At 46.0% G+C, this 57,671-nt stretch carries 41 protein-coding genes (1 of these 41 only partly in view); 30 read left to right on the forward strand and 11 right to left on the reverse strand.

The features are described from left to right. The 13 genes from AB4249_RS07290 to AB4249_RS07350 form a co-directional block, all read left to right on the forward strand. The coding region (locus tag AB4249_RS07290; RefSeq protein WP_372082571.1) for a chemotaxis protein CheW at positions 1-925 on the forward strand (925 nt) is incomplete at its 5' end. Between the two features lie 72 nt (positions 926-997). Next, positions 998-1,492: a chemotaxis protein CheW gene (locus tag AB4249_RS07295; protein ID WP_017064109.1), complete on the forward strand. Its 495-nt coding sequence runs from the start codon at positions 998-1,000 to the stop codon at positions 1,490-1,492. Then, positions 1,492-2,004, forward strand: a complete 513-nt coding sequence (locus AB4249_RS07300; protein WP_372102690.1) for a DUF2802 domain-containing protein — start codon at positions 1,492-1,494, stop codon at positions 2,002-2,004. The genes AB4249_RS07295 and AB4249_RS07300 overlap by 1 nt, the downstream gene beginning before the upstream one ends. Before the next feature lie 278 nt (positions 2,005-2,282). Then, positions 2,283-2,900, forward strand: a complete 618-nt coding sequence (ccmA, locus tag AB4249_RS07305; RefSeq protein ID WP_017060659.1) for a cytochrome c biogenesis heme-transporting ATPase CcmA — start codon at positions 2,283-2,285, stop codon at positions 2,898-2,900. A 1-nt stretch (position 2,901) separates the two neighbouring features. Next, positions 2,902-3,570: a heme exporter protein CcmB gene (gene ccmB, locus AB4249_RS07310; RefSeq protein ID WP_017060658.1), complete on the forward strand. Its 669-nt coding sequence runs from the start codon at positions 2,902-2,904 to the stop codon at positions 3,568-3,570. A gap of 148 nt (positions 3,571-3,718) precedes the next feature. Continuing rightward, a complete protein-coding gene (locus tag AB4249_RS07315; RefSeq protein ID WP_017064107.1) occupies positions 3,719-4,459 on the forward strand; it encodes a heme ABC transporter permease in 741 nt (246 codons plus the stop codon). Positions 4,460-4,473: 14 nt separating this feature from the next. After that, positions 4,474-4,680, forward strand: a complete 207-nt coding sequence (ccmD, locus tag AB4249_RS07320) for a heme exporter protein CcmD (protein WP_009848525.1) — start codon at positions 4,474-4,476, stop codon at positions 4,678-4,680. Next, complete coding sequence (gene ccmE / locus AB4249_RS07325) at positions 4,677-5,159, forward strand: cytochrome c maturation protein CcmE (protein ID WP_017060655.1); 483 nt, start codon at positions 4,677-4,679, stop codon at positions 5,157-5,159. Before ccmD ends, ccmE begins: the two co-directional genes overlap by 4 nt. Further along, positions 5,156-7,126 carry a heme lyase CcmF/NrfE family subunit gene (locus AB4249_RS07330; RefSeq protein WP_136979573.1) on the forward strand — a complete coding sequence of 657 codons (1,971 nt, stop codon included), beginning with the start codon at positions 5,156-5,158 and terminating at the stop codon, positions 7,124-7,126. Before ccmE ends, AB4249_RS07330 begins: the two co-directional genes overlap by 4 nt. A 5-nt stretch (positions 7,127-7,131) precedes the next feature. Continuing rightward, positions 7,132-7,683 (forward strand): DsbE family thiol:disulfide interchange protein, encoded by a 552-nt coding sequence (locus AB4249_RS07335; RefSeq protein WP_017060653.1) that lies wholly within the window; start codon positions 7,132-7,134, stop codon positions 7,681-7,683. Beyond that, the gene (locus AB4249_RS07340) at positions 7,680-8,171 is read left to right on the forward strand and encodes a cytochrome c-type biogenesis protein (RefSeq protein WP_372102692.1); all 492 of its coding nucleotides are present in this window, start codon (positions 7,680-7,682) and stop codon (positions 8,169-8,171) included. Before AB4249_RS07335 ends, AB4249_RS07340 begins: the two co-directional genes overlap by 4 nt. Next, positions 8,171-9,391, forward strand: a complete 1,221-nt coding sequence (gene ccmI / locus AB4249_RS07345; RefSeq protein WP_372102694.1) for a c-type cytochrome biogenesis protein CcmI — start codon at positions 8,171-8,173, stop codon at positions 9,389-9,391. The genes AB4249_RS07340 and ccmI overlap by 1 nt, the downstream gene beginning before the upstream one ends. A gap of 118 nt (positions 9,392-9,509) precedes the next feature. Then, positions 9,510-10,295 carry a VacJ family lipoprotein gene (locus AB4249_RS07350; RefSeq protein WP_010439421.1) on the forward strand — a complete coding sequence of 262 codons (786 nt, stop codon included), beginning with the start codon at positions 9,510-9,512 and terminating at the stop codon, positions 10,293-10,295. 94 nt (positions 10,296-10,389) lie between these two features. Here the strand turns inward: AB4249_RS07350 and AB4249_RS07355 are convergent, their stop codons facing one another. From AB4249_RS07355 to AB4249_RS07370, 4 genes are all read right to left on the reverse strand, one after another. After that, positions 10,390-11,712, reverse strand: a complete 1,323-nt coding sequence (locus AB4249_RS07355) for an outer membrane protein transport protein (protein WP_010439423.1) — start codon at positions 11,710-11,712, stop codon at positions 10,390-10,392. Between the two features lie 295 nt (positions 11,713-12,007). Next, a complete protein-coding gene (locus tag AB4249_RS07360; protein WP_017060648.1) occupies positions 12,008-13,303 on the reverse strand; it encodes an outer membrane protein transport protein in 1,296 nt (431 codons plus the stop codon). Between the two features lie 297 nt (positions 13,304-13,600). After that, the gene (locus AB4249_RS07365) at positions 13,601-14,329 is read right to left on the reverse strand and encodes a DUF3379 domain-containing protein (protein ID WP_017060647.1); all 729 of its coding nucleotides are present in this window, start codon (positions 14,327-14,329) and stop codon (positions 13,601-13,603) included. Beyond that, positions 14,322-14,870 carry a sigma-70 family RNA polymerase sigma factor gene (locus tag AB4249_RS07370; RefSeq protein WP_017060646.1) on the reverse strand — a complete coding sequence of 183 codons (549 nt, stop codon included), beginning with the start codon at positions 14,868-14,870 and terminating at the stop codon, positions 14,322-14,324. The genes AB4249_RS07365 and AB4249_RS07370 overlap by 8 nt, the downstream gene beginning before the upstream one ends. 553 nt (positions 14,871-15,423) lie before the next feature. Here AB4249_RS07370 and fadI point away from each other — a divergent pair. Both fadI and fadJ read left to right on the forward strand, forming a co-directional pair. Beyond that, positions 15,424-16,731 (forward strand): acetyl-CoA C-acyltransferase FadI, encoded by a 1,308-nt coding sequence (gene fadI, locus AB4249_RS07375; protein WP_371721004.1) that lies wholly within the window; start codon positions 15,424-15,426, stop codon positions 16,729-16,731. Further along, positions 16,731-18,947: a fatty acid oxidation complex subunit alpha FadJ gene (gene fadJ, locus AB4249_RS07380; RefSeq protein WP_017066142.1), complete on the forward strand. Its 2,217-nt coding sequence runs from the start codon at positions 16,731-16,733 to the stop codon at positions 18,945-18,947. Before fadI ends, fadJ begins: the two co-directional genes overlap by 1 nt. A gap of 303 nt (positions 18,948-19,250) precedes the next feature. Here the strand turns inward: fadJ and AB4249_RS07385 are convergent, their stop codons facing one another. After that, positions 19,251-22,028 carry an insulinase family protein gene (locus AB4249_RS07385; RefSeq protein WP_372102698.1) on the reverse strand — a complete coding sequence of 926 codons (2,778 nt, stop codon included), beginning with the start codon at positions 22,026-22,028 and terminating at the stop codon, positions 19,251-19,253. Between the two features lie 305 nt (positions 22,029-22,333). On the opposite strand from AB4249_RS07385, the gene sixA reads away from it, so the two are divergent. Continuing rightward, on the forward strand, positions 22,334-22,798 hold the full coding sequence (gene sixA / locus AB4249_RS07390) for a phosphohistidine phosphatase SixA (RefSeq protein WP_017064097.1): 465 nt from the start codon (positions 22,334-22,336) through the stop codon (positions 22,796-22,798). A 111-nt stretch (positions 22,799-22,909) separates the two neighbouring features. Here sixA and smrB read toward each other — a convergent pair whose 3' ends face one another. Then, positions 22,910-23,440, reverse strand: coding sequence for an endonuclease SmrB (gene smrB, locus AB4249_RS07395; RefSeq protein ID WP_017064096.1), 531 nt, complete (start codon positions 23,438-23,440; stop codon positions 22,910-22,912). Between the two features lie 62 nt (positions 23,441-23,502). On the opposite strand from smrB, the gene prmB reads away from it, so the two are divergent. From prmB to hflX, 10 genes are all read left to right on the forward strand, one after another. Then, entirely contained in the window at positions 23,503-24,435 is a 933-nt protein-coding gene (gene prmB / locus AB4249_RS07400; protein ID WP_017060640.1) for a 50S ribosomal protein L3 N(5)-glutamine methyltransferase, read from the forward strand. 253 nt (positions 24,436-24,688) lie between these two features. Beyond that, a complete protein-coding gene (locus tag AB4249_RS07405) occupies positions 24,689-25,330 on the forward strand; it encodes a LysE family translocator (RefSeq protein WP_017060639.1) in 642 nt (213 codons plus the stop codon). Between the two features lie 535 nt (positions 25,331-25,865). After that, on the forward strand, positions 25,866-27,323 hold the full coding sequence (locus AB4249_RS07410; protein ID WP_372102700.1) for a protein adenylyltransferase SelO: 1,458 nt from the start codon (positions 25,866-25,868) through the stop codon (positions 27,321-27,323). A 152-nt stretch (positions 27,324-27,475) separates the two neighbouring features. Further along, complete coding sequence (locus AB4249_RS07415) at positions 27,476-28,204, forward strand: response regulator (protein WP_017066145.1); 729 nt, start codon at positions 27,476-27,478, stop codon at positions 28,202-28,204. A 45-nt stretch (positions 28,205-28,249) separates the two neighbouring features. After that, on the forward strand, positions 28,250-29,695 hold the full coding sequence (locus AB4249_RS07420) for an ATP-binding protein (RefSeq protein WP_372102702.1): 1,446 nt from the start codon (positions 28,250-28,252) through the stop codon (positions 29,693-29,695). A gap of 111 nt (positions 29,696-29,806) precedes the next feature. Continuing rightward, entirely contained in the window at positions 29,807-31,054 is a 1,248-nt protein-coding gene (locus tag AB4249_RS07425) for an ABC transporter substrate-binding protein (protein ID WP_004736057.1), read from the forward strand. A gap of 181 nt (positions 31,055-31,235) precedes the next feature. Further along, positions 31,236-32,174: a carbohydrate ABC transporter permease gene (locus AB4249_RS07430; RefSeq protein ID WP_010439457.1), complete on the forward strand. Its 939-nt coding sequence runs from the start codon at positions 31,236-31,238 to the stop codon at positions 32,172-32,174. Further along, positions 32,171-33,028, forward strand: a complete 858-nt coding sequence (locus AB4249_RS07435; protein WP_009848502.1) for a carbohydrate ABC transporter permease — start codon at positions 32,171-32,173, stop codon at positions 33,026-33,028. Before AB4249_RS07430 ends, AB4249_RS07435 begins: the two co-directional genes overlap by 4 nt. Before the next feature lie 6 nt (positions 33,029-33,034). After that, entirely contained in the window at positions 33,035-34,147 is a 1,113-nt protein-coding gene (locus AB4249_RS07440) for an ABC transporter ATP-binding protein (RefSeq protein ID WP_017066148.1), read from the forward strand. 270 nt (positions 34,148-34,417) lie between these two features. Beyond that, entirely contained in the window at positions 34,418-35,785 is a 1,368-nt protein-coding gene (gene hflX / locus AB4249_RS07445) for a GTPase HflX (RefSeq protein WP_136974229.1), read from the forward strand. A 113-nt stretch (positions 35,786-35,898) separates the two neighbouring features. On the opposite strand, the gene pfaD is transcribed toward hflX, so the two are convergent. The 4 genes from pfaD to AB4249_RS07465 are packed head-to-tail and all read right to left on the reverse strand — an operon-like array spanning position 35,899 to position 53,100. Beyond that, the gene (pfaD, locus tag AB4249_RS07450) at positions 35,899-37,536 is read right to left on the reverse strand and encodes an eicosapentaenoate synthase subunit PfaD (RefSeq protein ID WP_372102704.1); all 1,638 of its coding nucleotides are present in this window, start codon (positions 37,534-37,536) and stop codon (positions 35,899-35,901) included. Positions 37,537-37,580: 44 nt separating this feature from the next. Beyond that, entirely contained in the window at positions 37,581-43,487 is a 5,907-nt protein-coding gene (locus AB4249_RS07455) for a beta-ketoacyl synthase N-terminal-like domain-containing protein (protein WP_372102706.1), read from the reverse strand. Then, positions 43,484-45,541, reverse strand: a complete 2,058-nt coding sequence (locus AB4249_RS07460) for a PfaB family protein (protein WP_372102708.1) — start codon at positions 45,539-45,541, stop codon at positions 43,484-43,486. The genes AB4249_RS07455 and AB4249_RS07460 overlap by 4 nt, the downstream gene beginning before the upstream one ends. Continuing rightward, on the reverse strand, positions 45,541-53,100 hold the full coding sequence (locus AB4249_RS07465) for a beta-ketoacyl synthase N-terminal-like domain-containing protein (RefSeq protein ID WP_372102710.1): 7,560 nt from the start codon (positions 53,098-53,100) through the stop codon (positions 45,541-45,543). Before AB4249_RS07465 ends, AB4249_RS07460 begins: the two co-directional genes overlap by 1 nt. Positions 53,101-53,821: 721 nt before the next feature. Between AB4249_RS07465 and AB4249_RS07470 the strand changes: the two genes are divergently transcribed. Next, positions 53,822-54,634, forward strand: coding sequence for a 4'-phosphopantetheinyl transferase superfamily protein (locus tag AB4249_RS07470; protein ID WP_372102712.1), 813 nt, complete (start codon positions 53,822-53,824; stop codon positions 54,632-54,634). A gap of 75 nt (positions 54,635-54,709) precedes the next feature. On the opposite strand, the gene AB4249_RS07475 is transcribed toward AB4249_RS07470, so the two are convergent. Continuing rightward, positions 54,710-55,117 carry a thioesterase family protein gene (locus AB4249_RS07475; protein ID WP_004736070.1) on the reverse strand — a complete coding sequence of 136 codons (408 nt, stop codon included), beginning with the start codon at positions 55,115-55,117 and terminating at the stop codon, positions 54,710-54,712. A gap of 346 nt (positions 55,118-55,463) precedes the next feature. On the opposite strand from AB4249_RS07475, the gene AB4249_RS07480 reads away from it, so the two are divergent. From AB4249_RS07480 to AB4249_RS07490, 3 genes are all read left to right on the forward strand, one after another. Then, positions 55,464-56,459, forward strand: coding sequence for a TRAP transporter substrate-binding protein (locus tag AB4249_RS07480; RefSeq protein ID WP_016788636.1), 996 nt, complete (start codon positions 55,464-55,466; stop codon positions 56,457-56,459). 64 nt (positions 56,460-56,523) lie between these two features. After that, positions 56,524-57,279, forward strand: coding sequence for a TRAP transporter small permease (locus tag AB4249_RS07485; RefSeq protein WP_029235189.1), 756 nt, complete (start codon positions 56,524-56,526; stop codon positions 57,277-57,279). 2 nt (positions 57,280-57,281) lie between these two features. Next, positions 57,282-57,671, forward strand: partial view of a TRAP transporter large permease gene (locus AB4249_RS07490; RefSeq protein ID WP_017060625.1) — the beginning only. The gene runs 972 nt beyond the window's last position; 390 of the gene's 1,362 nt are visible here — the first part of the coding sequence; its start codon is at positions 57,282-57,284; its stop codon lies beyond the right edge, outside the window.

A 57,671-nucleotide genomic window follows, 5' to 3' on the forward strand; every position in this document is an offset into this window, starting at 1 on the left:
GCCAGAGCCAGAGCCAGAGCGCCAATTTTCGAGTCACCACTCAAGCTACGCAGAAATACGCGCGGCTGAGTTTGAGGTTCCTAACCTTGAAGATGTTCAGAAACTACTCAGCCGTTTAGAGGCGACCAATGTTGTTGATGAACTGAACCTTGATGAGTTGATGGATCAGAACACCCAGAAAATCGCCCAGCAAGCAGACATGCAAATGTTTGATGCCGCGGTTGAGTCTGTTCAAGTGTTCGAAGAGCCAGAGATTCAGGATTGGAATCTTCCAGAACCCGATTTGTCAATTGTTGTAGAGCCACCTGTTGAATCGCAGCAAATTGAAGAGTTACAAGCTGAATCGTTGGAGACGGAACAAGTAGAAGTTAAGGCTGTTGAGCCTGAACTTGACGTTCCTGATCCCGAGACAGTTATTGAACCCGAAACTCAAGCAGGAGGTGCTGACCAGTTTACCTCTTGGGAAAGTACGGTTCGCAAAGAAGACTTTCAAGTCTTGTATTTTGATGTAAACGGCGTGACCTTTGCGGTGCCACTTGATGAGCTTGGCGGCATCCATCGCCTTGAAGAGTTAAGTCATATCATTGGTAAGCCAGCTTGGTATTTGGGTTTACAAACCAACCGTGATAGTCAGCTAGATGTGGTCGACACCGCAAAATGGGTGATGTCTGAGAAACTATCAGGTGACGAATACAAAGAAAACTATCAATATATAGTGATGCTTGGAGAGAGCTTGTGGGGCCTGGCGGGCACAGAGCTCAAAGGCACCGAGCTACTTAATACAGACAAAGTACGTTGGCGAGAAATGGCAGGGAAACGCCCATGGCTCGCTGGTATGGTAAAAGAAAAAATGTGTGCTTTGATTCATGTTGAAGCATTAATCGCCATGCTAAACGCAGGGCTAGATGTAAAAGCATTAAGCTAGTAATAAGCATTGGGCTAACAATAAGCATCAAGTTAATAATAGTGGTCGGTAACGACGGCAAGAGGATTATCTATGTCTCATATGAGTGAAGTTGAAGTAAGAAAAGAGCAAACGAATGATGAAGTACTTCAATGGGTGACTTTCCAGCTAGAAGAAGAAACTTACGGCATCAACGTAATGCAAGTACGTGAAGTACTACGTTACAGCGAAATTGCTCCAGTACCGGGTGCTCCAGATTACGTTCTAGGTATTATTAACCTACGTGGTAACGTTGTTACTGTTATCGACACTCGTTCTCGCTTTGGTTTGATGCAAGGTGAAATCACAGACAACACTCGTATCATCGTTATTGAATCTGAGCGTCAAGTAATTGGCATTCTAGTAGATAGCGTTGCTGAAGTGGTTTACCTGCGTTCTTCTGAAATCGACACAACGCCAAGTGTTGGTACTGATGAAAGTGCTAAGTTCATCCAAGGTGTAAGTAACCGAGATGGCAAGCTACTTATCTTAGTAGATCTAAACAAACTACTAAGCGAAGACGAATGGGATGAGATGGCTCACCTGTAATGTTTGAAGCGCTTCCTTTAAGCCCTGTCGCTCTGATATCAGGCGTTGGGGTTTTTACGTTATTTATCCTGATTTTGATTAGCAAAGTAAAACGTGCGATTCAAAAGCAGCTCGATCAGTCACGCCTGCAAGTTCGTAACTTGGACAAAGAGCTTCAAAAATCGAGTAAGCAATTACTTGAGGTTCGCTCTGTTGTGGTTGGCCTTGGCCAGAAAGTGACTGAACAACAAGATCTTATCAAACATTTGAATGAACGTATTGTTGAGCTGGAACATGCGGATACCGATGGACGTTTGTACACACGTGCAACGAAAATGGTTCAGCTTGGCGCTGGAATTAACGAACTAATTGAAGAGTGTGAACTGCCGAAAGCGGAAGCTGAGCTCATGATGTCTTTGCAGAATAAGCTCGCAGGTAAAGAGAAAATTCCTTCGTTAAGAAGTAATCCTTCATCGCTAGATGGACAACCGGCCGCTTCTCGTGAACGAAGAGACCCGCCTCGACGTCGTTAAATTGAGCGCTTAATTCGTATTGAGCAATTGATGTTTATTACGTATTCCTCTTAAAAGAAGCTTCGGCTTCTTTTTTTATGCCTGTCCGATCTATATAGAACGATGTTTATAAGTGCTTGTATCTACGACAATATCTTGTTTGTTGATGAAAATGTGTAAATTGTGATGAGGTGGTAACAGTTTCTTACCGACTTTGTTCTATCGAAAACGCCTAGTCCTGTTTTGTCACCATGTTGGTGTGCTACTATAGCGCTCTCATTACTCGACTAAATTTACCTATGCTAGAAGTCTCAAATTTAACTGCTATTCGTGACGACAGGATTCTGTTTGAATCGTTGTCTTTTCAATTGAAACCAGGTGAGCTGGTTCAAGTTGAAGGTCGTAACGGTACCGGGAAAACGACACTCCTTAGGATTATTACTGGCTTAGGCGATCGCGATGACGGCACTATCTCTTGGGACGGTGAGTCTATTGAATCGAGTCGAGATGTTTATCATCAAAATTTACTTTTTCTTGGTCACCAAACAGGCGTAAAGCGCGAGCTTAGTGCTTATGAGAATCTGAGCTTTTATCAGTCGATTCACAGTGGCGGTACCAGCAAAGAAGAGCTTTATCACGCGCTGGCTCAAGTCGGGCTTGCGGGCAGAGAAGACGTACCTGCGGGGCAACTTTCAGCAGGCCAACAACGCCGAGTTGCGTTGGCTCGCCTTTGGTTGAGCAAGCAAATGTTGTGGATTCTTGATGAGCCGCTGACTGCCATTGATAAGCAGGGCGTGAAAGTTCTCGAATCTCTTTTTTCTCAGCATGCAGACAACGGTGGCATTGTGTTGTTAACCACACACCAAGATATGTTTGCTGATAGCCCGAAACTAAGAAAAATAAAGTTGGGTGAGTAATATGATCTCTTCAATGACCACGATTATCCGACGCGAACTGCTTATCGCGTTTCGACGTCAAGCGGATATCTTTAACCCTTTGTGGTTCTTCATCATTGTTATCACGCTTTTCCCTTTGAGTATTGGCCCAGAGCCAAACCTACTTGCGCGTATTGCTGCGGGTATTGTTTGGGTGGCCGCTTTGCTCTCTGCATTGCTCTCTTTAGAGCGTCTTTTCCGTGATGATTTTCAAGATGGCGCCCTTGAACAGATGATGCTGATGCCAATCCCGTTGCAGTTGGTAGTATTGTCCAAAGTCATAGCACACTGGTTGTTGACCGGGTTACCATTGATTTTAATCAGCCCATTATTGGCTGTTTTGTTGTCTTTAGATTTTGATACATGGCTCTCAGTTGTGTTGACCTTGCTGGTAGGAACACCCGCATTGAGTTTTATTGGTGCGATTGGTGTTGCGTTAACCGTTGGGTTACAGAAGGGCGGAGTCCTGTTAAGCCTGTTAATCTTGCCGCTTTACATCCCCATTTTGATTTTCGCGACGTCAGCGATTGACGCTGCGGCTTTGGGCGTTGCGTACAACGGCCAATTGGCGGTGCTTGGGGCAATGTTAATGGGTGCGATGACTATGACGCCTTTTGCGATCAGTGCCGCACTTAGAGTGAGTGTGAACTGATTGGGGTTCCGTTATCGTATAGCCAATGTGAACCAAATGTGACGATTGGACTCATAGAGTCAATAAAACTGAAAGCAAGACAAATAAAATTATTATAATTATAGCTTTAATAGCTGTAAGCAATATGAAGTAAGAGTGAGATTACAACATGTGGAAATGGCTCCATCCCTATGCCAAAGCAGAAACCTCTTATCAGCTTGCTGGTAAACTTTTGCCATGGTTTTCGATCCTAGCGCTATTGTGTCTATCCGTCGGTACCGTGTGGGGGCTTGCATTTGCGCCTTCTGATTACCAACAAGGCGATAGCTTCCGTATCATCTACATCCATGTACCGTCTGCAATCTGGTCTATGGGCGTTTACATGTCGATGGCGATTGCTGCCTTTATCGGTTTGGTATGGCAGGTAAGGCTATCAGACATGGCCGCACTGGCGATGGCACCGATTGGTGCTGTGTTTACCTTCATTGCGTTACTAACCGGCGCTGTTTGGGGTAAACCAATGTGGGGCGCCTGGTGGGTTTGGGATGCGCGTTTAACCTCAGAGCTGATTCTTCTATTCCTATACTTGGGTGTGATTGCACTACACCACGCTTTTGACGACCAAAAAACAGCAGCAAAAGCGGCGGGTATCTTGGCTATCGTTGGTGTCATCAACCTACCTATCATTCACTTTTCAGTAGAGTGGTGGAACACACTTCACCAAGGCGCGACGATCACTAAGTTCGACAAGCCTTCTATTTCAAGTGACATGTTATGGCCGCTTCTTCTTAACATCTTCGGCTTCGCCTTTTTCTTTGGTGCTGTGACTATGGTTCGTTTCCGTAACGAAATCATCAGTAAAGAAAGTCACCGTCCATGGGTTCGCAAGCTTGCGGCTGAAAAAGCGTAGTAGGGTAGGTAATTATGTATTTTGAATCTTTGAGTGATTTCTTTGCCATGGGAGGCTATGCCTCCTATGTATGGAGTGCATTTGGAATCACATTTCTCGCGATGATCATTTTACTGGTCGTAAGCGTTCGTCGTGGTAAGCAATTACTAAATGAAGTACAAGCTAAGATTGATCGTCAGGCTCGTATCGATGCAGCAAAAAATATGGAGAACACTCTATGAACCCAAGACGTAAAAAGAGGCTGGGCATTGTCTTAGCGATCTTTTTTGGTATCAGTGCGACTGTTGGATTGATGGTTTACGCACTTAACCAGAACATGGATCTGTTCTACACACCAACTGAGCTGGTCAACGGCAAAGATGGTAAGAAACCTGAAGTTGGTCAACGCCTACGTATTGGTGGCATGGTCGTAGTCGGCTCTGTAAGCCGTGACAATGAATCACTACGTGTAAGCTTCGATTTGGCGGATGTAGGCCCTAAAGTAACAATTCTATACGATGGTATCCTTCCTGATCTTTTCCGTGAAGGACAAGGTATTGTTGCTCAGGGTGTCCTTAAAAATGCAACGACAATCGAAGCGTTTGAGGTGTTGGCAAAGCACGATGAAGAGTACATGCCTTCTGAAGTTGCGGAAGCAATGAAGAAAACCCATGAGCCTTTGCAATACACGACTGAACAAAAAGAAGGAAATGCTCAATGATAGCCGAGATCGGCCATTTTGCGATGATCCTGTCCTTGGGACTTGCATTGCTGCTAAGCGTGCTCCCATTGTATGGAGCCGCTCGAAATAACACATTATTGATGAACAGCGCACGACCGTTGTCGTGGGGTATGTTCGGATTCTTAGCGATTTCGTTCTTTATCTTGTGTTACGCGTTTTACACCAATGATTTTACGATTCAATACGTAGCAAGTAACTCAAACAGCCAACTACCTTGGTACTACCGAATTACGGCGGTTTGGGGTGCGCACGAAGGTTCATTACTGCTTTGGGTTCTCATCCAAGCGGGTTGGACTGTAGCAGTAGCGACATTCAGTCGTGGTATGCCTCAAGAGTCTGTGGCTCGTGTTTTGGCTATCATGGGTCTGATTACTGTCGGCTTCTTGCTGTTCATTATCGTGACGTCTAACCCGTTCTTACGTACATTGCCTTTCTTCCCTGTTGATGGCCGTGACCTGAACCCACTACTGCAAGATCCGGGTTTGATTATTCACCCGCCAATGCTTTACATGGGTTATGTAGGTTTCTCTGTTGCGTTCTCTTTCGCAATCGCTTCTCTAATGAGTGGTCGTCTTGATACGGCATGGGCTCGTTGGTCGCGTCCTTGGACAATCGCAGCTTGGTTATTCCTAACGGTAGGTATCGCACTAGGTTCATGGTGGGCTTACTACGAACTTGGATGGGGTGGCTGGTGGTTCTGGGATCCAGTAGAAAACGCTTCATTCATGCCTTGGTTGGCTGGTACTGCTCTAATGCACTCACTAGCGGTAACTGAGAAGCGTGGCACATTTAAAGCTTGGACAGTACTGCTGGCTATCTCTGCATTCTCGCTAAGCTTACTAGGGACATTCTTAGTTCGTTCGGGCATCTTGGTATCGGTTCACGCATTCGCGTCGGATCCTGCTCGTGGTATGTTTATTCTAGGTTTCCTAGTCTTTGTTATCGGTGGTTCACTGCTGTTGTTTGCTATTAAAGGCGCATCGGTTCGTGTTCGCGGTAACTTCGATCTGGTTTCTCGTGAAAACGCACTGCTTGGTAACAACATCTTACTGATTGCAGCGCTTGTCGTTGTGTTAGTAGGTACGCTACTGCCATTAGTTCACAAACAGTTAGGCTTGGGCTCGGTATCTATCGGTGCACCATTCTTTGATATGTTGTTCTTCTGGTTAATGATCCCGTTCTCGTTCCTGCTTGGTATCGGTCCTCTGATCCGATGGAAACGTGACAACCTGTCTAAGCTTGTTAAACCAATGCTGATTTCAGGTGCACTCTCACTTGGCTTGAGTGCGCTAATGGTTGCTCTACTGGCTGACCGCTTCAGTGGTACTGCGTTTGCTGGTTGGGTAATGGCGTTCTGGATCATCTTCATGCACGGCTTTGAGCTGCATGAGCGTGCGACTCACCGTCATACATTCTTGAAAGGTCTAACTAAGCTACCTCGTAGCCACTGGGCAATGATGTGTGGTCACATAGGTTTAGCCGTGACAGTGATTGGTATCGCGATGGTGCAAAACTACAGCATCGAACGTGATGTACGTCTGGCGCCAGGTGAAAGCTACCAGCTTGAAGAATACAGCTTCCTGTTTACAGGGGTTCGTGACAAAGATGGTCCTAACTACGATGGTTACATTGCTGACTTTGAAATTACTAAAGAAGGCAAATACATCAACACGCTTCACGCTGAAAAACGTTTCTACACCACAGCTAAGTCTATGATGACAGAAGCAGCGATTGACCGTGGCGTAACGCGCGACCTTTACATTGCAATGGGTGAACGTTTAGACGACAACAAATCTTGGGCTGTACGTATCTACTACAAACCATTTGTACGTTGGATCTGGGCAGGTTCTTTGATTATGTCGATTGGTGGCGCTATTGCTATCAGTGACCGTCGTTACCGTTTCCGTAAGCCAATCAAAAAGTCGGCTGAAGAGCAGGAGGCTTAATTCGAATGAACAAGAAGATTTTATTCATTCCATTGATTGCGTTCATGGTTCTAGCTGGAATCTTTGCAACGCAATTAATGCGCAACCAGTCGGGCGATGACCCAACTAAGCTAGAATCCGTATTGATTGGTAAGCCTGTTCCTGAGTTTGGTCTAGAAGACTTAGAACAACCAGGTAAGTTTCATGATCAAGCGATCTTTAAAGGCGAGCCACTGCTTCTTAACGTGTGGGCGACTTGGTGTCCTACTTGTTATGCAGAGCACTCTTACCTGAACAAGCTTGCGGATCAAGGCGTTAAGATCATTGGTCTTAACTACAAAGATGATCGCAACAAAGCGGTTGGTTGGCTAAAAGAGTTGGGTAACCCGTACCTAATTAGCCTGTTTGATGGTAATGGCATGCTAGGTCTTGACCTTGGCGTGTATGGCGCGCCTGAAACTTTCCTAATCGATGCTAACGGCGTAGTTCGCTACCGCCATGTTGGTGACGTGAACCCAACCAACTGGGCATCGACGCTTGAGCCGATGTATCAAGAGTTGTTGGAGGAATCGAAATGATTAGAAAGGCACTGATTACTCTATTCGCTACGTTCGCAATTTCAGCGACTGTTTCTGCTGCGCCTATCGAGTTCCATGAATTTGATACCGTAGATCAAGAACAGCAGTTCAAAGAGTTGAGTAATACGCTACGTTGCCCTAAATGTCAGAACAACACGATTGGTGATTCGAATGCTGAGCTAGCGGTCGACTTACGCCAAAAAGTGTACGAGATGACAAAAGACGGCAAGTCTGAGCAAGAAATTATTGATTACATGATTGCTCGTTACGGTAACTTTGTAACGTACAACCCGCCACTGACCTTAGCTACATCGATCCTATGGGTTGGTCCGTTTGCGGTTGTTGTGTTTGGATTTGGTTTGATTGTTTTACGAAGCAGAAAGTCAAAATCAAAAGCAGCAGTAGAGTCAGATAAAGACTGGGATGCAGACAAAGAAGCTCGCTTAAAAGCGTTACTCGATGAAGAGAACGACGGAGATAAGAAGTAATGACTCTATTTTGGATTTCTACCATTATCCTTTCGCTAGCGGCAATTTTCTTAATTGTTCTGCCTTTCATTAACAAGAAGGCAAACAATGACGAGATGCTTCGCGACGAGTTGAATAAAGCGTTCTATAAAGACCGTCTTGTCGAGTTAGAAGTAGAAGCAGAGGAAGGTCTTGTTGATAACCAACAAGAACTGATCGCTGATTTGAAACAGTCTCTGCTTGATGATGTTCCTGCACAAGAAGAGATGAAGAAAACTCAAATCTCTACGCTTGGTGTGGTTGTACCGTCGATCATTCTTGTCGTGGCTGTGACTTATGGTATGTACTTTAAGTTCGGTGCATTGGACAAAGTTCAACACTGGCAAGAAGTGAGCTCGAACCTCCCTGAGTTGTCTAAAAAGCTAATGTCATCGGAAGGTGGTGCACTAACGGATGATGAACTGGAAGATTTGACTCTGGCGCTTCGTACTCGTCTGCATTACCAACCAAAAGATTCAACAGGTTGGTTACTACTCGGTCGTATTGCACTGGCTAACCGTGATGCTGAAACAGCAAAAGATTCTATGGAGCGAGCTTACAAGCTTGAACCTAAGAATGAAGATGTTCAGTTAGGTTTCGCACAAGCACTGATGCTTTCACCTGATGAAGCGGATCAAAACCAAGCTCGTTTGATTTTGAGCCGTTTGATTCAAAACGATTACGTCGACCTTCGTGTGTTCTCACTGCTAGCGTTCGATGCGTTTGAGCGTCAAGACTACCCGGGTGCTGTGAAGTACTGGAGCATCATGCAACAGATGATTGGTCCACAAGACAGTCGCTATGAAATGCTTTCGCGCAGTATTGAAAGTGCTCAGAAGAAAATGGGCGACACTATGGGTGTCGACCAAGGTAAGACTGTTGCTGTAACGCTCGATCTATCTGCAGACGTGAATGCTGACCCTAACTCAGTGTTAATTGTGTCAGTACACAGAGCTGATGGTTCTCCAATGCCTATCGCAGCGGCACGCTACCCACTAGGGACTTTCCCTCGTACGGTTGTGCTAGATGACGGCAACAGCATGCTGGAAGGGCAAGAGCTGTCTAGCCTTGAAACACTGATGGTTAGAGCTAGGCTTGATACAGACGGCAACGTTTCAACTCGCGAAGGTGATTGGTACGGTGAAAGTGAAGTGGTTGAACTGGGTGCTCCAGTGACTATCAACATCAATAAGCAATATTAATCATCAGTTTGCATAGGTGTTAGCTATTCCGATTTTGCGATAAACGGTATAGACTTACGCAAACAATTGAGGCCAGCGATTGCTGGCCTTTTTTATTATTCCTTATGGAAAAGGTGATATGTCTATCAGTGTTTTAAGACTCTCGAGTTTATTATTTATCGCAAGCTTAACGGTGGGTTGCTCTAGCGCGCCGGACGAAAGCGTTAACGATGATAACTTCGAAACCTCTGAATACGTCGAAGAGTCCCACCCGAACGATCCTTTTGAAGGCTTCAACCGAGCGATGTGGGATATCAACTACGAATATCTAGATCCTTATTTGGTTCGCCCTGTTTCTCTCGCTTATGTTGACTATACTCCTGTGCCAATACGTTCTGGCATTTCCAATTTTCTAGCCAACTTAGACGAGCCATCAAGTATGGTGAACAACCTCATTATGGGTAATGGTGAAAAAGCACTCGACCATTTTAATCGTTTTTGGATTAACTCAACGATTGGTTTGTTAGGCTTAATCGATATTGCCAGCGAAGCAGGGATCACCAAGTACGACGACAAATCATTTTCTGATGCGATTGGTCATTACGGGGTAGGTAATGGTCCGTATTTTATGGTGCCGGGTTATGGTCCACTAACGACGCGTGAAGTAACTGAAACCGTCGATGGTTTGTATGTCCCTCTATCGTTTTTGAACTTTTGGGCTAGCTTAGGTAAGTGGGCATTTGAAGGTATGGAGACTCGCGCTCAGTTAGTGTCACAAGAATCACTATTGGACGACTCGCCAGATCCATATGCTTTGACTCGTGAGGTCTACATTCAACGTCGTGACTTTAAAGCCGAAATTGAACCTGAAGAGTTTGATCTCGAAGAAGAAGACTTCATTGATGGTTATCTAGAAGATTACTAGAAATACGTTTTAGAAAATCGACAAAAGAAAGGCTCGATGTTGATACAACATCGAGCCTTTTTAATGCTTGTTACTTTAGATTAAGTAAAACAGATTAGAAGCGGTAGTTAGCTTGTACACCAACTAGCCAAACATTACCCGTTGTTGTACCAATAAATTGGCCGCCAACAGCTTCGGCTGCATCGTCAGATGCGTAACCGCGAGATTCTGTGATGGGAGCATCTTTAGCAATGATGTAAGTAAAGCCAGCATCCAATGAAAGCTGTTCAGACCATTGGTAACCAGCACCAACACTTAACCATGTGCGGTCAGTTTCTGGAATAGTGATAGTACGGTTTTTATCGCTAACTGCAGAAGTATCGTAAGCCACACCTGTACGTAGTGCCAGTTTAGGGTCAATTTGGTAAGTTGCGCCTACAGCAAAGCGATAGTTATCTTCCCAATTCTCAACCTTAACTGTATGGCTACCATATGTATCTAGCTCAGCTTGCAATTTTTCGAAAGAACTCCAGTCAGTCCAATTAAAACTAGCATGGATTGCAAGTGCTTTAGTGAGTTGATGGAAACTTGCAAGCTCTGCTGTTGCAGGAAGTGCTAACATCATATGTCCATTGTCACGTTGACCAGGTGTCATGCCAAAGCCGATGCCTTCTGCGTGACCTTCTAACTTCAGCTCAACCTCAGACTTGTAGGCAAAACCGATACGGTGGTCTTCGTTGATCTGCCACGCTGTACCTACTTGCCAACCCCAAGCGGTGTCTTCACCTTCCATATATTTCAGTGTAGTGCCTTCTGGAGCTGAGATCGGCATTTGGTTTGAATCTAGACCAATTGCATTTTTCGCTGGTGCTGTTGCACCGAAGCTGCCTTCACCCATAACGTAACGGATACCGCCACCAATGCTTACTTGCTCAACAACTTGATAAGCGAAGTTTAAGTTAGCTTCTTTAGTGATTACGCTTGCTTCGTTACCGAAATGAGATGCGTTGAAGTCGTCACCTAAATTCGTTTCCATTCCGTAATTCGTGCCAAATGCAAAACCGATAGCAAACTTTTCGTTGTAACGGTGAGAAATGTAAAGATTCGGGATAATAGCGTCATCTGCGAAATCGTTTGAAGATGCTTGGCTTGTACCTAACGCTGGGTGAGCGTGGTTTACTTCACCTTTAACATCAATGTTAGGGTTAACGTAAATACCACCAACAGAAACTTGTGTGCCTTCTAGATAAGTCAGCATTGCAGGGTTACGCCATTGAGCATCTGCACCGTCAGCCATTGCTGCTTCACCAGCGTATGCGCGGCCTAGGCCTGTTGCCGAGTATTCTGCTAGTTGAAAACCTGCCGCGTGAGTTACGGTAGAAGTCGAAAGTAGTCCAACTGCCACAGCAGCAGATAGAAGAGTCTTATTCATTTTCATTATTATGTTCGCTGAATCATAAGTATTTAGTGGCGTGATTCTACGTTTAGAGTCATTACTTTAAAAATGAAATTCGAATAAAACAGTGTTTTAGGGATTTAATGAGTAAATGTGTTTAATTATTAGAGAAATAATCTAAATGTTTCTGCTGTGTTGCGAAGTTTGAGCGTACACTTGTAGTCATATATTGACCTTGCAGGCTACAGTTGTAAGCTTAAATTGATGTGGGTCAGTAGTTTAGGCAATAAAAAAGGGTCGCATAATGCGACCCTTTGGGATTACTTATTAGCTTATATTAGAAGCTACGGCTGTATTGAAGACCAACTAAGATAGCATCAGCATGAGTTGTTGCTTCTATTGATGAAATTGTAGTTCCTGATATTTCAGTAGTTTCATTGACTTTTACATCATCACCCAGTAGGTAAGTGAAGCCGAAATCTACGTTTGAAGCTGTATCAATGTGGTATGTGAAGCCAGCAGAGAACCATTGACGATCAGAATCTGGTACCGAAACTGATGTAATACTATCTTGGGCACTTGTGTCGTACATGTAACCGGCACGTAATGTCCAATCTTTATTCATGTAGTAAGTTGTACCAAGAGCGTAATGCATCCCATCTTGCCATTTATACTCATTTAACTCACCGGCTTTGTCAGCCTCTAGTACGTCAAATGCGCTCCAACCAATCCATTGAACGCTGTAGTGAACAGCAAACTTAGAGTCTGGTAGCATATGGTAACCAGAGAACTCAATCATGCTAGGTAACGGCATGTTTAATGTATCGTTTTTGTATGTTGCGTTAACAACATCTCCTGTTGCTGGGTTCACTCCAATACCAGTAATATCACCTTCAGCTTCTAGAGTTGGGCTGTAACGATATGCTAAGCCAAATCTATTATCTTTATCTAGCTCGAAAACTGTACCCAAGTTAAAGCCTACAGCCCAACCGTCAGCGTCTGCATCTAGAGCTGTGTATTCTTGAACACCTGTAGGGTTTGCTACATTATTAGGCAGCGTAATTTTACGCTCAAGCTTACCTTGTCCATAGATGAAGTCTAAACCTGCACCAAAGCTCCACTGTTCATTCAAACGGTATGAGCCAGCTACCCCTAAGTTCATACTTTTAACGTCAGTTAGGCCACCATATTCAGAACCTGCAAACGAATCGTCAAACTCAGTTTTAGTACCAAAGTTAGTGTAGGCATTGACGCCCCATGCAAATTGGTCATTAACAGGCACAATTAAGTGGATGTTAGGTGCGATAGAAGTATCACCCGCATCATCATAGTTTGAAGGTGTTGAACCAGTTAATGCGCTAGTGTAAGTGGCATCTTTGACTTCAATTTTCGAAGTGATCGAAGTGAAACCTAAAGATAGTTCAACTTTATCAAACAGTGCCATTGCCGCTGGGTTACGAGCCATTACTGACGCGTTATCTGCGATTACTGCATCACCAGCAAAAGCACGGCCAAGGCCGGTAGCTGATTGTGCGTTAAGTTGGAAACCTGCTGCCATCGCTTGCGAAGACGCCAGTGTAATTGTTACTGCTAAAAGAGACTTTTTAAACAGACGCGTGTTGTTGGTAGTCATTCATTTATTCCTTTATATATCCGCCTCTACAGGGCGATTAATTTGAGCAATTGCTCAATGGTGGCTGATCCTATTCGCAAGTATACGATATACAAATCCGACCATTGGGAATTTTGAGTGGAAAATTATGGAAATGACGCCTATCTGGCACGAAAATGGTGTGAAATGCTGTTTTTTAGAGTTTTAACTCTAGAGGTATTGGTGGTGTGAATGGTTTTGTGGTTTATTTATAAATAAAGCCCAGCAATATCAGTAATATAATTGCTGGGCCTTTTGTGACGGGGCTTTAAGAGCGAATCAGCTCATTGGTTTGATCATTTTTGTCAGCTTTTCGGCGATTTTGGAAACATCCTCACCATTTTCACCCACAAGGATTAAGCTGCTGCCATCTACGGGTGTTACCGAGCCGGACATGCCTTTTTCATCAAAATCGATAGGTTTGTCTGTTGGAATACCGGTTAAAAACAGTGTTACTTTGCCTTTTGCGCCTTGGAAGACCATATGTACTGCGTTGGATTTACCAAAGCCACAGTGGTTTAGGTAATAAACATGGTAAGGGAAAGCGTCATCAAACTGAAAAGCAAATGGGTTCATTTTTGCGTTGATCTGCTGCGATGTAACCTGTTCATCGATGCTACTAACAAAGCTCTTCTCATCAACAACATGCTTCATCGCTGTATCAACTAAACTAGCTTGCGCAGGTGAAACGAATGCATTTCCCCAATTCACTTGGCCAACTAATAAACCTGCAACGAATGCTACTGAGGCGGCCATTGCCATTGCTCGTCTCGCAAACGTTGGCCTTACTACTTTGCTTTCTTCGCTTGAGGTCTGATTGAACAGAATACGATCAGCAAGATCGTCTGGCACATCCACATTCATCGCAGAGTGGATCTGTTTATCAAGCGCTAGTACATCGTCTAAGAAGTTACTATTGGCTTCGCTATTCGCGGTCGCATCAACAATATCTTGTGTACGTTGTTTAGGTTCCGACAATACACGACGACGAAATTCCAAATCATCCATTATGTTGCCCCCTCTCTGCCTCTTCTGTATCCAACAGCTCTTTCAACTGATTTCGAGCTCTGAATAAACGTGTCATCACCGTGTTTTTGTTGAGATCGAGAATATCGGCAATCTCATCACCACTAAAACCACCAATCACTTGCAAGAAGAGAGGTTCACGGTAATCAATTTCAAGTTTCATGATCTGGGCTTGCAACCACTGATGCTGATGGTGCGGGTCATCACTGACACTAGCATCGTTACCGTGATCGTCGATATCAACCAGATCAAACTGTTTGCGTTCAAAACGTCGAGCGTTCTCGCGTCTCAAGATGGTAATCAGCCAAGATTTGGCGGCTTTTTCATCTTGAAGGCTATCGAGTGACTTCCATGCACGAAGGCAAGTTTCTTGAACTAAGTCTTCGGCAATGCTTTTGTCTTTGCATAACCAATAGGCGTAGCGAAAGAGGTCACGATGATAGGCGCGCACAAGTGCTTCGTATTTTCTTTGTTTGTCCATATCAGAGTTGACCGGACGCTTGGCTGTTTTCTTTCCAAACATTTTTATTATTGACACACGAGCCTCCATAATTGCTCTGCGTATAGCTGTCCTCTATACGTTGTGCTTCGTTTTTATATTTTTAGAGCTAACGATCGGCAGGAAATCGTAAAATCACATTAAAATTGATCTACTTCAAAATCTAAGGCCTCGAACTCGTTATAGTACACCTTGTCGTCTAGTTAGTCATTCGTGGCTAGCATGTTGAGCAAGACGACACTTCCTTTTGAAGGCTGACTTTACTTTCTCCTAATCAGGAAACTGATTATTTCAATTGGCGCTAAGTTAATTGCTTTATATACATTCCGACCACACAGCTTTGTGTGGTTTTTTTTTTGCCTCAAGAAAACCATTCCCTACACAGCGATAACAGTCTTTGCTTACAATAGTTTAGTCTCTTACGACAACCTTTCCCCCAAAAAGGTTCGCCTGAATGCGCAGTTATATTTTCAAACAGTGAGATACTCGTATCACGTTTATTTAAACGCTCGTTTGATTTAATTAACAACTTCTTTACAATGCTTCAGGTCAGACCTCTTAACTTTAAGGAGAAACCATGGGCAAACAGGAAGTCAAAACGCGTTCTGGAGAACGTGTTGCCGTTGTCGCTGGATTACGAACCCCATTTGCTCGTCAGAGCACAGAATTTAGCCAAGTGCCTGCGGTTGACCTAGGCAAAATGGTTGTGAGCGAAATGCTTGCAAGAACGGATGTCGATCCTGCGCTTATCGAACAAGTTGTGTTCGGCCAAGTAGTGCAAATGCCAGAAGCGCCGAACATTGCGCGTGAAATCGTGTTGGGCACAGGCATGAACATCAATACCGATGCCTACAGTGTCACACGAGCATGTGCGACCAGCTTCCAAGCGGCAGTTAACGTGACCGAAAGCATTATGGCTGGCACGATTGATGTCGGTATTGCGGGCGGTGCGGACTCTTCTTCTGTATTGCCTATCGGTGTTTCGAAAAAGTTAGCGGCAAATCTATTAGCGCTGAGTAAAACGAAAACTATGGGTCAAAAGCTGAAGATTCTTAAAACGCTTTCCGTAAAAGATTTGATGCCAGTACCACCTGCAGTTGCAGAGTACTCGACCGGTTTATCCATGGGACAAACGGCTGAGCAAATGGCTAAGACGCATGGTATTACTCGCGAAGCTCAAGACGCACTTGCTCACCGTTCTCACTCTTTGGCTTCTCAGGCATGGAAAGAAGGCAAGATTAAAGACGAAGTGATGACTGCATTCCCGGCGCCTTACAAAAAGTATCTAGCGGAAGACAACAACATTCGCCACGACTCAACGGTTGAAGGTTACGCTAAGCTGCGTCCCGCTTTTGATAGAAAGTACGGCAGTGTAACGGCAGCCAATGCTACGCCTCTTACCGATGGCGGTGCAGCAGTGATGTTGATGCGCGAAGGTAAAGCGAAAGAACTAGGCTTAGAAGTGCTTGGTTATATTCGTGGTTATGCGTTCTCAGCGATTGGTGTTGAAACAGATATGCTGATGGGCCCGACTTACGCGACCTCACAAGTATTAAAGAACACCGGTTTAGAGTTGTCAGACCTAACACTGATCGAAATGCACGAAGCATTCGCTGCCCAAGTTTTGGCTAACGTGAAAATGTTCGCAAGCGATGAGTTTGCACAGAAGAATCTTGGCCGCGATAAAGCGATCGGTGAGATTGATATGGAGAAGTTCAACGTGCTGGGTAGCTCGATTGCTTACGGACATCCGTTTGCAGCGACTGGCGCACGCATGATGACTCAAACATTACGTGAACTGAAACGTCGCGGTGGCGGCTTGGCACTGAACACAGCGTGTGCGGCTGGTGGTTTAGGTGCAGCAATGATCTTGGAGGTAGAATAATGTCTACGACTCTTGATGCAACAACAAAAAAAGAAACAGTCGCTCAACCAGATTCAACCTCTGCGACTGAATCAACCAAAAAGAAAGCGACAGCATTTACTCTCAATATCGATGAGCAAGATATTGCTTGGTTAGCGATTGATGTACCAAACGAGAAAATGAACACGCTGCAAGCGGCTTTTGCTGAAGAAATGAAAGCCATCTTCGAGCAACTCAAAGAAAAGCAAAGCCGAGTTAAGGGCCTAATCGTTCATTCTCTTAAGCCAGATAACTTTATCGCTGGTGCTGATGTAAGAATGCTTGATGCGTGTAAAACGGCTGACGAAGCACAGTCTCTGGCTCGCCAAGGGCAGGAGATGTTCCAAACGCTTTCTGAACTACCGTACCCAGTAGTCGCAGCGATTCACGGCCCATGTTTAGGTGGTGGTTTAGAGCTTGCACTGGCGTGTGATTACCGTGTATGTACCGATTCAGATAAGACTCGCGTTGGTCTGCCAGAAGTACAGTTAGGTCTGTTACCAGGCTCTGGCGGTACACAGCGTCTGCCTCGCCTTATTGGTTTGTTGCCATCTCTTGACCTAATCCTTACGGGTAAGCAACTGCGCGCTAAGAAAGCGAAATCGCTCGGTGTTGTGGATGCTTGTGTGCCTGAAACTATCCTGCTTGAAGTCGCTAAAAGCTTTGTTGAAAAGAATACGGGCAGTAAAAAAGGGAAGCGTCTTGCGTCGAAAAGCCAAGCGTCGACCAAAGAAAAGCTGATTTCACGTAACGGCCTTGGTCGTAAAGTGATTTTTGAACAAGCTTCTAAGAAGACTAATCAGAAAACACGCGGCAATTACCCAGCAGCGGATGCGATTCTAGACGTGATTCGTTATGGCCTTGAGAACGGCTTTGACAAAGGTCTTCAGTATGAAGCGAAGCGTTTCTCTGAACTGGTAATGACTTCAGAATCTAAAGCCCTTCGTTCGATTTTCTTTGCTACTACGGAAATGAAAAAAGAACACGGCGCAGACGCAGAACCAAAAGCGGTTAAGCGTGTTGGTGTGCTGGGCGGTGGTCTTATGGGCGCAGGCATCAGCCATGTCAGTGTTGCTAAGGCGAAAGTGCCTGTACGCATTAAAGACGTATCAAATGAAGGTGTACTGAACGCGCTTAACTACAACTTCAAGTTGTTCGATAAGCAGCGTAAGCGTCGCATTCTGAGCCGAGCGGGCCTTGAAAGTAAGATGCTTCAACTGTCTGGTGGTATCGACTTTACGAGCTTTAATCACACCGATGTGGTGATTGAAGCGGTATTTGAAGACCTCGACCTTAAGCAGTCAATGGTTGCGGACATCGAAGCCAATGCCAAGCCAGAGACTATTTTCGCGACGAATACGTCTTCATTGCCGATCCATAAGATTGCGGAGAAGGCGCAGCGACCAGAAAACGTGGTCGGTCTTCACTACTTCAGCCCAGCCGAAAAAATGCCGCTAGTAGAAGTTATCCCTCATGAAACTACGTCAGAAGAGACGATTTCTACGGTTGTTGCATTAGCGAAGAAGCAAGGTAAAACGCCGATTGTTGTGAAAGACACGGCTGGTTTTTATGTGAACCGTATTCTTGCTCCGTACATGAACGAAGCAGCGCATTTACTGCTAGCGAACGAGCCGATTGAAAAGCTCGACAGCACGTTATTGGACTTCGGTTTCCCGGTTGGTCCTATCACTTTATTAGATGAGGTGGGTGTTGATATCGGTGCGAAGATCATTCCGATTTTAGTGAATGAGCTTGGCGATCGTTTCCAAGGTCCTGATGTGTTCGATATTCTTTTGAATGACAATCGTAAAGGCCGCAAGAGTGGTAAAGGTTTCTACACTTACAAAGGCAAGAAGAAGGAAGTGGATAAGTCAGTTTACAAGCTGCTTAAGCTGCAACCAGATCCTAAGTTGAGCGATAACGATATCGCGATGCGCTGTGTGTTACCTATGCTAAACGAAGCGGTTCGTTGTCTAGACGACGGCATTATCCGCAGCCCTCGTGATGGTGATATCGGTGCGATTTTCGGTATCGGTTTCCCGCCATTCCTAGGTGGTCCGTTCCGTTATATGGATCAAATCGGCATTAAGTCACTGGTTGAGATGATGAACGATTTCGCTAAGAAGTACGGTGATCGTTTCGCACCATGTGATGGCCTACTGACACGTGCTGGATTGGGTGAGTCTTTCTACAAGTAACTCTCTAACTCATTGATTAAGAAGCCCGTATCAAGCAATTGATGCGGGCTTTTCTGTTTTATGAACGAGTGTGAAAGGAATGAGATTCCCGACTCAGTCGTTCCTCCTTCTCGGGAATGATGATTGAGAGATAAAAAGTAAGTTATTGCGTTGATTAGAAAGGTGGTCAAACACACGTCAATCAAAACTACCGTCATCTCCTAAAGCGACGAAGGAGCGTAATAGGAGATCTGCTTTTGGACTGCATCCAATAAAAAAGGTTGATGCTTTCACATCAACCTTATGATTTTCATTCCAGCTTTATCAGCCTAGCTCAGTATCTTTCGGGCGTAACTGAAACTCATCAATAGAGCCAATTTCAACACCTGCTGACAGCTTCTCTTCCTCATTATGAGCATTACCGTGAGCATGCATAATCAGGCGATTTGCCGTGCGTGGTTTTAGCTGGCTAACCACAAAACGCATCATGTCAGAGCGAGTTAACCCTTTAAGGTCTTCTAATACGCGCTCTCTTTGGTTGAACTCAACATCCTTATTGCCTATCGCAACCCATAAGCGCTGAGCACGCCCTCGCAAAGTCGTATCTGGTGTCGAAATCTGATTCCATAGGCCGCGCTTACTGCTGTGCCATTGATAGTCGTTAAGCTCTAACAGCACCATGTAAAAGGCATTGAGGAACTCATCTATCGAGGCTAACAAGTCAGCAGGGGCGGCATTCGGTGATTGCACATACAACACAATTCCAGGGTGTCGGTTGAGCGGCATATTGCCAGTACCGACCATGTAACCTAGCTGCTGCTTGGTTCGTATCTCATGGAAGAAAGTGGCCGACATCAAATGGTTTGCCAATGAATACAGCGCGATATTTTTAGGTGAAATATCAGGGCATTGGTAATAAACCACAATTGCTGAATCATCTTGGTTACACACCACTTCACGTTGGAAGCTGCCGTTTTCACCGAGCATGATGAGCGGACGCAGTGATTCTTCGTAAGCCTGATCTTGAACACGCAGTGCATCTTTTAGCGTTTCAGCCATCTTGTGTGCATCGGCTTTTTTCCAGTCGCCATACACAAACATCTCAACATGAAGTTCCGCCAAGATTGCTTGAACAAAAGAGGAGAGCTCATCGACCTCTATCGTTTCTAGGGCTTCAATTAACACGGAATAGGGCGGGTTATTTGGTTGAAGTATCCCAGTCATTGCATTAAACAACTGCGAAACAGGGCGATCTTGCGACGCGTTGTTCCAGTTTCTGAGCAATTGATGCTTGATGGTTTCGAAGCGTGTTGGACTAAAGTCGCGTGCTTGGAAACGTTCAAGAATCATATTGAGCAGTTGTGGCTGTTTCTCGCTAAACCCGGACAGAGTGAGCGTTACACCGCCCTGATGGGTGTACATGTTGTAGCCCATTCCGGCGATTTCAGCCTGATACGTATCTTTTTCGAGTGAGTCTAAGAACATTTCTACACACAAGCGTGTTTTAACGATATTTCTTGGGCTAGCGACTGAGTGCGGGCTATCGATAGCAACATACACCACACCTTTTGGCACCCGGAATTGATGGTCTTGCAGATGCCATAGCTTAAAGCCATCGAGCTCTTCTAACAGTTGTGGGAACTTAGCGTCACCTTCCAGTTCAGTCGGGTCTAGATCGTAGCAAATAAACGGGTTTTTGCTTGGGAGTTCAAACTGCCAACCGGGGTTAATGCACGTAAAGCATTGAACTTGTTCAGCGCTAAAAGGTGTGACCGAGTAGGGAGTAAAGTACCACTTCGCTTCCCTGTCATACTCGAATCCCTGAGCAACAATGGTCGCTCGCATGTTGTCTACGGTTAAGTAAGGCAGCAAAGAACGCTGTAATTCGTCATCGAAATGCGACATTTTGTAATCGCCATACACCACATCTTGCTCTTGGTAGTGCTGCATGTTGATGACGAGGTGGCTGACGACATCAAGCGGTCTTGCTGGCTCTTGAAAGCGGAAAGCAGACTCTAAAACGGCGCGTTTTTCTAGGTAGCGCCACTCTTCTATGCCTTGTTGTTCGACTAACTTGATGTACTGAAATATCGCTTGGATGATGTTATCGGTTTTGGTTAAACCTTCTATGGTCAATGAGCAACTGACTGTGAAATCACGGTAGTTACTGCCACTCGCGCCACCACCTGCAGAGAGAGATGTTATCCAGCCTTTCTCTTTGAGTTGCATCATCAAACTGCCTTCACCTTCGTAACCTAAAAGGTGGGCAAAGAACGACAAAGGCTTAACGCCGTAGTGTTCGTCCATGCTTGGCATCGGGAAGGTTAAGATCAGTTTGCGCACTTCTTTAATCGGCTCAACGCGGACTTGTACACCTGTACTTAACTCGCCGACAATCGGAACTTCAACCTTTTTGCCTTGTAGGTTGTGATTGGTGATTGAGCTAAAGCGATCCTCAACCCAGCTTTGCATCTCATCTAACGACTGATTGCCAGACAGTGTCAGTGTCATTAAGTCAGCAGAGTATTGTTGCTGGTGGAAAGCCAAGATCTCTTGTCGAATCGTCTCGCCGTTTCTGTCACCCAACGTATCGATATTACCGACAGAAAACTTCGAGAATGGGTGATTGTGATTCACCAGTTCTTTGGTAACTTGGTACAAGCGTCGTGAGTCGTCGTTGAGTTTCATCTTGTATTCGGAGTCAACGGCTTGGCGTTCTTTGTCTAACGCTTCTTCGTTGAAAAGGGGAGCGGTAAAAAATTGGCTGAAGCGATCGAGTGCGGTTTCAAAGGCATTCAATTCAACATCAAAAAAGAAGCAGGTGTGCTCTGTTCCTGTCCAAGCGTTGTTGCTACCGCCATGCTGGCTGATAAAACTTTGGAACTCTCCGACCTTTGGATACTTTTCAGTTCCCAAAAATAGCATATGCTCTAAGTAGTGAGCTAAACCCTCTCGGTCTGTAGGGTCATCAAAATGCCCCACATTGACGGCTAATGCGGCTGCTGCTTTTTGAGCATTTTGATCCTGAACTAACAGTACACGTAACCCGTTATTTAAGGTTATGTAGCGGTATTGATGTTCATCATTTGGGCTTAAGTGCACAGGAGCATCTCCAGAGAAGGTGGTTTTTAAATTATGTACCCGATGATTCGGCGTGCAAACCTTGTGATCATATTTTGGGATATGAAGTGCTTTTTGGCGATTTCTAAATCACTTTTATCGATTTTTATCAGTAATTTATTTTCTTTTAACAAGATTGTTAAGAAAGTCGAACTCTTTGGCAAGTGACTTGATATAATTATTTATATTGACTGCGGTTTCTCTGGATTGAGAGCCAAACCTAAGTAGCGTTTCGCTGATATATGGGATATATCGACTTTCGACATGTTACGAAGACAGGATTGAACATGAAAATATTCATTATGCGCCACGGTGAAGCAGAACATTTTGCCAACTCGGATGCAGAAAGAGCGTTGACCAAGCGCGGGAAAATGGCTTCTCTTGCCGTGGCACAAGCTGCAAATGAGCAGGGGATTAGTCAATTCGATAAAGTGCTGGTGAGCCCATATTTAAGGGCACAAGAAACGTGGTTAGAGATCTCTCAGGCGTTTTCTGGAAAGAAAGTAGAAACCTGTGATGATATTACGCCTTATGGAATGTCCGACGATGTGTTTGATTTGACCTTAGCAATGGCTGAAGTAGAAAAACTAGAGACCATTTTATTTGTTTCTCATTTACCTCTAGTTGGCTACCTAACTGCAGAGTTTGCAACAGGCATGGCGCCGCCTATGTTCCCCACTTCGGGCCTAGCGTGTATCGACTTCAACCTTGAGACACAAAAAGGTGAGTTGCTTTGGAACATCAATCCATAAGCTCGTTGAGCTCTGTTTGATGACAAAGTTGCAGACAATTAGAAAGGGCATCTCAATATGATTGGGATGCCCTTTGTTGTTTTTTGGTGAGAGAGAGTTTGTTAACCAGAATTACTTCTCAGGAACCGAAAGCAAGACTAACAGCGCGCCATTGCCGCCAAACTCTAACGGTGCTTGGTGGAAAGCCATCACGTCTGGGTGCTGTGCTAACCACAAAGGCACCTTCTGTTTAAGGATGTGTTTACCGATACCGTGTTGAACGCAAGCACACGCCACGCTCTCTTTCACGCAGTGCGCAATCATCGCGCCAAGCTCACGTTTGGCTTCTTGTTGAGTCATACCATGCATATCGAGATACACGTCAGGCACGTAGACACCACGACGGAGGCGCTTGACCTCATATTTAGAGACATCATCACGCGCATAACGCGTCGGACCGTCTTCGCTAAGATGCGGAATGAACTCATCCGAGAAATAAAACTCGCTATCACTGGCTTGTCTTGCCGTTCGAGTAATTTCTTTTTGCTTGGCATTTCTTTTTGGCTGCTGGACTATGGTATCCTGTTGCAACTTTTTAACGCCCTTTACTGCATCGTTGAACAGGGCGAAATCGTCATCGAAGTCGGTGTCTTTTTTGCTCATCAGGTTATGAATTCTAATTAGAAACGTAATTAGCAGTATTGTAGCGCTTTTCGGAGACAATTTTGGATAAGATTTTTGTAGAAGAAGCGGTATCAGAACTACACACGCTTCAAGATGTGATTCGTTGGACTGTTAGCCGCTTTAACGCAGCGGGCCTATTTTATGGTCACGGCACTGATAACGCGTGGGATGAGGCAGTACAACTTATCTTACCTACTCTTTATCTGCCGATTGATGTTCCTTCGCATGTGATGAACTCTCGTCTAACGAGCAGCGAACGTCTACGTATTGTTGAGCGCGTAATCAAGCGTATTAATGATCGTACACCAACGGCTTACCTAACCAACAAAGCTTGGTTCTGTGGTCTTGAGTTCTTCGTTGATGAGCGCGTTCTTGTGCCTCGTTCTCCAATTGGTGAGCTGATCGAAGCTCAATTCCAACCTTGGTTAACTGAAGAGCCAACTCGCATCATGGATATGTGTACGGGTAGTGGTTGTATCGCTATTGCTTGTGCTCACGCATTCCCAGACGCTGAAGTAGATGCGATTGATATCTCTACTGACGCATTGCAAGTTGCAGAGCAGAACGTTCAAGATCACGGCATGGAGCAGCAAGTGTTCCCAATCCGTTCAGATCTTTTCCGTGATTTGCCAAAAGAGAAATACAACCTGATCGTATCTAACCCACCTTACGTGGACGAAGAAGATATGAACAGCCTGCCAGATGAGTTTACTCACGAGCCAGAACTTGGCCTAGCAGCGGGTACAGACGGTCTGAAATTGGTTCGTCGCATCTTAGCTAATGCACCAGACTACCTAACTGACGACGGTATTCTTATCTGTGAAGTTGGTAACTCAATGGTTCATATGATGGATCAGTACCCAGAGATTCCATTCACTTGGATTGAATTCTCTAACGGTGGTCATGGCGTATTCATGATCACTCGTGAGCAGCTTGTTGCTTGCGCTGATGAGTTCTCTATCTACAAAGACTAGGTTTCAATTATTAGGTTAGTGCCCCTATCTTAGGGCTGTAAGCTTAGAACCTGACATCTAGTAAGACGTTCGATTTGAAACGTTTTTATTTAAACGCCATGCAGCAATGCATGGCGTTTTTTATTACCTAGATTAAAGATGTTTGCATTTATATCGAAGACGTTAAGCGCAATATTTAGTTGATTAATATGAGGGCTTATTACATATTGGTGTTTAATATTTAGTCGTTTTAGTGAGTTAAGGAGGATTCACGATGAGCTTTGATACATGGATTTATTATTTATTAGCGGTGCTAATTTTAACGGCATCACCAGGCCCAAGTTCTTTATTGTGCATGACCAAAGGTGTGCAATCTGGCTTTAAATTATCGATATTTACTGCCTTGGGGAGCTTAACTGCGATTACTGGTATTTTAACTTTATCGTTTACCGGGCTAGGGGTAATTATTGCTTCGTCTGAAGTGGTATTTAATGTCATAAAATGGACTGGTGCAGCTTATCTGATCTTCCTCGGTTGGAAGTCTCTGCGCTCTAGCCAACAAGATTATGACAAGTTATCGGATCAACAAGGCGGTGCTCAATCTGTCAAAGAAAGCGCTGCGCAGCATTACTTAAGTGGCTTTATTGTTGGCGCGAGTAACCCCAAAGCTATCTTGTTTTTTACTGCACTTTTCCCACAGTTTATTGATCCCTCAATTGCGCTATTACCACAGTTTACCGTGTTTGCTTTTACCTTCGCAGTGATGGAATTGTCTTGGTTATTGGTGTATGCCTACTTGGGGGCGAAGTCGTCAAATTGGTTGTTTGCGAAAGGTCGAGCCAAGGTCTTTAATCGTGTCACTGGAGGTGTCTTTATTGGGGCTGGCGCACTGCTTTCGACGACCAGTCGAGCATAACTTTCTGTTTTATCAGAGAGGTGAATGGTTACAGAATATTCTTGATGCTGTCATAAAAGGTTAATATTAATGTGCTTGCTGCTTTTGGCGAAAAGCCGATATATTGTAGTTACACCATCACGTTCTCAAGGAGAGACATATGCAGCATCAAGAAATGATTCAACACAGTAACTTTGGCGTAATCAGTCGTACTTGGATTTTCTCTACCCTTTCTCTAGTGGGTATTCTTGCTCTAATGTAGTCAGCTTCATGGCTCTATAGTTTTAGTTTTTATTATGAAATCACTTGTTAAAAAGTCTTCAAAGTCAGAACTCTTTCTCTTATAAATGTGGCTTTTCTCATCAGGCTAGCCACTTAACTTTTTCTTAGTCATCTTCTTCTAGCAAGCATCCCCCAGTAATTTACTCCTAGTCACCACTTTCTTCTTGTGGAATGGTTTATCACCTTACCTCTATAAACAAGCGCCATCGCACTTCTGAAGTTGTTACGAAACTGTGATAATCTTAAGTTATCTTTTATCTACAGTGTATCTCTCATGTCTGTCTGGGATTCTATTTCATTTAACAATCGATTTACTGCATTACCTCGACTGTTCTATACCCCAATTCAACCTACACCGCTCAGCAATGTCCAATGGCTCGCATGGAATCATAAGCTTGCGGATGAACTCGGTTTTTTGTCATTTGATGATGCTTCCGAGGAATTGCTTGAAACGTTATCTGGCAATGTTGAACCTGAGCAGTTTTCGCCTGTAGCAATGAAATACGCAGGCCACCAGTTTGGTTCTTATAACCCGGATTTAGGTGATGGAAGAGGGCTGTTATTAGCTCAAATTGTCGCGAAAAGTGGCGAAACGTTCGATTTACACCTTAAAGGTGCCGGTAAAACGCCCTATTCACGTATGGGCGATGGACGCGCTGTTATTCGATCAACCGTTCGTGAGTACTTATGTAGCGAAGCGATGGCAGGGCTCAATATCCCAACCACTCGCGCGTTGGCTATGATGACCAGCGACACACCGGTATATCGAGAGAAGCAAGAGTGGGGCGCATTGTTGGTGCGTGCTGCCGAATCACACATCCGTTTCGGTCACTTTGAACATCTGTTTTATACCAATCAGTTGGCTGAGCATAAGTTGCTGGCCGATAAAGTCATTGAATGGCACTTCCCTGAGTGTCTCGATGAAGAGAAACCCTACGCTGATATGTTTAATCAGATTGTTGACCGTACCGCGGAGATGATTGCGTTGTGGCAAGCGAATGGTTTTGCTCATGGCGTGATGAACACCGATAACATGTCGATCATCGGGCAAACTTTCGATTATGGTCCGTTCGCGTTTCTTGATGAATATGACCCAAGATTGATCTGTAATCACTCGGATTACCAAGGTCGTTATGCTTTTAACCAGCAGCCAAGAATAGGGCTTTGGAACCTGTCGGCACTGGCTCACTCACTTTCTCCGCTGGTGGATAAGGCCGACTTAGAGGCGGCTTTAGAGCAGTACGAACCGCAAATGAACGGTTACTTTAGTCAGATGATGCGTCGTAAGTTGGGGCTACTTTCGAAACAAGAAGGCGACAGTCGTTTGTTTGAATCTATGTTCGAGCTGATGTCGCAAAACAAAGTTGATTATCCAAGGTTCTTTAGAACGTTGTCGAACTTGGACACCTTGCCACCACAGGAGGTGATTGATTTAGTTATCGATCGTGATGCTGCGAAGCTGTGGGTGGATAACTACTTGCAACGTTGTGAACTTGAGGAGTGTTCAGTTGTAGAGCGCTGCGAAAAGATGAGGCAGGTAAACCCGAAATACATCCTCAGAAACTACCTAGCTCAGCTTGCAATAGATAAAGCAGAGCGTGGTGATAGCAGTGATATTGACGCATTAATGGTGGTGTTGGCCGATCCTTATGCGGAACACCCTGACTACGAACATCTTGCCGCGTTACCACCAGAGTGGGGTAAAGCGATGGAGATCAGCTGCTCGTCTTAAATCGGCTTATCAATGCAATACCAACAGATAGCGGTCGCTTAGTTGTGATCTCTATCTGTTTGTTCTTCTAATTTTATCAACATATCAATAATCAAATACTCGACCTACCTATACACTATGTGAATAAGTTGTAAATTTAATAGGTTTGGGCGATGCCAACAAATACTCGAATTCTCGTGGTGGATGATGATCAAGAAATCCGCGAGCTGCTGGAAGAGTACCTGACAAAATCGGGTTTCGATGTCTCTTCTGTTGGAGACGGTGTTGAATTAGAAACCCACCTGCAAAGCCAAGGTTATCCAGACCTGATTCTGCTCGATGTTATGCTCCCCGGTGACGATGGTTTTACCTTGTGTCAGCGAGTTCGAAAGCAATCTAATGTGCCAATCATCATGCTGACAGCGGTATCGGATGAAACCGACCAAATTATCGGCTTAGAAATTGGTGCTGATGATTACATTGCCAAGCCGTTTAGCCCTCGTCAGTTAATGGCGCGTATCAAAGCGTTGTTGCGCCGCGTTCAAGTGGTGGATGACAAGACAAGTGATGCATTGCCAAAACAGATTGTTTTTGGTGATTGGACGCTTGATACGTTAGCGCATCGAATTTCCCACAATGAAAACTCGGAAGAGATGGATTTGTCGGGCAGTGATTTTTCTCTGTTGATGTTGTTCTTAACTCGCCCTAACGAAGTTCTCGACCGTGACACTATCTCATTCGCGACCAGAGGCCGTGAAGCGTTGCCTTTTGAGCGAGGCATTGATGTGCAGCTTAGTCGTCTGAGAAGCCGATTGGGCGACAGTGGCAAGTATCCTCACTACATCAAAACCATGCGCGGTAATGGCTATATCCTCGCTGTGCCTGTTCAGTATGAACACTGATAATCAAGTGATGTTAATGAGCACCTCGGCAATGAAGTATTTCCTATGAACGGGTTGAGTCGGTTAAAGCCAAACTCTTTGGTTGCCAGAACATTGTTACTGACCTTGTTAGCTGTGGTGATAGCTCAAGGTATCGCAACGTCTATTTGGTATAGCGAATCCAAACACAAAGAACTGGAGGGGATTCGTTCTGCCTCTTCAAGCATGGCCAATATGTTTGCCTCGACGGTGACTTTCTTCCAGTCTCTGCCCGTTAAATATCGCCATATCGTGTTGGATCAAATCCGCAATATGGGCGGTACGCGCTTCTTCGTTTCTTTCAATAAAGAGGCGTTGATTGTCGAACCGATCCCTGATACCCGTTTAAAAACCGCCTCGATTGAAGCGATAGAAAGTGTTTTGAGTAGCAAGCTCAATAAAGTCGAATCAGTGCGGGTTGATTTCTCTCGCCCTGAACATCTTCGTTTGCTTAAAAATGACATCTACTTGAGCGATCTCCCACGATCGTGGGCACATCATACTTTAACCTTAGAACCTCTTAACCCTCCTATTCTGGTTGTTCAGATAGAATTAGCCAGTCATGAATGGGTGTATATCGCCGCGTTGTTGCCTGCGCCTTACGTCAAACTCGACGATACGATTCTCGGCAGAGAACAGGTGATCTTCTTAGTTTCCTCGACCCTCATTCTTTTGGTTTTGACTTACTTGATGATTCGTCGGCAAGTACGCCCTCTTAAAAAATTAGCAAGAGCGGCCAATGAGATGAGTATGGATATTCAGCAGCCGCCACTTAACGAAGAGGGGGCTACTGAGCTGGTGACGGCGACCCGAGCGTTTAATCGAATGCAGCAACGGATTCGTCGCTATGTTGCCGACCGTGAGCACCTTTTCTCTGCAATCTCACATGATTTAAAGACACCAATAACACGGCTTAGATTGCGTGCAGAGTTGTTGGAGAGTGAAGTAAAGAAAGACAAATTCAACAAAGATCTCGATGAGCTTGAGATGATGGTTAAAGGTGCTTTGCAAGCGGTAAGAGACACCGATCTACACGAGAATAATGCCATTATTGACCTCAACGAAATGGTACTTGCAGTGATTGAATCTCATAACCAGTATCAGACAAAGGTTGAGTTCGAGCCGGTCGTCATTGAGCCATTGGTCGCTAAACCACTGGCGATAAAGCGTGTACTCACCAACTTAATCGACAACGCGGTTAAGTATGGTTCCTCAGCAGTTGTTGAAATCAGCGGTGATGATCTTTGGGTGGTCGTGACCATTCAAGACCGTGGTCTCGGTATTCCAGAAGACAAGCTAGAGTTAGTTTTTGAACCTTACTTTAGGTTAGCAACGGACGACCAAGGACACGGACTTGGCCTCGGGATCTGCCGAAATATCCTGCACGGACACGGCGGAGATCTCATTATTCGCAACTCCTCTCAAGGCGGCTTAGAAGCCAAAGTCTATATCCCCACAGGCTTAGAAGTGTAATGTAACAATTGTGTTACATAGGGCTTACCTTTTGTTTCAATCTTATCAATCAGAATAAGTAGACTCTTTATTGAACCGGACGTCGAGTCCGCTAAAACATGGAAGATAATAATGAAAATCAATAAAACCCTACTTACTCTATCTCTTCTTGCTGCCTCAACATTTTCTCAAGCTGGTGAAGTGGAAGTGCTTCACTGGTGGACTGCCGGTGGCGAAGCGAAATCCGCAGCGGTACTGAAAGAGATGATTGAAGAACAAGGCCATACTTGGAAAGATTTTGCTGTTGCTGGTGGCGGCGGTGAAAGTGCGATGACTGTTTTGAAAACTCGAGCAGTATCGGGCAATCCTCCATCTGCGGCGCAGATTAAAGGTCATGATATTCAAGAGTGGGGTGGTTTAGGTTTTCTGACGTCTCTCGATGCGACTGCTAAACAAGAACAATGGGATGAGTTACTGCCAGAGGTGGTGACTAAAGTGATGAAGTGGGATGGCGAATATGTGGCGGTTCCTGTCAACGTTCACCGTGTTAACTGGCTTTGGGCTAACCCTGTTGTTTTAGAAAAATCAGGCGTGACGGTTCCAACTACGTTAGATGAGTTCTTCGTTGCTGCAGACAAGATTAAAGCAGCTGGCTTCATTCCATTGGCTCACGGTGGTCAACCTTGGCAAGACGCAACCGTATTCGAAGCGGTGGCTCTTGATGTTCTAGGCAGTGAAGATTACAACAAAGCGTTCGTTGATCTTGATATGGACGTATTATCTGGCGACAAGATGGTGGAAGTGTTCACCAAGTTCAAAAAGATGCGTGACTACATCGACAGCAACTCTCCAGGTCGTGATTGGAACGTCGCAACTTCAATGGTTATCAATGGCGAAGCCGCGATGCAAATCATGGGCGATTGGGCGAAAGGTGAGTTTACTGCGGCAGGCAAAGTGCCGGGTAAAGATTACATCTGTGCACCAGCTCCAGGTACTGACGGCCAATTTACCTTCAACATCGATAGCTTTGCGTTCTTTGAGTTAAGTGACAAAGAGAACCAAAAAGCGCAGCAAGACCTAGCGAAAACCATTCTTACTAAAGATTTCCAAGAAGTCTTCAACCTTAACAAAGGTTCTATCCCTGTACGTCTAGATATGGATATGTCTAAGTTTGACCAATGTGCGTTGGACTCAATGGCAACCTTCAAAGCGAGTGCTGAATCTGGCGATCTTGTTCCGAGTATGGCTCACGGCCTAGCGACAACAAGCTACGCTCAAGGCGCTATCTATGACGTAGTGACCAACTTCTTCAATGAGAAAGATGCCGATCCGAAACAAGCGGCAGCTAAGTTAGCAAAAGCAGTGAAAGCGGCTATCTAATCTAACTTGATAAGTGACACACAACGCACGTGAGTGACGGGTTGTGTTGCTTTATCGAACCCCCAGGGTGGGTAGGCTCGTAGGGAGCCTATCTGCTCTTCACTCCCAATTCTAATATGCGTGATGCTGATGTGGTGCCGAAAGGTAAGCCATTGGCTCGATTGTGCAACAAGGATAAGTTATGGAGCATGTTTTGACTGAGTCGACTCCAAAACCCACAAGGAGCCAGCCTGCACCGAAACCGAGTTTTGCTGACAGGTTGCAACATTGGTTACCTAAAATTGTGCTGGCGCCAACTGCGTTAGTGACCGTGGTGTGTATCTACGGTTATATATTTTGGACGGCCGCACTGTCGTTCACCAACTCTCGATTTCTTCCGAGCTTCAACTTCGTTGGTTTAACCCAATATGAAAAGCTGATGGATAACGATCGTTGGATCACCTCTATCACCAACCTCGGTGTGTTTGGTTTTCTATTCATGGCGATTGCTATCTTGCTAGGTGTTGGTTTAGCGGTATTACTTGACCAGAACATCCGTCAAGAAGGCGCGATTCGTACTATCTATCTCTACCCAATGGCGTTGTCATTCATCGTGACGGGTACGGCGTGGAAATGGATTCTTAACCCGGGTCTTGGCATTGAAAAGCTGATGCAAGACTGGGGATTTACTGACTTCAAATTTGACTGGCTCGTCAATTCTGAAATGTCGGTTTACACCTTAGTGATTGCAGCACTTTGGCAGTCTTCTGGATTCGTGATGGCGATGTTCTTAGCCGGTCTGCGTGGCATCGATTCTTCAATCATCAAAGCGGCTCAAATCGATGGGGCAAGCTTACCCACTATTTATCTGAAAATCATTTTACCTTGCTTGCGCCCTGTGGTTTTCAGTGCGGTGATCATCACCTCACACATTGCAATTAAGAGCTTTGACCTTGTGACGGCAATGACGGCAGGCGGCCCGGGTTATTCATCGGATCTTCCAGCGCTATTCATGTATGCCCACTCATTTACTCGTGGTCAAATCGGCCTTGGTGCTGCCAGTGCCATGATGATGCTTGCCGGCATTTTAGCGATTCTCGTGCCTTATCTTTACTCTGAACTTAGGGAGAAAAAGTCATGATGAATAACATCAATTTTGCTCGAATCTTTATTTATTCAGCACTGCTTTTCTTCTGTTTAGTGTACCTAATGCCATTGTTCGTAATGGCGCTGACGTCATTCAAAACTCTGCCTGATATCAAGGCGGGCAACCTGATGAGCTTGCCCAAAGAGTGGGTGTTCGACGCTTGGTATAAAGCGTGGGACACCGCTTGTACAGGCGTGAAATGTGAAGGCATCAAAGGTTACTTTTGGAACTCATTCCAAATGGTGATTCCTGCGGTCGCAATCTCAACATTGCTCGGAGCATTCAATGGTTATGTAGTGACGAAATGGCAATTCCGAGGCTCGAATCTGTTCTTTAGCTTACTGTTGTTTGGTTGCTTCATTCCGTTCCAAGTGGTGCTACTACCAATGGCAACCATGCTCGGCAAGATGGGGCTAGCGAACACAACCATCGGCTTGGTGATTGTGCACGTTATCTACGGCATGGCGTTTACAACTCTGTTTTTCCGTAACTTCTACATCTCGATTCCGGATGAATTGATCAAAGCAGCAAAACTGGATGGTGCAGGCTTCTTTACCATTTTCTTCAAGATCTTATTACCGATCTCTACGCCTATCATCATGGTGACGGTGATCTGGCAGTTCACCGCAATCTGGAACGATTTCTTGTTCGGGGTGGTGTATTCCGGCTCAGAGACTCAGCCAATCACCGTAGCATTAAATAACTTAGTCAACACCAGCACGGGCGTTAAAGAATACAACGTTGATATGGCTGCCGCGATCATCGCCGCGCTGCCAACGCTGTTGGTGTATGTCTTCGCAGGAAAATATTTTGTTCGTGGCCTAACGGCAGGATCAGTAAAAGGATAATTACCCATGGCAACATTAGATTTAAAACAGATCCGTAAAACCTATCGCAACGCGGACAACGAAACGTTAAAGGGCATCGACATCAGTATCGATTCGGGGGAGTTCTTGATACTTGTCGGCCCTTCGGGGTGTGGAAAATCCACCCTAATGAACACCATTGCTGGGCTAGAAAATATTAGCTCGGGTGAAATCGTGATTGATGGTGTTGACGTGGCCCAGGTTGAACCTAAAGACCGCGACATCGCGATGGTATTCCAGTCGTACGCACTTTACCCAAACATGACGGTACGCGGCAATATCGCCTTCGGCTTGAAGATCCGCAAGATGCCACAAGACGAAATCGACGCAGAAGTGAATCGCGTCGCTGAAATGCTACAAATCGAACAACTGCTTGATCGTAAACCATCGCAGCTATCTGGTGGTCAGCGTCAACGTGTCGCTATGGGGCGCGCTTTGGCGCGTCGTCCTAAGCTGTATCTGTTCGATGAGCCGCTTTCTAACTTGGATGCCAAGCTACGTGTCGAGATGCGACACCAGATCAAACGTCTGCACCAAAAGCTGAACACCACCATTGTCTACGTGACCCATGACCAAATCGAGGCGATGACCTTGGCTGACCGTATTGCGGTGATGAAAGATGGTGAACTGCAGCAACTCGGTACGCCGCAAGAGATCTACACCAAGCCAAATAACATGTTCGTGGCGGGCTTTATGGGTTCACCATCTATGAACTTCATTAAGACCATGGTGGATTTGGATGATGAGCAGAATCCGATCATCAAAGTAACGGGTACAGCTGAGCAAGAGCACCACATTCGATTACCACAAAGCATGCGTGAGCAAGATGGCAAAGAAGTGGTGATTGGCCTGCGCCCTGAACATATTACCGAGCAGGAAAGTGAAGATGTGTCGGCAACGACCAAGCTAGACTTGCAGTTAGAAGTGCTAGAACCAACAGGGCCAGATACGATTGCGATGGTGAAAGTGAACGACCAAGAAGTGGCATGTCGCTTGTCGCCAGAATTTGAAGTGTCAGTTGGGCAAATGGCGCCGCTGCATTTTGACTTATCAAAGGCGGTATTCTTTGATGCTCAGACTGAAGCGAGAATTGATTTTTAGTTTTTGAGACAGTAGCTCAATGAGAGTCTAAGCTTAAGCAAAGGCAGTATCACTAATTACTAATAAGTAACGTGATGCTGTCTTTTTTGTTGTTTTAGCCTGTTTTATTTCCTCACGAAAACAGAGGGATAAACGAGATAAATGGATTAACTGCAATAATATCGCCAAATAGCCTCCGTTAGCTCTATAAAGCTGACCGAGAACAGCGTAGGATCGCGCTACTTTAGACCAAATACTAGGTTGCACATTAGTGCATAAACAGAAGAATACATGAAACTAACAGCAAAACCCTCAGCTAGTAACGCTTTACTTATTTCTATTACGACACCGGACTTCAAAGGTGACGAAGCAAAAGAGTCTCTTGCCGAACTTGCTCGCTTAGTAACAACCCTAGGGTTTAAAGTGGTCGGTACACAATCACAGCACCACAGTTCAACACAACGACAAAACGTGTTGGGCGCAGGTAAGCTTGCAGAAATTGCACACCTCACCGGTTACCAAGGTTCGATTGAAGAAGCAGAAGATGAAGATTTTATCGATGAATCTTTTGATTTTCGCGCTAGTATCGATGAATTAGATTTTGATGATCTTCCATCTGAAGATGTGGAGTTTGGTACTGCTGACGTAGTGGTATTCGACTGTGATTTGAGCCCATCTCAACTGCGTAATGTAGAAGCGCACTTGGGTGTCGAGGTATTTGACCGTACTGGTATCATCATCGAGATCTTTAGCCGCCATGCTCGTACTCGTACCGCACGTCTGCAAGTTGAAATCGCTCGCCTAAACTACTTAGTGCCTCGACTGCGTGAAACAGCCGACGGTGATAAAGAGCGTCAAATGGGTCAGGGTGCTGGTGAAACTTCATTAGAGCTAGACCGCCGTAAAGTACGTGACCAAATTGCTGCGCTTAAACGTGAGCTGGTTAGCGTACAGGACGAAATGAAGAACCGACGCACTCAGCGTTCGGAGCTTTTCACTGTTGCTCTGGTTGGCTACACCAACGCGGGTAAATCTTCGATGATGCGCGCTATGACCGCAACCGAAGTGAGCGGTGAAGATAAGCTATTCGCGACCTTAGATACCACGGTTCGTGCACTTCAGCCGATCACTCAGCCGCGTATCTTAGTGTCAGATACGGTGGGTTTCATCAAGAAACTGCCACACGATCTGGTTGCTTCATTCCACTCAACACTAGCAGAAGCGCATGATGCTTCATTACTGCTTTATGTGGTTGATGCTTCTGATGTTTCATTCCGCGCACAGCTTGATGTGGTACACGAAGTATTAGCGCAAGTGGGCGTTGAAGGCAGCGAAAAACTATTGGTACTGAACAAGTGCGATAGATTGAGCGAAGAAGAACAGTTAGAGCTGATTGAAGAATTCCCAGATGCAATGCTGACCTCGACTCGTGACCCGCTCGATATCACCAAACTACACAAGTACATTGTGGGTGTGGCTGAACAAGGCATGATCGAAGAAGAGATCACGATTCCTTATTCTGGACAAGGCATCATCGGTGAGATTCGCTCAAACATGAGTGTGGTGAAGGAAGAATACGACTACGAATGCATCAAGCTTACTGTACGCTCAAGTGCAATTGATTTAGCGCGCTTGAAAAAGCGTATGCAGAAGTCTTAATTTTGTAGCGAGCCTGGCAAGAACAACCAAAAGAAAAGCGACCCGATAAGGTCGCTTTTTTGTTTCCTGTCGCTGAGTAATTAGTTACTCGTCAACCAGTCCATTTAGGTCATTTACGCCATTCTTTGAGTTGGCTTCCATCGTGCTAGTTCTGGATCAAGCTTGATGCCTTGCGAAGTCAGCAGGTTAACACGTGCTAAGTAAGCCGCACCGTGCATCAGGTGCTTAGCAAGGTCGACCGCATTACGCTGCTGGTAATCATCTAGGTAGCTGTCTTTTGCCCACGCGTTGAATGCGCCAAGTGCAGGGCCAGCCCATACTTGATAATCCATTTCACGACCTTGTTCGCCCGTGTTTGACCAGCGGCTAGAAAGCCCCAAGTACCAGCGGAAAATCAACGCCATTTTACGCTTCGGGTTGCCTTCAGCGCGTTTGATCTGTTTAGGGTCGCGCTCGTTAAAGTGAGCAACAGTACCTGCCCAGATGTCATCCAATGTTGAACGGAATACCTGCTTCTCTAGCTTTTGACGTTCTTCAACTGGAATCGCTTCAATGGAGTCGTAGCGTGTGTAGATCTCGTAAAGCTTGTTTGCACGCATTGGGAACAAGGTACCGCGCTTAACCACTTGCAGCTTCACGCCCATTTCGAACATGTCTGCTGCCGGAGCCATAGTCACGTCAGCCATTTCAGTTGTCGAAAGCAGCTTACGTGTGTGTTCGCTCGCGCCAGCTTCAACACAGGCTTGGTTAATAGAACCAGTAACAATGTATGCCGCGCCCATGTTAAACGTTGCTAGAGCTGCGTCAGGCGTGCCGACGCCACCACCACAACCAACACGCAGCGGTGTTTTGAATTGGTACTGAGCTTGGATCTGTTCTTTCAACGCAAGAATCGTTGGTAACAGGGTAACTAGAGGGCGGTTATCGGTGTGACCACCAGAATCCGCTTCTGCAGTAATGTCATCCGCCATTGGAACCAACTGTGCTAGCTCCATCTGTTCTGCTGTGATTCGACCTTCATCAACCAAAGCTTGCAGCATTTTCACAGGAGCAGGCTGCATGAACTTGCTTGCGACTTCAGTACGGCTCACTTTTGCGATGACTTTGTTGTCAATCTGGATTTCGCCTTTTGCATCACGGCTTAGACCAGCAGCACGATAGTGAACAATTTGCGGTGTTAAACCTAAGAAGGCTGAAGCCTCAACCGTTTTCACTTTGTGCTTCAAAAACAGCTCTACACTGCCGCGCTCTAGTGCAGGTTCACTTGGGCTGTGAATCAGGTTAAACGCGTAAGGGCCGTTTGGTAGCGCTGCTTGAATACGGTTGATCGCTTGCTCAACGCGAGACGGGATTAAGCCTGCCGCGCCAAATGAACAAAGAATGCCTGCCTGACCAAGCGCAATTACAAGCTCTTCAGATGAGATGCCGTTGGCCATTGCGCCTGCGTAGTACGCGTATTTTACGCCATGACAGCGACGAAACTCTTCGTCGCCCAAGCTTTGTGTACCGAGTGCAGGAGCAAAAGCGCTAACAGGTTGGTTGTTCGCTGAACTTGCTGAATCGCACGATGCAATCTCTGCTTGTTGGCTAACGCCTAAACCTTTTTCTGGGTGGTTCACGACGTAACAAGCAAGGCTTAAGTCTTTTAATATTGTCGACATTGCCGCGTTATCAAAGCGAGTTGTGCTCTCTTCAATCTGCCAAGGCCACGGAGATAGCTTTTCGTTATTGATAGTGGTTTGAGTTGTCATAATTAATTCTTTCCTAGTTCTCTGTCTCTGTCACTAATGGCGGCTTATGCTTTATCGTTCGCAGGGGCTTCTTCGATACAAATTGCGATGTCTTTCACTTCGTAAATACGCAGGCCATCTTTGCTCAGGTTTGCGTCGCCAACGATGATACGTTTACCGTCTTCGTCTTTAATCGCAGTGATATGTACATCCAGAGACATCTGTTTGTTTAGAGGGTTAATCTGACCACGGTATTTCCACTTCACTTCAGATTGGATTTGACCAAACTTCGGATTGCGGAAGCCAGCGCCAAGGTCTTTGTTTAGCGCATAGGTTTGCATCAGTTCGATGATCGCTTCGACACCTAGAGAACCTGGCATTACAGGATCTTGATGGAAGTGGAATTGGAAGAACCAATCACTTGGGTCAATCGTACGCTCAGCGTATAGGTAACCAAGACCGTCTTTACCACCATCGCTAGTGATCTGCACGGTATCTATAAAGTTCAAACGACCGCCGGCCAATTTGTAGTGCTCTTGTACTTCACCAGTAGACGAGACAGGTGCATTGAAGTAACGCGTCGTTTTGTCTAGCAGGTTGATGTTTACATCCGGTGTGCGGTTGTTATCAACGTGCCAAGGGTGAGTCACTTTACCGTTGTCCAAACCAAGTTGGTCTTTCAGTGCTGCGCCTTTGAAGTAACCAAATACCGCTGTACCTTGATAGAAAGGCACGCCGTCAGTGCTCAGTTCAAAGCTGAAGCTCTGTACGATGTTGGTGCCCATCATTACTGTTGAAAGCAGACGAGAATCGTTAGTAATCGTTTTGCCGCGCAAGTCGACGTTACGCAACATTTTGCCGCTGCCATCTAGGTTGCGGAAAAACAGTTCTTCACCTGGGAAGCCCAGTGTTGTACCCATGTAGCCAGAGATAAAGCCGTTTGGTTGCAGTGAAATTTCCATCAGTACCGAGTAAGGCATTAGAGTCTGGTGGCTGTTTTCATCAAAGTACCATGCGTTTTCTGGCACTTCGTATTCTGCGATACACGATGAAGGCTTCTTGAAGTCGCCACGCTTACCGTCGATCTCTACAACACGAGTGGTTAGCTGTAGGTCGCCACACGGAGTACGTGGTGGAATCATCCCACGGTAGATTGAGAAATCAGGACCGAAACATTTCTCGATATCGCCAGTCGCGAATTCGAACATGTGATAAGGCGTGAATGGAACCGTATCGGGTGTGCGGTTCGGGTAATCAGGAGTTACCGGGGCTTCAACGTGTTGAAGAGGAACGACACCTTTATTTGGCGCTGTTGCTAGGTCTTCAATTTGCGCCATGAGTGGTGCATTAGCTGAAGCCTGCTGATTAACTGCTGGTGTATGGCCCAAGCTTTCGATAACAGGGGTCGCGACAGCTGTTTCTAAAGAAGGTAGGTAACGAGTACATTCGTCGTCTTCTTTGATCATCACACCCAAGTTTTGGAAATCAACAATCACTTTGCCGTTCAGCAAGATATCGATGTTAGCTTTCGCGTATGGGCGAGGGCTTAGACCAATCTCAGTCACTTCCATGCGGTAAGTCAGTTCTGCAGATTGCGGTAGAACTTGGCCACGACAACGTACTTGTTGAGGGGCATTTTCAAGCGGTTGGAAACGACCATTTTGAACAAGTGTGTGCATGCCAAGGTGCATCATGAAGAACTGAAGCAGTTGACCACAACCTTCTGCCATCAAAGAGCCAGCCATTACTGAATCATCTTTGAAGTGACAAGGGAAGTACCAGTGCTCAGGCTTAAGCTGTTTGTGACCTTCAATCAGACCAAGTCCCCATGTGCCACCTTGCGGTTCAACACGGCTAACCTTTTCGATCATCATGAACTTCTCTGCGCTGAAGCACAAAGAAGGCTGGTGGCGATCAGATTGGTGAGTCGGGCCAAAACACTCTGCAATGTTTGCAGTCAGTAGGTGGCGCAGTTCTTGGTGGTTAAACTGGGTTTTAGGACAGTGCAACATAGGGTCGAAACGTTGCTTAGTGGCAAGTTTACGAGCCTTGATTTCATCTTCAGTGTGAATCACGCCCTTGCCATCGGCTAGCTCTTCATCAGTGAAGAAGCCCGCACAGCCGTTATCCATTTTCAGGATCATCTTGTCGCCAACGAAACATTCGTACGAGAAGAAGAACAGTAGCGTGTCGCCATTGCGAGCAAAGCTGTTGATTGAGATGTCGTAACGCAGCGTATCGCCACCACGAGGCAAGTCGCCAAGGAAGGTCAGTGTACAATCAAGCAGGCGATAAACACGCTCGCCTTTGTTTTCGAAATCAATGCCTAAGTAGCTGATCAGCATTAGGTCACACTGACCAGATTCTACCGCTACAGCCCAAGGGATTTGACCATCAACAAGATACGGCGCATCAACTGGGATGTCGTACTCTGTGGTCATGGTGCTTGGCTTGTATTCGTTGACGGTCGCGTTGAGCTTGGTTACACGAGATACCAATAGGTAGTCTGTGGTTGGTAGGCGAACGCGGCGCGAGTAGCTATCGATGATCGCGTAGTCAGGGCCAAATACATTGGCGATGTCGCCTTCAGCGTATTCAACCAGATCATCGTAATCCCAGATACATGGTTTACGGATAGGTTTTACTGGTGCTGGTGTCGCAAGTGCGTTTACTGGCGCTGACTGAACCTGAGCTGGTTGAGCTTGCACAGGCTGAGTTGATGTTTCGGCTGAGCTATCTAAACCAGACGTAATTGCGTTTAACTGTGCTTTTAATAGCGCATCAGCCATCTGCATGCCTTGGGCTCGAGTGTGCAGGAATGCTTTGTGTACCTGTTGAGCTGCTTGCTGATTTTGAGCAAAAGCTTGGTTGTGTGGTGTTACAGACGGCTGTGATGCTGCATCCGTATTAGCGTCGATATTTGATACGCCATTTTTAGCGGATAGGACATGAGTCATATTGCTGTGGTTACCTGTTAGCTGACTGTGGCGAGTTGGCGCCAGAGTAGGGGATACTGATGTAGGAGTTTCGATGACTGGCTCTACCGCGTTCTGCGCTAATGCCTTCTTCTCTAACTCTTTTTGCGCAAGGGCTGCTTTGATGTTTGCTGTCGTTGGAATCGACGCCACTTTTGCTGCTTGTTTGCCAGAAGCTTTCTGCTGAATCGTTGCCAAGTTAGTCACTGGGGTTTGGGCAATATGTTGATAGATATCGCGACCACCAAGAGTCACTTGCTTAACCAATTGACGTTTAGCATCGCTCGCCAGTTCATTGCTTAAACGAACGGAAAGTGACTGAGATTCAACACTCGACTGGCTTAGTAGCAGCTGTGAACATTGTCCTTCGCTGATGCTGGCAACAATCGCGCTCTTAGAGCTGATATTTGGATTCAGAGACTCAAGGTTCAGGTTGAGGAGACCGTGTAGCAGGCTTGCCATGCCAGAAGCTGCAGAGCAGTGACCAACACGTTGGCTCGCTTGAGTGGTCTTGGTAACTTCTAAGTTGAGAGATACAAGCTCGTGTGACAAAGACTCAGGTGCATGGTTAAGCTCAAGCAGAGAAACATCGTTTGAGCTCATACCGACTTGAGTCAGTAACTCATCAACAACGGCGTTGTTACGCTCGCTTGAGCCAAAGGCCAAGGCGTTAATGCTGCCGTAAGCTGTGTCTTGGTTGCTCGCTACTCGACCTTCTTCCACAAGAACAATTGCACCTGCGCCTTCGCCCACATTCCAACTGCCGTCTTGCGGTTGTCCGAATTTTGGATCAAGCGACACTGGGCTCACGCTGTTCTTCAGAATCACATGTTCCGCACTGCCGCTTAGATCGACGGCTGCAATCACGACTGCATCCATGGATTCTTGCGACATCAGGTTTTGCGCGACATCGACACAACGAGCAACTGACTGTTCAGCGGCTGAAATCGTAAAGGCAGGGCCATTAAAGTCCCATAATGAAGAGATGCGCGAAGCCATGATATTGCCGATGAAACTGGTGTATTGGTTCAGTTTGGCTGCGTCCATCACACTGTCCATCGCGATGGTTTCTAGCGATTGGTATTCGTCTTGTGTTAGCTCAATACCCATGTTGGCAAAGCTGTCAGCCAATTGGCTATGCAGGTTTACGCGTCCACGGAATTGGTGCATCTCAAGCTCAGTTTCCATCGCTACCAGTACTGCAACCTTTTGGCCTGCCACAAGCTTGGCATCTTTGATCGCTTCGTCTGCAACTTTCATCAGTAGCAACTGCTGAGAGATCAAACGGTCATCTTCATTCGGCGGTACTTTGAAGCGTAGGAAATCGAGGTCGAATTGATCGATGTAAGCCCCGTTTGGAATGCCGTGTAAACCAAACTGATTCAGCAGTTCTGGATGTTGGTCTAAACCTTTCCAGCGCTTCTTAGGCAAAGCAATGAAAGCATCGTTGTTGGTTTCAATCGCAGTGCTCAGCGCGTTGATGCTTTGCAGAGAACCGAAGTGAGACGCTAGGCCAGTAATGCTTAAATTAGACGGCTGTAGGCTTGGAGATGCCGACTCTAGAGTCTGGTTTACATGACTCTTATCTGAGTACGCTTCAAGCAGTAAGTGTGCGTTACAACCACCGAAACCAAATACAGAAACACCCGAACAGCGCTCTGGGTTGCCCGCTTTACTTGGCCAAGGTTGAACCTGTGTTGGCAGAGTCTGTGAGCCAAATAAACCTTCTGGCGACGATAGTGGCTTGTCTAAGTTAATACTTGGCGGAAGCACGCCTTCTTTCATCGCAAAGATCATCTTCATGATCCCCGGCATACCCGCCGCAGTCAGCAAGTGACCGAGGTTGGACTTCGCAGAGCCAATTAATGGCGGGTTAGAACCATTCAATTTGTCAGCAAAGAAACGCTCCATTGAGGTTAACTCAACCTTGTCACCTAATGGTGTGCCGGTTGCGTGACACTCAATCACTTCGATGCTGTCTGGGGTTAGGTTTGATGCCTCGTAAGCGCGTTCAAAGGCTTGTACTTGTCCTTTGCTATTTGGGCTTAATACGAACTGGCCACGGCCATCGTTCGACAAGCCAATACCGCTAACGACTGCGTAGATGTTGTCGCCATCTCGCTCTGCATCAGCTAAGCGTTTTAGGACTAAAACACCGGCACCTTCGCCAGCAAATAGACCTTTACTATTGCTATCAAACGGAACCGAAACACCGTGGTCAGGGTAAGCGTGGAAGATGGAGAAACCCATGTTGATAAAGAATGGGTCAGCACCGGATACCGCGCCTGCCAACATCATGTCGGCTTTGCCCGTGTTCAAGTAATCACACGCTAACTTCAATGAATACACTGAGCTTGCACATGCCGCATCTAGGCTAAGTTGCACGTTGCCTAAACCTAGCGCATCAGCCACTAACTTCGAGGCGTTGTGTGCTGCAGCACCATTGATCGGATTAAGGTCTTGCGCGGTTTCATTGGTTGGTAGCAGTGAAAACTGGTCATTAGCCAATTTAGCTTGTAGTGCCTTTTCGACGACCGAGTGATACATCGGCAGAAACAGGTCGTTCGAGCGTGTGGTTGGGAACGAAAGGGCACCCATGATCACGCCTGTACGCTCTAAAACATCGGCATTTAAATCAATGCCGGCGTCAACTAACGCCTTACGACTGGTATCCAAAGCCCATAGGAAACTTTGGTCAACACCGTTGAATGATTCTGCTGTCAAGCGGTAGCCATTGCTGTCGAAATTGAAGTTTTCGATGTAGCCGCCTTTGTCACAGTAAAAGCGGTCTGACTCACCTTGCACACCCTGATAGCTTTCAGGTTTAGCACCTAACTTTTCAGCGCTTAATGTGGTTCGAGAATCTTTTTTGTTCAGCAAGTTTTGCCAAAAATCTTTTGGCGTATCAGCTTCTGGGTATTGGCTCGCAATACCGACAATCGCGATTTTATTGCACTTCACTTGCTGCTTATTCTGAGCCTGATATTGAGAACTCATACTAGCTCTCCTTGATGATTTACTGCGCTGCCTTGAGACACACCACTTAATTGCTTAGCGGTGGTGATCTGTTGTTCTAACCCTTGAATAAGTGGCTCGACAGACAGTGGAATTTGATGGGTGATGAGCTGACCAATGCATTTGATGAGCGTGACAATATCGTCCCCGCCTTTGGCATTGGAAGCGATTGAGCAGTACTGGTCTGCTACGTTGTCGCTACGATTGATCTTGTCGATCAATGTGCTGGTTTGACGATCGGCACCCACTTCAACAAACAGGCGAGCACCTTGCTGACGTGCACTCTGAATCAACGCGGTGAAATCCAGCGTCGAACAGAAAGTATCGGCAATCGAAAGGGCGATGCTGTCGCTCTCTATATTGATTGGGGCGCCAGTCGGTAGACCTGCTGCGCTGATAAAGCGGATATGCTTTGGCAACTCGTCGAACAGTGGCTGTGTGTAAAATTCACGTACTTGGCTATGTTGGCTCAATGCTGGTGTGGTGTGCATTGCGGTAACACGATTCGCGGCAATGCCACGTTTACCCAGTTTCTTGAGCAGAGCACGACAGGTGCTTTCACAGCCTGCCAGTACGCAAGTGTCACCTTGGATGATAGCTAGATAAGCGCGTGGGAACTCTGGTAACAGAGCCTCAATCGCTTGTGCATCACTGCGAACCACAAAACTATTCCATTGGATGCTTTCGTCGCCGTTCAGCTGCCAATCTTGACGTACAGCGGTGAGTTCGCCAGAAATAGCCGTGGTGAAGATAGGACTGGTTTGAGTCATCTCAATCAGCGCATGCGGATTTTTCCAAACATTTAAGCTGGCCCACATGGAAGCTTCACCCTTGGAGTAGCCCAAGGCGAAATCTGGCTGCACTTTGAATTCATCACATAGCAGTTGTGTTAACAGATAACTACTGCCTACACCTGCAATGGCCAATTCACTAAGCGACATTTCTTGCGAGTCTTCAGCGTAGGTTTTTTCAGCCTGCAGCATCTCTTTCAAGTTACCTTCGCGTTCTAAGCGAGCAAATAACTGTGGGAAATGGTGGTGAAATTCGCGCAACATACCGGGATAAACCGTGCCAACACCAGGGTAAACAAATGCAACGCCGCCTTTGCTTTGAGGCTTCGGTGAGAAACAACTGCCCGCTGGCGTTTTGTATTGGCTATTGTCTGCCATTACTTTTGGCAACGCATTTTCTACCGCTGTGATTTCTTGCAATGCAGCATCAATTGAAGCTGCTTGAATCACGATGTTCGCGCTAAGGCCAGCATTGTGCTGAACGCTTTGAAAGTGGTTTAGGTTTGAATGCATCAAGCTGGCGACAGCAAGTTCGCTGTCCGCCGAATCGCTAACGCATTTAAGCTCTTCTCTTAACGAGGTTAACTGAGAAACTAATTCAGCTTGGTCATTGCCAGAAACCACAAACATCAAACGCTCGCTCGATAGCAAGGGCTTTGGTTCTCGCAAACCGGTCGCTTGAGTCAATATCAGGCTGGTGGATTTCTGGTTTTCTTCGCTGAAGGTTAACGCAGCAACACGTGCTTTGTTCGGCTCAGTGAACCAATAGTGGCTCGGTAATGAATAACTCGGCAATGAACGGCTCGATATCGCATTAACCATATTCAACAATTCATCAAACTGCTGCGAAGCAGAGAGTGTAGAATATTGTTGTTGATGGCTTAAATCTGTCGCGGGGCGGCGTGACATATCCAGAGCAAGCTGAACGCTATCTCCATTATCTAGATCGAGAGCTTCAACAAAGCCCGCCAAATTCGCGTGTGGGTGAATCTTATTCTGAGCAGCATTCAGCGCACTTAACATCAACAATGATGGTGAGTGAGAATCTAAACAAAGTTTAATAACACTACCTTGAATGACAGCCTCAATCGCTTGAGCAAGTGCTTGATTAAAATTGCCATCAACCACAACAGTAACCATCTCTGGAAGCGAAGGTGATAAGTCGGCAGAAAGCTCAGCCGCGTTTGCTGGCTGAGCTAAAAGAGCGATGCGCAATGGCATCGCTTTATTAGTAGGAACAGTCACTATGACAATTGCTCCTTTTCTGCGTTTTTAGTCGCCTCTTTCTTTGATACTGCTGAGCTAGACTTCGGCAAAAATGCATCGTTTAAACTCTTGCTGATGGTGACTTTGGCACCTTTCATTACCGCACTTAAACGACCATCTTGGTGGTAAAGTGAGATATCAGCTTGCAGCGAACGAGCCGTGCTTTTTATCACGCTCAGCTCTAGCCAACCTTGGTCACCATTGTGCATCGGTGCGTAACAAATAAACTCACCGATTGCAGACGGTAGGCTTGCCGCGCCGTACTTCAATCGAGCCCATACCAGCATTGCTTGCAACAGATAATCTTCAGCAAATGGTTGGCTATCGCCAAAGCCTTGCTTAGGAATAAATGATCCGCAGTCGCTGTTTTCAATCTGAGGCAACTGGCATTGAGCCAATAAGCCTAAGTCGTCAAAGCGTTCAACTGAGGTAATACCTTGCAATCTTGGTCCATGAAACAGAGTGCCGTCACTGTATAGAGCTTGTGCCGTTGTTACTGGTGTTGAAGAGTTAGCTTCAAAGCGTTTTGTCGACGCTTGTTGAACATCTTCAGACACTTGCACAGAGGCAACTTGCAACTGAGCTTGATACTGTGGTCGCCCTTGGCAGCTGATTACTGCTTTTAGCTGATCTTTTGATTTAGCGTCTGAAGACAAGACAAGCGTTAGCTCTTGCACTTCATCAGTATCAAAAATCACACCCTTAAGCAGTTTATAGTTGTGAACGCTAACGTTCACCCCTAACAGTTGCTCTGCTATTTCACGCATCCATTGGATAGCACACACTGTCGGTAACACTGGGTTACCGGCAATGCAGTGATCTTGAATGAAAGGTAATGCCTTCGGATCAAGATGACGTGTCACAGTGATGCTTGTATTCAGCGGACTCTTTGCAAGATGCACAGACTCCGCATTAAGCTTTTTTACAGCAGCTTCCTTGTTGTCAGAACCTTGCATGCTCGTGCCAACCAGCAATTGAATGCCAGTTTCGTTCAGTAGCTGAGAACTAAACAGCTCTGCACCCGCCTGAAGAGGAATCACGTACACACCACGCTCTGTGAACATACGCTTCAGCGCTGCGTTGACCATGCCACCGTCCCACGGTCCCCAGTTGAAGCTCATTACTTTCGCTTGAGGGTTACGCGCTGACAATTGCAGAGCCGCTTTGTTTAGGATCTCGTTAGACATCGAGTAATCGCTTTGGCCTGTGTTTCCGTAGAAACCCGCCGCCGAAGAGAACATCGCAATCAGTTTTAGCTTGCTGCTATCAATACCACCAAGAACCGCTTCTAGTCCGCCCACTTTCGTGCCGTAAACCATGTTCAGTTCATCAAGTGTTTTATCTTGAATGTGCTTGTCAGCCAGTACGCCTGCACCGTGGATAAGACCTGTGATGCCTTCGAAGTTTGCCAGCGTTTTCGCTACTGACTCATGGTTCGACACATCTAAGCTTAGGTATTCAGCGCTCGCGCCAATCTCGTTGAAAGCGGTAAGTGCTGCGTTGATTTCAAGGCTACTCAATACAGGTTTTAGCAAGGCATCAACTTTCTTCGGCGTTGGTTTGTCACCTGTTGCTTGTAGGTGAGCGATAGCCGCTGGTTTTAGCTCTTTCTCTTGCTTGCCTTGTGCCCACTGAGGTAGCTCTTGTGATGTAATGTGTTTGCTACGACCTGCAAGAATGAAGTGAGACTTACATTGCTTAGCAAGTGTTAGCGCACATTCAAACGTCACACCTTTAGCTCCACCCGTCACCAGAACTTTGTCGCTCTTGGTGAGCTGAGCGCCTGTGTTTTTGGTTTGTGCAGCACCTGGTGTTGTCGCAATCAGTGTTGCACGACCAGATTCACCGTTTTCCGCATGGCTAAGGCCGATTTCAACCGTGTTGGTATCGATATCGAACAGTTCGCCTGTGATTGCTTCAGCAAGATGACGAGCATCAAAAGAAGCGTCAGCATCCAATGCGCGGCAGAACACGTTTGACCATTCATGGCTCAGTGTCTTAGTTAGACCAGACAACGCGGCTTGGTTAAGTTCTGCATTTGCTAGTTGCTTAGTATCTAGGTAACCAAAGCCACCATCGATACGGCTTAGCGTGAAGAACACGCTGCGACCAGAAACAGCATTCAGTTGGCCATTTAGGTGCTTCGCGAACAAGAACGCTGTGGTTAGCGAAGCTCTTGAGTCTGCATTCAAGTTAACCGCTTGCTCGTTGCTTTGTTTTGCATCAACGATAGCTTGTAGGTGAATGAAGCCAGCAATCACTTTGTTCGACGTTTTAAGGTCTGCTTCGATGTCGTTAATAACCGCAGTCACACCAGCATCATCGACGCTGTTGAGTGTGTAGCTTGCGATTTCACTGTTTAAAGGTGACGCGGCAGAAAGGGCACTACGCACTACGGCAACTTGAATGCCGTTAGCGGTCAACTTTTCTGCTAGAACACCGGCGTTGTGACCATCATCTGTGATCACGACACAAGCGTCTTTTGAGAAACAATCGACGAGTTTATCTGCCGCTGGTAGCTTTTTTAGCGCTACCTCATTGTGTGGAGGAAGTTCCGCTGTCGCTGTTTCTGCGATAGGCGTTACTGATTCAGCTTTAGCAGTCGCTACAGGTGCAGCAACGGATAGCTTGCTTTGCATGTAGGTAACGATTTCACCAAGAGTACGACACTCAGCTAAGTCTTCAGGGTTTAGCTCTGGCAGCGTTGGTAGCTGGTCTTGAACCGTACCCAAGATCTCAACGCGTTTAATCGAATCGATACCAAGGTCAGCTTCCATGTCCATCGCTAGGTCGAGCATTTCTGCTGGGTAGCCTGTTTTGCCGGCAACCACTTCCATCATAGTTGATTGAACGTGAGCAGGGTTTAGGTCGTTGCTCGTGCTTTCTACAGTTGCTGCAGCGACTTCTGGAGCCGGTGTTGCGTTAGGATCTTCATTAGCGCCTAGCTTGCTGTTCATGCTTTTAGTATTCATGTAAGCAACGATTTCACCCAGAGTACGACACTCAGCTAGGTCTTCAGGGTTTAGCTCTGGCAAGGTTGGTAGTTGGTCTTGAACCGTACCAAGGATCTCAACACGTTTGATTGAGTCGATGCCAAGGTCAGCTTCCATGTCCATTGCTAGGTCTAGCATTTCAGTCGGGTAGCCCGTCTTCTCAGCGACCACTTCTAACATCGTCTTCTGAACAACAGCTGCATCTAGTCCATTGTTAGCTGCTGCTGGAGCAACTACTTCCGTTTGTGCTGCAACTGGTGCAGAAGCCGGAAGTTTACTGTTCATGTAGTTAACGATTTCGCCAAGAGTGCGACACTCAGCTAAGTCTTCAGGGTTCAGCTCTGGAAGAGTAGGCAGTTCATCTTGAACCGTACCAAGAATCTCAACACGCTTGATTGAGTCGATACCAAGGTCTGCTTCCATATCCATTTCTAGATCAAGCATTTCCGTTGGGTAGCCTGTCTTCTCAGCAACCACTTCTAGCATGGTTTGTTGAACGACTTTCGCATCAAGACCGTTAGCGGCTTGAACAGGAGCAGTTGCGCTTGGTTGTGCTGCCACAGGCGCTGATGCTGGCATCTTGCTGTTCATGCTTTTACTGTTCATGTAGCCGACGATTTCGCCAAGAGTACGACACTCAGCTAAATCTTCAGGGTTCAGCTCAGGTAGGTTTGGCATTTCGTCTTGAACGGTACCAAGGATCTCTACGCGCTTGATTGAGTCGATACCAAGGTCTGCTTCCATGTCCATTTCTAGATCAAGCATTTCCGTTGGGTAACCCGTTTTCTCAGCGACCACTTCTAGCATCACTTTTTCAGCATCGGCTGATTGTACTGCTACTGGTGCAGCCACAGGAGCTGGTTGTGCTTTAACTGGCACAGGCTGAGCTGCAACAGGCGCTGCCGCTTGAGCCGCTACTTGTGGTGCAGGCGCTGCTTTCTGTACTGGCGTAACTTGAACAGACTGGGCTTGAACTGGCGCGGCTTGTACAGTAGTCGCTTGTACTTGAGCTACAGGCTGTTGAACGATAGCTGTTGGTGTAGCTTGAATTACTGGCTGAGCATTTACTGGCGCAACGAAGGTTGGTTGTGTCGTTTGTACTGAACCTTGCGTCAGCATATTAAGTGCTGAGTTGTTGCTGTGTGCTTGCATCTCTAGGTAATGAGCGTGAGCTTTTAGCGTTTCAGCTTGGTGCTGGTGGAACATTTCCATAGAACGTTGCAGGTTCTCTGGAATTGTTACGCCTGCTGTTGCCATTTTCGCTTGCTCAGACATTAGGGTATTGAACGTGTCACCGTATTGTTGAGGAATCGCAAGGAACTGCTGATGTACTTCTGCTGCTTGTTGTTGAGCATTGAAGAACGATTGCAGTGAAGACTCATCAACCGTTACTTGAGCTGCTGGCTTAATAGTCGCTGGTGCAGGTTGCGCCATTTGAGGCTGCTGAGCTGCTGTTGCTACTTGCACACTTGGTGCTGGAGCAACTGACGGTTGTACATTTGAAGCTTGAGGAGCAGCCACAGGTACTTCAACGATTTCTGTTTTAATCACTTCTTTTTCCACGATTTTCTCGACTTCAACTTTCACTTCAACAATCTCAGTCTTTTCGGTGACGTTGCCCGAAGCCAATGATTGATCCATTTTCTTACGAGTAGCAGGGCTGATGTAGTTGGTTGCATTCAGCTTGATGTTCATTGGTGATGCCTTCGCAGGTTCAGCAATGTCAGCTTGGTAAGGGTCAATGTTGTCTAATGAAACACCAGCCACGCACAGTTGAACCGCAGCTAAGCGAAGCTGTTGGTCACTGTCGCCTTTAGGGCTTGGGTTGATGCTGATTGCGTAAAGCTCTTCGTTCTTATCAGCCAATGTTTTCTCAACCAGCTTTTGAAGAATGTTTTTAGGACCGAACTCAACGAATACGCGCGCGCCGGCTTCATACATCGCTTCAATTTGCTCGCTGAAACGAACCGATTGCAGCATGTGCTGTTTGAATGCTTTCTTGATCGCTTTAGCGTCTTTGCTGTGCAGTTTGCCCGTTGCGTTTGAGTAAAGCGGCAGCGTTGGAGCGCTAAATGAAGCTTTATCAATTGCAGCTGCAAATGGCTTTTGAGCATGAGCAACAAGCGGGGTGTGGAAAGCACCAGATACTGGCAGAGCAATTGCTTTGAAGCCTTGCTCAGTTAGCGCTTGGGCTGCCTGCTGAACGGTTGCTGTTGGACCAGCAATAACCAATTGAGTCGGAGCGTTGTAGTTGGCAATGCTCACGCCTTCGAATTGGCTGATGCAGCTTTCAACGGCTGGAAGTTTGTCTGCGTCTAGAATGACCGCAAACATAGTACCGCTGTCGCCTTGTTCAGGTGTCGCCGCCATCGCATCGCCACGAGCGAAAGCTAGTTGGTAGTAATCGTCTTGCGAGATAACACCCGAAGCACATAGTGCGCTTAGTTCACCAAAGCTGTGGCCTGCAACCATGTCTGCTTTGAAGCCAGCTTGAGTCATGATGTCGAACTGACCCATAGACACAGTACCAATTGCACTTTGCGCATTGGCCGTGTTGGTTAACACCGCTTCTTGAGCTTTGGTTGCTTCTGGTGTGAAGGTTGGAATGGGGAATAGAATTTGGGACAGAGCCGTCTTCTTGTGCTGACCAAATACTTGGTCCGCTTGAGCAAGCTGTTGGCGCATCTCTGGGTAATGACAAGCAAGCTCGCGACCCATGTTGAGATATTGCGAACCTTGACCTGCAAATAGCGCTGCTACTTTACTAGTGCCGTTTTCAGCAATCAGTGCTGACTCACGGTAGCTAGTACCGTTTGGCATCTGCCAATGTGCTTTGGTTTGGCTCTCAAGCATAGGAATCGCTTGAGTCAGTTGCGCTTGAAGGTCTGCTTGGTCAGTTACAACTAAACCAAGACGAGCATGCTTAGCGTCAACTTCGCGTAGAGCGTGTTGCTCAGCAAGCGCTTCCAGTTTGAACGCTGCATCTGCAGTTTGAGTTGAAACCTGTTTAAGTTCATTGATCAGTGCTTGACGAGATTCTGCGCTGAATAACAGAGTTTGCGGCACTTGGCGTTGACGGTATTTGTCACCGCGAGTGTGCTCTGGTGTGTACTCTTCCAATACCACGTGGAAGTTAGTGCCACCAAAACCGAATGAGCTGATACCTGCACGGCGTGGTGTGCCGTCGACACGTTTCATCCAAGGGCGCGTTTGTGTGTTTAGGTAGAACGGCGAGTTTTCGATATCCAGTTTAGGATTCGGAGCCGATACGTTAATCGTTGGCGGCAGTACTTTGTGGTGCAGTGCTAAGGCAGCTTTGATTAAACCTGCAGTACCCGCGGTTGATTTGGTGTGGCCAATCTGAGATTTCACAGAGCCTAACGCAATGTGTTGCTTCTCTTCATTGTTCTCACTGAATACCGAGTTCAAGCCACCAAATTCAGCCACATCACCTGCCGCTGTACCTGTGCCGTGCGCTTCCAAAAGGCCAAGCGTGTGCGGTGCGAAACCAGCATCATCGTAAGCACGTTTCAGTGCTTTTGCTTGTCCTTCAGGGCGAGGCGCGTAAATACTCTTGAACTTACCATCCGAAGAAGAACCGACACCTTTAATCACAGAGTAGATTCTGTCGCCGTCGCGCTCTGCATCTTCAAGGCGCTTAAGAGCAACCATGCCGATGCCTTCACCAATCATCATGCCTTTTGAATCGATGTCGAAAGGTTGAATGGTTTCGTTTGTAGTGAATGCTGGGGTTTTAGAGAAGCTCATGTACATGGTTGGTGAGTTATCAGTACACACACCACCAGTGATCATCATTTCACTGCGGCCTTCAACCAGCTCGCTCAGTGCCATGCGCATTGCGGCTAGAGAACCTGCACACGCAGCATCTACTACACAGTTGATGCCACCAAGGTCAAAGCGGTTAGCAATACGACCTGAAATTACGTTACCCAATGAACCAGGGAATGAGTTCTCTTCCCAGTGGATGTATTGGTCTTGGAATTTTTTGATCAGCATTTCGCTGTCTTCGTCGTTGATGCCACTGCTCTTGAAGACTTTTTTCAAAACAGGGTATTGAAGACGAGCATTCAAGCTTTGAGCGATCTTCTGACCACCGCCTACACCGAGTGTAATACCGATCTTATCGCGATCGTAACCTTCAGGAAGTTTCGCATCTTCAAGTACTTCTTTTGCCACGATCAGAGATAGCAGCTGTGACGTATCAGTCAGTTCTAGGATATTTGGCGGAAGGCCGAATTCCATAGGGTTGAAGTCAACTTCTGGGATGAAGCCACCGCGCTTACAGTAAGATTTGTCTGGCGTAGTACGATCTGAATCGTAGTAATCTTCTGGGCGCCAGTGTGTATCAGGCACTTCGGTAATTGCATCGATCTTTTCGCTGATCAAATCCCAGAATTTGTTTAGGTAGCGAGAGTTCGCAAACATGCTTGCCATACCAACGATAGCAATAGGCATGTCTTTAAGACGTTTATTAAGTCGAGTGTCGTCGACTGATTCCGGTGTATTTTTTTCGGGTTGGCTCATTATGAGTCTCCACTTGAAATCACTGAGGGCGATGTCGTGTTTTGAGGCTGCGCTTTTAATTGAATCGAAAATAAATCTGAAACAGATTTGGGCAAACGCAGCTGAAGAGTAAGGCTGCCGAAAGTTGGCCACCTGACTGAAATAGGGGGTGCGAAGTTCATTGACTTGCAGACGTTGAGAACGTGTTTCATGCGTGAAGGGGGTATTCGAATGTGAGGTTAATGTCCATTTAAATCCTGTCCAAAGTACTGCTTTATGCAAAGCAGGTATCCGCAATAAAAACGTGTGAATTTGTTTAATGGTTGAGCAGGCTACCCGAGGTGAGTGGCCGATACAATGCTCCCAGAGGCCACTATGATCTGTTCAGACCAGATGATTTTACTGAACTTTTGTTTTTCGTATTTTTAGTGCAATTAACTTATTGATAATTAATGGATATGAGTAGTTTTTTAGTGTTTATGCTCTATTTTTTGACTTGGTGAGATCTATGTCAGATTTTTGTAAGTAACATTTAATAGATGCCTGTTCCGTAAGGCTAAGTGTGATCTGTGTTTTAATTTGTCATTATTTGAAAAATTAGTTTTAAGTCCGCATATGAAGGGTGTTTCCTGCCCAAATTCTCTATGTTTCTCTCAAAATATAGGTGAGTTAAATTTGTTCGTTTTGATGTTTTATTGATGGCTTTATGAATAGTGATTTTTAAGAAGTGAGTGCTCAAAAGATGGAAACACCAGTCGTTGATTTGTGGCTTTGTTCTCTAAGCAATTTGGATGAAGGTACTGATCATGTGTCGTGCCTTAAACAGAAACTGACCGACGATGAAGTCGCTAAGGTTGAGCGTTATCGAATGCCTTCATCTCAGATCCAAGCGCTCTATGTTCGTAACTACTTACGAGAGGTTCTGTCGATCTACTCTGATTTGACGGCTGAAGAGTGGCGATTTGAGTATGGTGAAAAAGGCAAACCAAGCTTGATTGCAGAGCAGCAACACAAAACCGGACTGAATTTCAATATTAGCCACAGTCAAGATCATTTACTGATTGCTGTCTGCCGAACGAAAGGGCAACCACTACAGCTTGGGGTGGATATAGAACATGCAAGAAGCTCGACCAACATCGCGGCGATCATGAAGCATTACTTTTCGGCATTTGAGATTAACGATTTACTCGAGCTGGATGAGGTATCTCAAAGAGAACGTTTTTTTGATTTGTGGGCACTGAAAGAGTCGTACATCAAAGCGACAGGTAAGGGGTTGGCCACATCATTGAAAAGTTTTTCGTTCGATTTTTCCAATCTAACTCAACAAACGCTGCCAGTTCATTCGTCGGGTTTACGACCAGAGTTACATGGAGAAATCATTGTCCATAACGGTGTAGGGTTGGATGCTGCTGAAAATGACAATACTTCAACAGATTGGCAATGCAGTTTAGGAAGGCTGGATAACCAGTTTCGATTTGCCGTGACGCTTGGTGGTGCAACGCTTCCTATGCAATTAGAGATTAAGTGCTTCCCCAAATCGAAGCTACTTGGCTGAGTTTACGTTCGTTACACTAGAACCTTTAGCTTCTAATCTTGAACACGGCTCGCTCTCAGCCACTCGTAATATTGGCTAACTCGTTTCGCCAAGCATCGCTTTTAATACTTCTGCGGGTACAGGCTGAAGTTGTTTGTCTTTATCTAGGCAAACCATCTCGATATCACCAATCACGGCAGGTTTGGTTGCATCTTTACGCCAAACCTCTTGTCGCCATAAGGTTTTGTATTTTCCATCGAGTTCAAAAGAGGTTCGGATGTCGCAGATCTCAGCGAACTCAACCCCATCTTGAAAAGTCATGTTGGCTTTATAGACTGCAAAACCTAGTCCGTGCTCATTCCACAACTCCGCCAGTTTATCGCTGCCCAAGACATGTTCGCGCGCACGCTCGAAGTATTTAAGAAAGTTAGGGTGATAAACCACACCAGAGTGATCGGTATCTTCATAGTAAATTTGTACTGGGTGATGGTAGATCTGACTCATTGGTATCAACTCTTGGTAAGTAGTGGATCAGTAAATCTGGCTAAGTTGTGCAGCACTCTACAGGATAGGTCGAAATTACTTCAAGGCATCATCGGTAATGTGGCTTTTGGTCAGACCTCATTCATTACTATTACATTGGTCAGCTTCCACCCATTTACAAATATTCTATGTGTCATTTTCCACCCATTAATTTTTGTAGCGAGTTAGCGGCAACTGCAGGCAGATCTGATGAAGCCTTGCGGTTAAAGGCTTGTTAATGGATTGTGTCAATGTGGCGCGCTAATTGCCTTAGTGAAAGCACGCAGTTCCCATTGAAGGGCTGCTTTGTTTACTAAGGAGAATAATAATGTTTAAGCCTCTTACCCTGCTGTCTGTATCTGCTCTGGCGCTCACAAGTTTTAATGCTGCTGCAAACTGTGACCCTGGTGAAATCGTGATTAAATTCAGTCATGTAACCAATACCGATAAGCACCCGAAAGGCATCGCCGCTTCTTTACTGGAAGAGCGAGTAAACACAGAAATGAATGGAAAAGCTTGTATGCAAGTTTTCCCTAACTCAACACTTTACGATGATAATAAGGTACTGGAAGCCCTGTTAAATGGTGATGTTCAAATGGCGGCGCCATCGCTGTCAAAATTTGAGAAGTTCACTAAGAAATACCGCATTTTTGACCTTCCTTTCCTATTTGAAGACGTAGAAGCCGTTGACCGTTTCCAAAACTCAGAATCTGGTGAAAAGCTGAAGAACGCGATGAAGCGTCGTGGCCTGCAAGGTCTTGCGTTTTGGCACAATGGCATGAAACAGATGTCGGCGAACAAACCTCTTATCAGCCCTGAAGATGCAAAAGGTTTGAAATTCCGTGTTCAAGCATCGGATGTATTGGTGGCTCAGTTTGAACAACTGGGTGCTAACCCACAGAAGATGTCTTTCAAAGAAGTATACGGTGGCCTACAAACTAAGGTTATCGATGGCCAAGAGAACACATGGTCAAACATCTACGGTAAGAAGTTCTTTGAAGTACAAGACGGCGTGACAGAAACTAACCACGGTATCCTTGATTACCTGGTAGTAACGTCGAACGACTTCTGGAAAGACCTACCTGAAGATGTACGTACGCAACTTGGCACAATCGTTCAAGAAGTGTCTGAGACTCGTAACGCAGAATCTTCAAAAGTTAACCTAGCGAACAAAAATAACATCATCGAAGCGGGTGGTGAGGTTCGTACGCTTACGCCTGAACAGCGTGAAGCATGGGTAGCTGCACTTCAACCAGTATGGAAGAAGTTTGAAAAAGACATCGGTTCAGACCTTATCGATGCAGCGTTAGCTTCAAACCAATAACACCGCTAAGGGAGTGGCGAGTATTCGTCACTCCTTATTAAAACAATTATAAGCGGAGTCAATTATGGAAAAGCCTCAAATGGAACAACCAAATTCTAGCGAATCAGCACTGGAAACCTCTCTTTTTTCCAAAGTCGGAAGAGTTACGGATGTGATTGAAGAGTCACTAATCGCATTTTTCCTTGGCGCAATGACGCTACTTACTTTTGCCAACGTGGTATTTCGATACGCATTCAATGACAACATCTTATGGGCACTGGAACTGACCGTGTTCATGTTTGCTTGGATGGTGTTAGTGGGCGCATCTTATGGCGTTAAAAAACACTTCCACATTGGTGTTGATGTGATCATCAACCTTGCCCCAGAAAAGCTACGCAAAGTGTATGCGCTCATCGCCGTGACAAGCTGCCTAGCATTTTCAATCTTACTTCTTATCGGTTCTTGGAATTATTGGTACCCATTCGCGACCGATCGCGCATGGTACGAGACCGACGATATTCCAATGCCAGAGATGCTTCAGTTTCTTGCTGACTGGCTGAATGAAGGCGAGCGATACGAGAAACTGCCACGTTTTATTCCTTATATGGCGCTGCCGATTGGTATGGCAATGCTAACGTTCCGTTTTGCTCAAGTTGCTTACCAAGTCGTCACAGGCAAGCTTGACCGCATGATTGCAGGACACGAAGCCGAAGAAGAGCTGGATGCGTTGAAAGCAGACGTGCTAGCGGGCCCTGACGAAGATGCAACAGCGGTATTGAATTCGACTCCGCAGAACAAAGCGAATGAGTCGAGTACAAAATCTAATGGTAAGGAAGACTAATCATGGCAATGTTATTTCTATTTTTAATGGTAATTGCTTTCATGTTGGTCGGTGTACCAATTGCAATTTCCCTCGGTTTATCGAGCGTAATATTCTTATTGATGCACTCAGATGCGTCATTAGCTTCAGTCGCACAAACGCTGTTTAATGCATTTGCAGGCCACTACACACTCTTAGCGATTCCTTTCTTTATCTTGGCCTCTAGCTTTATGTCTACTGGTGGCGTGGCGAAACGTATTATCCGTTTTGCTATCGCGATGGTGGGTTGGTTCCGCGGCGGCTTGGCGATGGCGTCGGTTGTGGCATGTATGATGTTCGCAGCCCTTTCTGGTTCATCTCCTGCAACGGTAGTGGCGATCGGTAGTATCGTTATCGCAGGTATGATCAAAAAC

The organism is Vibrio sp. 10N.261.55.F4 (assembly GCF_041470465.1).
In the GTDB taxonomy this organism is placed as follows: Bacteria; Pseudomonadota; Gammaproteobacteria; order Enterobacterales; family Vibrionaceae; genus Vibrio; species Vibrio crassostreae_C.

Excerpts from the sequence above, each read along its gene's own strand:
- AB4249_RS07295 (WP_017064109.1), top strand. The coding sequence starts at position 998 with ATGTCTCATATGAGTGAAGTTGAAGTAAGAAAAGAGCAAACGAATGAT.
- AB4249_RS07300 (WP_372102690.1), top strand. The coding sequence starts at position 1,492 with ATGTTTGAAGCGCTTCCTTTAAGCCCTGTCGCTCTGATATCAGGCGTT.
- ccmA (WP_017060659.1), top strand. The coding sequence starts at position 2,283 with ATGCTAGAAGTCTCAAATTTAACTGCTATTCGTGACGACAGGATTCTG.
- ccmB (WP_017060658.1), top strand. The coding sequence starts at position 2,902 with ATGATCTCTTCAATGACCACGATTATCCGACGCGAACTGCTTATCGCG.
- AB4249_RS07315 (WP_017064107.1), top strand. The coding sequence starts at position 3,719 with ATGTGGAAATGGCTCCATCCCTATGCCAAAGCAGAAACCTCTTATCAG.
- ccmD (WP_009848525.1), top strand. The coding sequence starts at position 4,474 with ATGTATTTTGAATCTTTGAGTGATTTCTTTGCCATGGGAGGCTATGCC.
- ccmE (WP_017060655.1), top strand. The coding sequence starts at position 4,677 with ATGAACCCAAGACGTAAAAAGAGGCTGGGCATTGTCTTAGCGATCTTT.
- AB4249_RS07330 (WP_136979573.1), top strand. The coding sequence starts at position 5,156 with ATGATAGCCGAGATCGGCCATTTTGCGATGATCCTGTCCTTGGGACTT.
- AB4249_RS07335 (WP_017060653.1), top strand. The coding sequence starts at position 7,132 with ATGAACAAGAAGATTTTATTCATTCCATTGATTGCGTTCATGGTTCTA.
- AB4249_RS07340 (WP_372102692.1), top strand. The coding sequence starts at position 7,680 with ATGATTAGAAAGGCACTGATTACTCTATTCGCTACGTTCGCAATTTCA.
- ccmI (WP_372102694.1), top strand. The coding sequence starts at position 8,171 with ATGACTCTATTTTGGATTTCTACCATTATCCTTTCGCTAGCGGCAATT.
- AB4249_RS07350 (WP_010439421.1), top strand. The coding sequence starts at position 9,510 with ATGTCTATCAGTGTTTTAAGACTCTCGAGTTTATTATTTATCGCAAGC.
- AB4249_RS07355 (WP_010439423.1), bottom strand. The coding sequence starts at position 11,712 with ATGAAAATGAATAAGACTCTTCTATCTGCTGCTGTGGCAGTTGGACTA.
- AB4249_RS07360 (WP_017060648.1), bottom strand. The coding sequence starts at position 13,303 with ATGACTACCAACAACACGCGTCTGTTTAAAAAGTCTCTTTTAGCAGTA.
- AB4249_RS07365 (WP_017060647.1), bottom strand. The coding sequence starts at position 14,329 with ATGGATGATTTGGAATTTCGTCGTCGTGTATTGTCGGAACCTAAACAA.
- AB4249_RS07370 (WP_017060646.1), bottom strand. The coding sequence starts at position 14,870 with ATGTTTGGAAAGAAAACAGCCAAGCGTCCGGTCAACTCTGATATGGAC.
- fadI (WP_371721004.1), top strand. The coding sequence starts at position 15,424 with ATGGGCAAACAGGAAGTCAAAACGCGTTCTGGAGAACGTGTTGCCGTT.
- fadJ (WP_017066142.1), top strand. The coding sequence starts at position 16,731 with ATGTCTACGACTCTTGATGCAACAACAAAAAAAGAAACAGTCGCTCAA.
- sixA (WP_017064097.1), top strand. The coding sequence starts at position 22,334 with ATGAAAATATTCATTATGCGCCACGGTGAAGCAGAACATTTTGCCAAC.
- smrB (WP_017064096.1), bottom strand. The coding sequence starts at position 23,440 with ATGAGCAAAAAAGACACCGACTTCGATGACGATTTCGCCCTGTTCAAC.
- AB4249_RS07405 (WP_017060639.1), top strand. The coding sequence starts at position 24,689 with ATGAGCTTTGATACATGGATTTATTATTTATTAGCGGTGCTAATTTTA.
- AB4249_RS07410 (WP_372102700.1), top strand. The coding sequence starts at position 25,866 with ATGTCTGTCTGGGATTCTATTTCATTTAACAATCGATTTACTGCATTA.
- AB4249_RS07415 (WP_017066145.1), top strand. The coding sequence starts at position 27,476 with ATGCCAACAAATACTCGAATTCTCGTGGTGGATGATGATCAAGAAATC.
- AB4249_RS07420 (WP_372102702.1), top strand. The coding sequence starts at position 28,250 with ATGAACGGGTTGAGTCGGTTAAAGCCAAACTCTTTGGTTGCCAGAACA.
- AB4249_RS07425 (WP_004736057.1), top strand. The coding sequence starts at position 29,807 with ATGAAAATCAATAAAACCCTACTTACTCTATCTCTTCTTGCTGCCTCA.
- AB4249_RS07430 (WP_010439457.1), top strand. The coding sequence starts at position 31,236 with ATGGAGCATGTTTTGACTGAGTCGACTCCAAAACCCACAAGGAGCCAG.
- AB4249_RS07435 (WP_009848502.1), top strand. The coding sequence starts at position 32,171 with ATGATGAATAACATCAATTTTGCTCGAATCTTTATTTATTCAGCACTG.
- AB4249_RS07440 (WP_017066148.1), top strand. The coding sequence starts at position 33,035 with ATGGCAACATTAGATTTAAAACAGATCCGTAAAACCTATCGCAACGCG.
- hflX (WP_136974229.1), top strand. The coding sequence starts at position 34,418 with ATGAAACTAACAGCAAAACCCTCAGCTAGTAACGCTTTACTTATTTCT.
- pfaD (WP_372102704.1), bottom strand. The coding sequence starts at position 37,536 with ATGACAACTCAAACCACTATCAATAACGAAAAGCTATCTCCGTGGCCT.
- AB4249_RS07455 (WP_372102706.1), bottom strand. The coding sequence starts at position 43,487 with ATGAGTTCTCAATATCAGGCTCAGAATAAGCAGCAAGTGAAGTGCAAT.
- AB4249_RS07465 (WP_372102710.1), bottom strand. The coding sequence starts at position 53,100 with ATGAGCCAACCCGAAAAAAATACACCGGAATCAGTCGACGACACTCGA.
- AB4249_RS07470 (WP_372102712.1), top strand. The coding sequence starts at position 53,822 with ATGGAAACACCAGTCGTTGATTTGTGGCTTTGTTCTCTAAGCAATTTG.
- AB4249_RS07475 (WP_004736070.1), bottom strand. The coding sequence starts at position 55,117 with ATGAGTCAGATCTACCATCACCCAGTACAAATTTACTATGAAGATACC.
- AB4249_RS07480 (WP_016788636.1), top strand. The coding sequence starts at position 55,464 with ATGTTTAAGCCTCTTACCCTGCTGTCTGTATCTGCTCTGGCGCTCACA.
- AB4249_RS07485 (WP_029235189.1), top strand. The coding sequence starts at position 56,524 with ATGGAAAAGCCTCAAATGGAACAACCAAATTCTAGCGAATCAGCACTG.